53 protein-coding genes, 1 pseudogene and 1 riboswitch (1 of these 55 cut by a window edge) are annotated in these 56,515 nt (G+C 73.3%); of the genes and pseudogenes, 29 read left to right on the top strand and 25 right to left on the bottom strand.

Features of this window, described 5'->3' with window-relative positions:
• Positions 1-240, bottom strand: the beginning of a protein-coding gene (locus ABZ564_RS23445) for a cation acetate symporter (protein WP_360859758.1). Its footprint begins 1,392 nt before the window's first position; 240 of the gene's 1,632 nt are visible here — the first part of the coding sequence; it begins with the start codon at positions 238-240; the stop codon falls past the left edge of the window.
• On the bottom strand, positions 237-602 hold the full coding sequence (locus ABZ564_RS23440) for a DUF485 domain-containing protein (protein WP_360859755.1): 366 nt from the start codon (positions 600-602) through the stop codon (positions 237-239). The genes ABZ564_RS23445 and ABZ564_RS23440 overlap by 4 nt, the downstream gene beginning before the upstream one ends.
• A 288-nt stretch (positions 603-890) precedes the next feature.
• Here ABZ564_RS23440 and ABZ564_RS23435 point away from each other — a divergent pair, with 288 nt between their 5' ends.
• Entirely contained in the window at positions 891-2,429 is a 1,539-nt protein-coding gene (locus ABZ564_RS23435) for a S8 family serine peptidase (protein WP_360859752.1), read from the top strand.
• A 46-nt stretch (positions 2,430-2,475) separates the two neighbouring features.
• Here ABZ564_RS23435 and ABZ564_RS23430 read toward each other — a convergent pair whose 3' ends face one another.
• Positions 2,476-3,519: a zinc-dependent alcohol dehydrogenase family protein gene (locus ABZ564_RS23430; RefSeq protein WP_360859750.1), complete on the bottom strand. Its 1,044-nt coding sequence runs from the start codon at positions 3,517-3,519 to the stop codon at positions 2,476-2,478.
• A 310-nt stretch (positions 3,520-3,829) separates the two neighbouring features.
• Complete coding sequence (locus ABZ564_RS23425) at positions 3,830-4,546, bottom strand: VIT family protein (RefSeq protein ID WP_360859747.1); 717 nt, start codon at positions 4,544-4,546, stop codon at positions 3,830-3,832.
• An 82-nt stretch (positions 4,547-4,628) separates the two neighbouring features.
• On the opposite strand from ABZ564_RS23425, the gene ABZ564_RS23420 reads away from it, so the two are divergent.
• From ABZ564_RS23420 to ABZ564_RS23400, 5 genes are all read left to right on the top strand, one after another.
• Positions 4,629-5,633: a DEDDh family exonuclease gene (locus tag ABZ564_RS23420; RefSeq protein WP_360859744.1), complete on the top strand. Its 1,005-nt coding sequence runs from the start codon at positions 4,629-4,631 to the stop codon at positions 5,631-5,633.
• Between the two features lie 63 nt (positions 5,634-5,696).
• Positions 5,697-5,930 carry a hypothetical protein gene (locus tag ABZ564_RS23415; RefSeq protein ID WP_026171732.1) on the top strand — a complete coding sequence of 78 codons (234 nt, stop codon included), beginning with the start codon at positions 5,697-5,699 and terminating at the stop codon, positions 5,928-5,930.
• A gap of 72 nt (positions 5,931-6,002) precedes the next feature.
• Positions 6,003-6,812: an SURF1 family protein gene (locus tag ABZ564_RS23410; RefSeq protein WP_360859807.1), complete on the top strand. Its 810-nt coding sequence runs from the start codon at positions 6,003-6,005 to the stop codon at positions 6,810-6,812.
• A gap of 62 nt (positions 6,813-6,874) precedes the next feature.
• On the top strand, positions 6,875-8,701 hold the full coding sequence (locus tag ABZ564_RS23405; RefSeq protein ID WP_360859741.1) for a glycoside hydrolase family 15 protein: 1,827 nt from the start codon (positions 6,875-6,877) through the stop codon (positions 8,699-8,701).
• Positions 8,702-8,705: 4 nt separating this feature from the next.
• Positions 8,706-9,461: an SDR family oxidoreductase gene (locus tag ABZ564_RS23400; RefSeq protein WP_360859738.1), complete on the top strand. Its 756-nt coding sequence runs from the start codon at positions 8,706-8,708 to the stop codon at positions 9,459-9,461.
• 56 nt (positions 9,462-9,517) lie between these two features.
• On the opposite strand, the gene amaP is transcribed toward ABZ564_RS23400, so the two are convergent.
• Genes amaP through ABZ564_RS23375 form a run of 5 tightly spaced genes read right to left on the bottom strand, consistent with a single transcriptional unit; the run spans position 9,518 to position 11,847 of the window.
• Positions 9,518-10,105, bottom strand: a complete 588-nt coding sequence (gene amaP / locus ABZ564_RS23395; RefSeq protein WP_360859735.1) for an alkaline shock response membrane anchor protein AmaP — start codon at positions 10,103-10,105, stop codon at positions 9,518-9,520.
• Positions 10,102-10,788, bottom strand: coding sequence for a DUF6286 domain-containing protein (locus ABZ564_RS23390; RefSeq protein ID WP_360859732.1), 687 nt, complete (start codon positions 10,786-10,788; stop codon positions 10,102-10,104). Before ABZ564_RS23390 ends, amaP begins: the two co-directional genes overlap by 4 nt.
• Positions 10,785-11,138, bottom strand: coding sequence for a hypothetical protein (locus tag ABZ564_RS23385; RefSeq protein ID WP_360859804.1), 354 nt, complete (start codon positions 11,136-11,138; stop codon positions 10,785-10,787). The genes ABZ564_RS23390 and ABZ564_RS23385 overlap by 4 nt, the downstream gene beginning before the upstream one ends.
• A 5-nt stretch (positions 11,139-11,143) precedes the next feature.
• Positions 11,144-11,335, bottom strand: coding sequence for a hypothetical protein (locus ABZ564_RS23380; RefSeq protein WP_018518908.1), 192 nt, complete (start codon positions 11,333-11,335; stop codon positions 11,144-11,146).
• Positions 11,336-11,367: 32 nt separating this feature from the next.
• Positions 11,368-11,847 (bottom strand): Asp23/Gls24 family envelope stress response protein, encoded by a 480-nt coding sequence (locus ABZ564_RS23375; protein WP_360859729.1) that lies wholly within the window; start codon positions 11,845-11,847, stop codon positions 11,368-11,370.
• Between the two features lie 93 nt (positions 11,848-11,940).
• Between ABZ564_RS23375 and ABZ564_RS23370 the strand changes: the two genes are divergently transcribed.
• Positions 11,941-12,651: a hypothetical protein gene (locus ABZ564_RS23370; RefSeq protein ID WP_360859727.1), complete on the top strand. Its 711-nt coding sequence runs from the start codon at positions 11,941-11,943 to the stop codon at positions 12,649-12,651.
• A gap of 63 nt (positions 12,652-12,714) precedes the next feature.
• Here ABZ564_RS23370 and ABZ564_RS23365 read toward each other — a convergent pair whose 3' ends face one another.
• The 6 genes from ABZ564_RS23365 to ABZ564_RS23340 all read right to left on the bottom strand — a co-directional run bounded on the left by ABZ564_RS23365 (position 12,715) and on the right by ABZ564_RS23340 (position 19,430).
• Positions 12,715-13,506, bottom strand: coding sequence for an enoyl-CoA hydratase/isomerase family protein (locus ABZ564_RS23365; RefSeq protein ID WP_360859724.1), 792 nt, complete (start codon positions 13,504-13,506; stop codon positions 12,715-12,717).
• Positions 13,507-13,653: 147 nt separating this feature from the next.
• A complete protein-coding gene (locus tag ABZ564_RS23360) occupies positions 13,654-13,875 on the bottom strand; it encodes a helix-turn-helix domain-containing protein (RefSeq protein WP_018518904.1) in 222 nt (73 codons plus the stop codon).
• Between the two features lie 319 nt (positions 13,876-14,194).
• Positions 14,195-15,793, bottom strand: a complete 1,599-nt coding sequence (locus tag ABZ564_RS23355) for an ABC-F family ATP-binding cassette domain-containing protein (RefSeq protein WP_360859721.1) — start codon at positions 15,791-15,793, stop codon at positions 14,195-14,197.
• A 265-nt stretch (positions 15,794-16,058) separates the two neighbouring features.
• Positions 16,059-17,369 carry a hypothetical protein gene (locus ABZ564_RS23350; protein ID WP_360859801.1) on the bottom strand — a complete coding sequence of 437 codons (1,311 nt, stop codon included), beginning with the start codon at positions 17,367-17,369 and terminating at the stop codon, positions 16,059-16,061.
• Positions 17,370-17,554: 185 nt separating this feature from the next.
• On the bottom strand, positions 17,555-18,682 hold the full coding sequence (locus ABZ564_RS23345; RefSeq protein WP_360859718.1) for a hypothetical protein: 1,128 nt from the start codon (positions 18,680-18,682) through the stop codon (positions 17,555-17,557).
• A 91-nt stretch (positions 18,683-18,773) separates the two neighbouring features.
• Positions 18,774-19,430, bottom strand: a complete 657-nt coding sequence (locus ABZ564_RS23340; protein ID WP_360859716.1) for a class II aldolase/adducin family protein — start codon at positions 19,428-19,430, stop codon at positions 18,774-18,776.
• A gap of 143 nt (positions 19,431-19,573) precedes the next feature.
• Here ABZ564_RS23340 and ABZ564_RS23335 point away from each other — a divergent pair, with 143 nt between their 5' ends.
• The 7 genes from ABZ564_RS23335 (at position 19,574) to ABZ564_RS23305 (ending at position 28,198) form a co-directional block, all read left to right on the top strand.
• Complete coding sequence (locus ABZ564_RS23335) at positions 19,574-20,845, top strand: inorganic phosphate transporter (protein ID WP_360859713.1); 1,272 nt, start codon at positions 19,574-19,576, stop codon at positions 20,843-20,845.
• A gap of 34 nt (positions 20,846-20,879) precedes the next feature.
• A complete protein-coding gene (locus tag ABZ564_RS23330; RefSeq protein WP_360859710.1) occupies positions 20,880-21,113 on the top strand; it encodes a hypothetical protein in 234 nt (77 codons plus the stop codon).
• Positions 21,114-21,258: 145 nt separating this feature from the next.
• Positions 21,259-21,390: riboswitch (cobalamin riboswitch) on the top strand.
• 122 nt (positions 21,391-21,512) lie between these two features.
• The gene (locus ABZ564_RS23325) at positions 21,513-22,523 is read left to right on the top strand and encodes a cobalamin biosynthesis protein (protein ID WP_360859707.1); all 1,011 of its coding nucleotides are present in this window, start codon (positions 21,513-21,515) and stop codon (positions 22,521-22,523) included.
• Positions 22,520-24,073: a cobyric acid synthase gene (locus ABZ564_RS23320; protein ID WP_360859704.1), complete on the top strand. Its 1,554-nt coding sequence runs from the start codon at positions 22,520-22,522 to the stop codon at positions 24,071-24,073. The genes ABZ564_RS23325 and ABZ564_RS23320 overlap by 4 nt, the downstream gene beginning before the upstream one ends.
• Positions 24,070-26,121, top strand: a complete 2,052-nt coding sequence (locus tag ABZ564_RS23315; RefSeq protein ID WP_360859701.1) for a putative cobaltochelatase — start codon at positions 24,070-24,072, stop codon at positions 26,119-26,121. The genes ABZ564_RS23320 and ABZ564_RS23315 overlap by 4 nt, the downstream gene beginning before the upstream one ends.
• A complete protein-coding gene (gene cobO / locus ABZ564_RS23310; RefSeq protein WP_360859698.1) occupies positions 26,121-26,720 on the top strand; it encodes a cob(I)yrinic acid a,c-diamide adenosyltransferase in 600 nt (199 codons plus the stop codon). Before ABZ564_RS23315 ends, cobO begins: the two co-directional genes overlap by 1 nt.
• Complete coding sequence (locus ABZ564_RS23305; RefSeq protein ID WP_360859695.1) at positions 26,714-28,198, top strand: cobyrinate a,c-diamide synthase; 1,485 nt, start codon at positions 26,714-26,716, stop codon at positions 28,196-28,198. Before cobO ends, ABZ564_RS23305 begins: the two co-directional genes overlap by 7 nt.
• Positions 28,199-28,212: 14 nt before the next feature.
• Here the strand turns inward: ABZ564_RS23305 and ABZ564_RS23300 are convergent, their stop codons facing one another.
• Positions 28,213-28,935: a ZIP family metal transporter gene (locus ABZ564_RS23300; protein WP_360859693.1), complete on the bottom strand. Its 723-nt coding sequence runs from the start codon at positions 28,933-28,935 to the stop codon at positions 28,213-28,215.
• Positions 28,936-29,207: 272 nt separating this feature from the next.
• Here ABZ564_RS23300 and cobC point away from each other — a divergent pair.
• Positions 29,208-30,828, top strand: a pseudogene (gene cobC, locus ABZ564_RS23295) (Rv2231c family pyridoxal phosphate-dependent protein CobC).
• A gap of 165 nt (positions 30,829-30,993) precedes the next feature.
• On the opposite strand, the gene ABZ564_RS23290 reads toward cobC, so the two are convergent.
• Both ABZ564_RS23290 and ABZ564_RS23285 read right to left on the bottom strand, forming a co-directional pair.
• A complete protein-coding gene (locus ABZ564_RS23290; protein WP_360859690.1) occupies positions 30,994-32,106 on the bottom strand; it encodes an SCO1860 family LAETG-anchored protein in 1,113 nt (370 codons plus the stop codon).
• A 322-nt stretch (positions 32,107-32,428) separates the two neighbouring features.
• Positions 32,429-33,529 (bottom strand): amidohydrolase family protein, encoded by a 1,101-nt coding sequence (locus tag ABZ564_RS23285; protein ID WP_360859687.1) that lies wholly within the window; start codon positions 33,527-33,529, stop codon positions 32,429-32,431.
• A 133-nt stretch (positions 33,530-33,662) separates the two neighbouring features.
• Here ABZ564_RS23285 and ABZ564_RS23280 point away from each other — a divergent pair, with 133 nt between their 5' ends.
• The 6 genes from ABZ564_RS23280 to ABZ564_RS23255 all read left to right on the top strand — a co-directional run bounded on the left by ABZ564_RS23280 (position 33,663) and on the right by ABZ564_RS23255 (position 39,480).
• On the top strand, positions 33,663-34,769 hold the full coding sequence (locus ABZ564_RS23280) for an aminotransferase class V-fold PLP-dependent enzyme (protein ID WP_360859684.1): 1,107 nt from the start codon (positions 33,663-33,665) through the stop codon (positions 34,767-34,769).
• A 319-nt stretch (positions 34,770-35,088) separates the two neighbouring features.
• A complete protein-coding gene (gene ectA, locus ABZ564_RS23275; protein ID WP_360859681.1) occupies positions 35,089-35,619 on the top strand; it encodes a diaminobutyrate acetyltransferase in 531 nt (176 codons plus the stop codon).
• A 133-nt stretch (positions 35,620-35,752) separates the two neighbouring features.
• Entirely contained in the window at positions 35,753-37,009 is a 1,257-nt protein-coding gene (gene ectB, locus ABZ564_RS23270; protein WP_360859798.1) for a diaminobutyrate--2-oxoglutarate transaminase, read from the top strand.
• A 53-nt stretch (positions 37,010-37,062) separates the two neighbouring features.
• Positions 37,063-37,461: an ectoine synthase gene (locus ABZ564_RS23265; RefSeq protein ID WP_360859678.1), complete on the top strand. Its 399-nt coding sequence runs from the start codon at positions 37,063-37,065 to the stop codon at positions 37,459-37,461.
• Between the two features lie 4 nt (positions 37,462-37,465).
• Complete coding sequence (gene thpD, locus ABZ564_RS23260; RefSeq protein WP_360859675.1) at positions 37,466-38,359, top strand: ectoine hydroxylase; 894 nt, start codon at positions 37,466-37,468, stop codon at positions 38,357-38,359.
• Positions 38,360-38,454: 95 nt separating this feature from the next.
• On the top strand, positions 38,455-39,480 hold the full coding sequence (locus tag ABZ564_RS23255; protein WP_360859672.1) for a VOC family protein: 1,026 nt from the start codon (positions 38,455-38,457) through the stop codon (positions 39,478-39,480).
• A 10-nt stretch (positions 39,481-39,490) separates the two neighbouring features.
• On the opposite strand, the gene ABZ564_RS23250 is transcribed toward ABZ564_RS23255, so the two are convergent.
• Both ABZ564_RS23250 and ABZ564_RS23245 read right to left on the bottom strand, forming a co-directional pair.
• Entirely contained in the window at positions 39,491-41,050 is a 1,560-nt protein-coding gene (locus tag ABZ564_RS23250; RefSeq protein WP_360859669.1) for an arabinogalactan endo-1,4-beta-galactosidase, read from the bottom strand.
• Between the two features lie 57 nt (positions 41,051-41,107).
• Positions 41,108-43,153: a beta-galactosidase gene (locus ABZ564_RS23245; protein WP_360859666.1), complete on the bottom strand. Its 2,046-nt coding sequence runs from the start codon at positions 43,151-43,153 to the stop codon at positions 41,108-41,110.
• Between the two features lie 180 nt (positions 43,154-43,333).
• On the opposite strand from ABZ564_RS23245, the gene ABZ564_RS23240 reads away from it, so the two are divergent.
• The 4 genes from ABZ564_RS23240 to ABZ564_RS23225 are packed head-to-tail and all read left to right on the top strand — an operon-like array spanning position 43,334 to position 47,515.
• Positions 43,334-44,653: an extracellular solute-binding protein gene (locus ABZ564_RS23240; RefSeq protein ID WP_360859663.1), complete on the top strand. Its 1,320-nt coding sequence runs from the start codon at positions 43,334-43,336 to the stop codon at positions 44,651-44,653.
• The gene (locus tag ABZ564_RS23235) at positions 44,650-45,576 is read left to right on the top strand and encodes a sugar ABC transporter permease (protein WP_360859660.1); all 927 of its coding nucleotides are present in this window, start codon (positions 44,650-44,652) and stop codon (positions 45,574-45,576) included. Before ABZ564_RS23240 ends, ABZ564_RS23235 begins: the two co-directional genes overlap by 4 nt.
• Positions 45,573-46,439, top strand: coding sequence for a carbohydrate ABC transporter permease (locus ABZ564_RS23230; RefSeq protein WP_360859657.1), 867 nt, complete (start codon positions 45,573-45,575; stop codon positions 46,437-46,439). The genes ABZ564_RS23235 and ABZ564_RS23230 overlap by 4 nt, the downstream gene beginning before the upstream one ends.
• Before the next feature lie 41 nt (positions 46,440-46,480).
• Positions 46,481-47,515 (top strand): LacI family DNA-binding transcriptional regulator, encoded by a 1,035-nt coding sequence (locus ABZ564_RS23225; protein ID WP_360859654.1) that lies wholly within the window; start codon positions 46,481-46,483, stop codon positions 47,513-47,515.
• A gap of 28 nt (positions 47,516-47,543) precedes the next feature.
• Here the strand turns inward: ABZ564_RS23225 and ABZ564_RS23220 are convergent, their stop codons facing one another.
• The 5 genes from ABZ564_RS23220 to ABZ564_RS23200 form a co-directional block, all read right to left on the bottom strand.
• The gene (locus tag ABZ564_RS23220) at positions 47,544-48,605 is read right to left on the bottom strand and encodes an aminotransferase class V-fold PLP-dependent enzyme (RefSeq protein ID WP_360859651.1); all 1,062 of its coding nucleotides are present in this window, start codon (positions 48,603-48,605) and stop codon (positions 47,544-47,546) included.
• A gap of 112 nt (positions 48,606-48,717) precedes the next feature.
• Positions 48,718-49,434: a DsbA family oxidoreductase gene (locus tag ABZ564_RS23215; RefSeq protein ID WP_360859648.1), complete on the bottom strand. Its 717-nt coding sequence runs from the start codon at positions 49,432-49,434 to the stop codon at positions 48,718-48,720.
• A 108-nt stretch (positions 49,435-49,542) separates the two neighbouring features.
• On the bottom strand, positions 49,543-49,878 hold the full coding sequence (locus ABZ564_RS23210) for a GNAT family N-acetyltransferase (RefSeq protein ID WP_360859645.1): 336 nt from the start codon (positions 49,876-49,878) through the stop codon (positions 49,543-49,545).
• A gap of 266 nt (positions 49,879-50,144) precedes the next feature.
• The gene (locus ABZ564_RS23205) at positions 50,145-50,756 is read right to left on the bottom strand and encodes a DUF1349 domain-containing protein (protein WP_360859642.1); all 612 of its coding nucleotides are present in this window, start codon (positions 50,754-50,756) and stop codon (positions 50,145-50,147) included.
• The gene (locus tag ABZ564_RS23200) at positions 50,753-52,273 is read right to left on the bottom strand and encodes an aldehyde dehydrogenase (NADP(+)) (protein ID WP_360859639.1); all 1,521 of its coding nucleotides are present in this window, start codon (positions 52,271-52,273) and stop codon (positions 50,753-50,755) included. The genes ABZ564_RS23205 and ABZ564_RS23200 overlap by 4 nt, the downstream gene beginning before the upstream one ends.
• Before the next feature lie 170 nt (positions 52,274-52,443).
• Between ABZ564_RS23200 and ABZ564_RS23195 the strand changes: the two genes are divergently transcribed.
• The 4 genes from ABZ564_RS23195 (at position 52,444) to ABZ564_RS23180 (ending at position 56,361) form a co-directional block, all read left to right on the top strand.
• Positions 52,444-53,214, top strand: a complete 771-nt coding sequence (locus tag ABZ564_RS23195) for an IclR family transcriptional regulator (protein ID WP_360859636.1) — start codon at positions 52,444-52,446, stop codon at positions 53,212-53,214.
• A gap of 153 nt (positions 53,215-53,367) precedes the next feature.
• Positions 53,368-54,813, top strand: coding sequence for a penicillin-binding transpeptidase domain-containing protein (locus ABZ564_RS23190; RefSeq protein ID WP_360859633.1), 1,446 nt, complete (start codon positions 53,368-53,370; stop codon positions 54,811-54,813).
• 247 nt (positions 54,814-55,060) lie between these two features.
• On the top strand, positions 55,061-55,630 hold the full coding sequence (locus ABZ564_RS23185) for a SigE family RNA polymerase sigma factor (RefSeq protein WP_360859630.1): 570 nt from the start codon (positions 55,061-55,063) through the stop codon (positions 55,628-55,630).
• Positions 55,627-56,361, top strand: a complete 735-nt coding sequence (locus ABZ564_RS23180) for a hypothetical protein (RefSeq protein ID WP_360859628.1) — start codon at positions 55,627-55,629, stop codon at positions 56,359-56,361. Before ABZ564_RS23185 ends, ABZ564_RS23180 begins: the two co-directional genes overlap by 4 nt.
• The last annotated feature ends 154 nt before the right edge of the window (positions 56,362-56,515 follow it).

The following is a 56,515-nucleotide window of genomic DNA, read 5'->3' as shown; positions in this document are numbered from 1 at the left end:
GAGGAAGGACGCGGCGGACATGTAGTCGCCGGAGACCGCGAGGCCGTTCTGGAAGGCGGTGAACTGCCGTCCGCCGGCGTAGAAGTCGGCGGCGCTGCGGGTCTGGCGGCCGGCCCAGACGGTGATGCCGAGGGTGGCGGCGACGAAGACCGCGAACAGGGTGATGATCAGCGGCCGGTGCTCGCTGGTGGACGAGGCGGCGAGGGTCACGGCGGTGTGGGAGTGGTACGCGGCGCTCATGCGTCGGCCTCCATACGGGACTTGATGGCTTCGGCCTTCGGGTCGAGCTTCGCGTTGGCGTGCCGCGAGTAGAACCAGGCGATGAGGAAGGTGGTCAGGAACTGGGCGAGGCCGAAGACGAAGGCCACGTTGATGTTGCTGAAGACCTTGGTGCCCATGAAGCCGCCCGCGTAGTTGGAGAGCAGCACGTACAGCAGGTACCAGAGGACGAAGGCGACGGTCAGCGGGAAGGCGAACGAGCGGTAGGAGCGGCGGAGTTCGCCGAATTCCGCGCCGCTCTGCTCCGCGAGGAACGCCTCGGTCGTGGGCTGGGCAGGGCTGCTCTCCGTACTGGCCTCGGGCGGCGGTGCATCGGTAGCCACGGATTCTCCTCGCGACGCGGGTGCGGTGGTGGGGACTGTCGGTTGCATGGGGGGACCTCGTGATCGGGGGTGGTGGTGCGCTTCCCCTGACAACGGCACGCAACGCACGGCGAAGTGGTTCACTTCGGTTCGCCCCTTTTCCCCGTCACCCCTTCGGGGGGACCGGCGTGCACGTGTTCGCGCGAATCGATTGATGTGCCGGGATGATCGGCGCTAGCTTCACTGGTCATGTACCCGACCGGACACGCCTCGTGTCCGGCCGGCTGACACGGATGAAGTGGAGACCCCATGGCTCATCTGGGATCCGGACGGACGCGCGCACTGACGCTGCCCGTCGGATTGGCCCTCACCGCCTCGCTCGGCTTCCTGCCCGCGGGGGTCGCCTCCGCCGCTCCGGCGGGGCACGGCGCCCCCTCGGCGGCGGTGCCGGCGGACGGACCGGAACTGTCGTACGTGGTCAACACCCAGGGCGGTCCCGGCACCGTCGAGCAGGTACGCAAGGCGATAGAACGGGCCGGCGGCACGGTGGTGACCGCCTACGACCGGATCGGTGTCATCGTCGTCCACTCGAAGAACCCAAACTTCGCGAAGGCGGTCCGCCGGGCCGGCGGCGTCCAGTCGGCGGGCGCCACGCGTACCAACCCGATCGTGCCGCAGGCCACCAAGGACATCGGGGTCGAGCAGCCGCTGACGGCCTCCCAGGAGCGGGCGGCGGCGGCCGCGGCGACGGCGGACCAGGACCCGATGGAGCCGCTGCAGTGGGACCTGCCCGCCATCAAGGCGGACCAGGCCCACCGGACGTCGCTGGGCAGCTCCGGGGTGACGGTCGCGGTCATCGACACCGGCGTCGACGACACCCACCCGGACCTCGCGCCCAACTTCGACCGCGCGGCCTCCGCCGACTGCGTGTCGGGCGCCCCCGACACCACGGAGGGCGCCTGGCGTCCGAAGCCCGGCGAGAGCGACCACGGCACCCATGTCGCCGGCACCATCGCGGCGGCCAGGAACGGCGTCGGCGTGACGGGCGTGGCACCGGGCGTGAAGGTGTCCGGGATCAAGGTCGCCAACCCGGACGGCTTCTTCTACACGGAGGCCGTCGTCTGCGGCTTCGTCTGGGCGGCCGAGCACGGCGTGGACGTCACCAACAACAGCTATTACACCGACCCGTGGCTGTACAACTGCAAGAACGACCCGGACCAGGGCGCCCTCGTCGAGGCCGTGTACCGGGCGTCCCGGTACGCCGAGCGGAAGGGCGCGGTCAACGTCGCCGCCGCCGGCAACTCCGCGGAGGACCTGGCGGCGGACTCCATCGAGGACGCGACCAGCCCGAACGACACCACCCCGGGCGGCCGGACCGTCGACCCGCGCCAGTGCCTGGACATCCCGACGATGCTCCCGGGCGTCGTCACCGTCTCGGCGACGGGCGCGAAGGGCCTGAAGGCGTCGTACTCCAACTACGGCAACGGGGTCATCGACGTGGCCGCGCCCGGCGGGGACTCGACGGCCTACCAGACGCCCGAGCCGCCGGCGACGAGCGGGCTGATCCTCTCGACGCTGCCGGGCGGCAGGTACGGCTACAAGGCCGGTACGTCGATGGCGTCACCGCACGTCGCCGGCGTCGTGGCCCTCATCAAGTCGAAGCATCCGTACGCCCCGCCCGCCGCGGTCAAGGCGCTGCTGACACTGCAGGCGGACGCGAAGGCGTGCGGCGCGCCGTACGACATCGACGGCGACGGCACGGTCGACGCGGTCTGCGAGGGCGGCCCGGACCGCAACGGCTTCTACGGGGCCGGTGTGGTGGACGCGCTGGACGCCGTGCGCTGGTGAGGCCGGGGTCCGGGGGCCTGCGTGACGCGGCCCCCGGACCTCCGGTTCACGGCGTGATGAGGACCTTGAGCGCCGTGCGCTCGTCCATCGCCTTGTAGCCGGCCGGTACGTCGTCGAGGCCGACGGACAGGTCGAAGACGGGCGAGGGGTCGATGGTGCCGTCCAGCACGTCGGGCAGCAGCTCGGGGATGTACGTGCGCACGGGGGCGACCCCGCCGCGCAGGGCGATGTTCCGGTTGAACATGTCGCCGAGGTCGAGTCCGGTGCCGCTGCCGTGCGGGACGCCGACGTAACCGATCGCACCGCCGTCCCGGGTGATGCCGACGGCGGTGCGCATCGACTGCTCGGTGCCGACGGCCTCGATCACGCAGTGCGCGCCCTCACCGCCGAGCAGGTCCCGTACGGCCGCGACCGCCGCGTCGCCGCGCTCGGCGACCACGTCGGTGGCGCCGAAGTCACGGGCGATGTCCGTGCGCGCCGCGTGCCGGCCCAGCGCGATGATCCGCTCGGCGCCGAGCCGCTTGGCGGCCATCACCCCGCACAGCCCGACGGCCCCGTCCCCGACGACGGCGACGGTCGAGCCGGACCGTACGCCCGCGCCGACCGCCGCGTGGTGGCCGGTGCCGAGTACGTCGGACAGGGCGAGCAGCGCGGTGAGCAGCCGGTCGTCGGAGGCCGCGGCGGCGGGCAGGGCGACCAGCGTGCCGTCGGCGAACGGGACGCGGACGGCCTCGCCCTGACCGCCGTCGGAGCCCACGGAGCCCCAGAAGCCGCCCTGCGGGCAGGAGGTGGTGAGCCCCTCGGCGCAGTACGCGCAGGTGCCGTCGGACCAGACGAAGGGCGCGACGACCAGGTCACCGACGGAGAAGCCGCGCACCTCGGGCCCGGCCTCCTCGACGATCCCCAGGAACTCGTGGCCGATGCGCTGGCCCGGCTGCCGCGCGGACTCGCCCCGGTAGGCCCACAGGTCGCTGCCGCAGATGCAGGCCCGCAGGACCCGCAGCACCACGTCGGTGGGCTGCTGGATCGCCGGATCGGGCACCTCCTGCACACGGATGTCGTGGGGGGCGTGGATAACGGTGGCGCGCATGCGTGGGGGTCCTTGCCGGTCTCAGATGCTGATACTCCTTTCACGGTACGCCCCCGGGCCGGCTTCCTGCCGGGCCGGGGCGAGCGTGCCCGGGGCCGCGGGAGCAGCGGCCCGGCGACGAGGTGGAGCCCGTCGGGGCCGGTGAGTACGCGGGCGGGGCCGGCGGCGAGCAGGGACCGGGCGTGCCGCTCGCTCATGCGGCGCGCTCCGGGGCGGTCACGGCGACGGGGCGGTCACGGCGACGGGGCGGTCACGGTACAAAGCGCGGCTCCGGCCCGCTGGCGCCCGGACCGCGGAAGGTCCGCCCGGCTCACACCACCCCCGCGGCCCCCAGCAGATGCCCCGCCGCGTACGTCACCGCCATGGCCACCGCTCCCCCGCCCATGTTCCGCAGCACCGCCGGACGCGCCGCCGCCTCGCCCAGCCGGGCGCTCCACCAGCCGGTGACGGCCAGCACCGCGAGGACGGAGAGCACGGTCACCGGCACGCGGGCGGTGGACGGGGGCAGCACGATCGCGAGCAGCGGCAGCACGGCGCCGGCCGTGAACGCGAGGAAGCTGGCGCCCGCCGCGTGCCAGGGATGGGTGAGGTCGTCCGGGTCGATGCCCAGTTCGACCTCCGCGTGGGCGCGCAGCGCGTCGCGTTCGGTGAGCTGGGCGGCGGCCTCGCGGGCGACCTCGCGGCTCAGGCCCTTGCCCTCCAGCAGGCCGGTCAGCTCGGCGAGTTCGGCTTCCGGGGTCTCCTGGAGCTCGCGTTTCTCGGTGGCCAGCGCGGCCTTCTCCGAGTCGCGCTGGGTGGAGACCGAGACGTACTCGCCGGCCGCCATCGACAGCGACCCGGCGAGGAGCCCGGCCAGGCCCGCCGTCAGCAGGGCGCCCCGGTCGTCGGTGGCGCCGGCGACCCCCATGACGAGCCCGGCGGTGGAGACGACACCGTCGTTCGCCCCGAGCACGGCGGCCCGCAGCCAGTTCAGCCGGGCGCCCAGACCGGCGCCGTGCGGTTCGTCGTGCTCCGGCGATCGCGTCATCCGGGGATGGTCTCACCTCGCGGCGCCCCCGGGCACGCACGCCCACCGAATAGGGGACTGTCCGACACGGCCCGTATTCTCTGTGACCATGCTCGACGACCCGCAGACCGCAGCACCGTGGCCGGCCGCCTACCCGCAGGGGTACGCGGTCGTCGACGTGGAGACCACCGGGCTCGCCCGGGACGACCGGATAGTGTCCGCGGCCGTCTACCGCCTGGACGCGCGGGGCGACGTCGAGGACCACTGGTACACGCTGGTCAATCCGGAACGCGATCCCGGCCCGGTCTGGATCCACGGGCTGACGAGCGAGGTGCTGGAGGGCGCCCCGCTCTTCCCCGAGGTCGCCGCCGAGCTGTCCGAGCGGCTCGCGGGCCGGGTGCTCGTCGCGCACAACGCCGCGTTCGACTGGTCGATGCTCGCCCGGGAGTACGCCCGCGCCTCGGTCACCGCCCCGGTCCGGCAGCGGCTGTGCACCATCGCGCTCGCCAAGGAGCTGCGGCTGCCGCTGCCCAACCACAAGCTGGCCTCCCTCGCGGAGCACTTCGGCGTGGTCCAGCAGCACGCGCACCACGCGCTGGACGACGCCCGGGTGCTGGCCGAGGCGTTCCGCCCGAGCCTGCACGCGGCGGCGCGGGGCGGGGTGCGGCTGCCGCTGCTGGAGTGCCGGCCGCTGACCGAGTGGTCCCACTCGCCGGTGACGCCGCGGACCGGCTCCTCCTCGTACGGGGGACACGGCACCTGGCGCGCCTCGCGCAAGCGTCCGGCCTGCCCGTATCCGAACCCGGGACGTTACGAGAAGGACAAACCGCTCATGCAGGGCATGCGGGTGGCGTTCTCCGGGGACACCTCGGTCGACCGTGAACTGCTGGAGGACCGGGCGGTGGAGGCGGGGCTGCACGTGGCGACCAGCGTCTCCCGGCTGACCAGCCTGCTCGTCACCAACGACCCGGACTCGGCGACGTCGAAGACGGCGAAGGCGAAGGAGTACGGCACCCCGGTCCTGGACGAGAGCGCCTTCACGCATCTCCTGCGGGACGTCGCCCCGGCCGCCGCGACGGTGCCGGCGCCGGCGCCGTCATCGGAGTGAACCGGCCGCGACTCGCCGCCCACCGGCCGCCCACCGCCGCCCTCGCGTCCCACCCTGTGGCGCATGGCACGTTGTGAGGTCTGCGGAAACGACTACGGGATGTCCTTCGAAGTTCACGCACAGGGTGCGGTTCACGTCTTCGATTGCTTCGCCTGCGCCATCCACCGCATGGCGCCCATCTGCGAGCACTGCCGGGTCCAGGTCATCGGCCAGGGGGTCGAGGTCGACGGACACTGGTTCTGCGGCGGGCACTGCGCCCGCGCGGAGGGGAAGGTGGGCATCGTCGACAGAGTCTGAGAGCCGGGGGCGGTCACCCCTTCGACCACCCCCATGCGCGACGCACCCCGCGACCGGTTGTACCGTCGTGGGGTGTACCGCTTCCTGATGACCCGGCAGTGGCTGATCCTCGCCCTCCTCTCGCTCGTCCTCATCCCCACGATGATCGAGCTGGGTTTCTGGCAGCTGCACCGGCACGAGCACAAGGTCGCGCAGAACGCCCTGATCTCGCGCAATCTGAAGGCGGACCCGGTCGCCGTGTCCGCGCTCACCTCCCCCGGCCACACCGTCCCGCGCGCGGACTACTGGCGCACCGTGACGGCCACCGGGACGTTCGACGAGAAGCACGAGGTCGTCGTACGCCGCAGGACCGCCACCGACGGCTCCATCGGCGTCCATGTGCTGGTCCCGTTCGACCTCAAGGGCGGCGGCACGGTCCTGGTCAACCGGGGCTGGGTCGCCTCGGCCGCCGACCAGCACGCCTTCCCCGACGTACCGGCCGCCCCCGAGGGTGAGGTGACCGTCACCGGAAGGCTCAAGGCGGATGAGACGACCGGCGCGAGCGGCATCAAGGACATCTCGGACCTTCCGGACCGTCAGGTGATGCTGATCAACAGCGCCCAGCAGGCCCGGCTGCTCGACCGGCCGGTGCTCGGCGGCTACATCGAGCTGACCGCCCCGGCACCGAAGAACGGCTCGCCGGAGCCGATCGAGGCCCCGGACGACAGTTCCATCGGCCCGCACATGGCGTACGCCGTGCAGTGGTGGCTGTTCGCCGCCGGTGTCCCGGTGGGCTTCGTGGTCCTGGCCCGGCGCGAGAAGCGCGACCGGGTCGCGGCCGCACAGGCGGCTGCCGCCGCCGATGAGGACGCGACGCCCGAGCCCCAGCCCGCCCAGGCGTGACTCCCGCCTCTCCTGGCACACAGTCTGCTTAACGGGGGCCGGGTTCGGGAAGACGCCAGAACGTGACCCCACGCATCGAGGACTACGCCCTCATCGGCGATCTCCAGACCGCGGCTCTGGTCGGCAAAAACGGTTCTGTCGACTGGTTGTGCCTGCCCCGCTTCGACTCGGGCGCCTGCTTCGCCGCCCTGCTCGGCGACGAGGACAACGGCCACTGGCGGATCGCTCCCAAGGGCGCGGACACCTGTACCCGGCGCGGCTACGCGGGCGACTCCCTCGTCCTGGAGACGTACTGGGAGACGCGCACCGGCACGGTCAAGGTCATCGACTTCATGCCGCAACGCGACAAGGAGCCGGACGTGATGCGGATCGTCGAGGGGGTCAGCGGCACCGTCGAGATGTCGTCCGTGATCCGGCTGCGCTTCGACTTCGGGTCCATCGTGCCGTGGATGCGCCGCTCGGACGGCCACCGCGTCGCGGTCGCCGGGCCCGACTCCGCCTGGCTGCGCAGCGAACCGCCGGTCAAGACGTGGGGCCAGCAGTTCTCCACCTGCTCCTCCTTCAGCGTCTCCGCGGGCGAGAAGGTGGCCTTCGTGCTCACCTGGCACCCCTCGCACTCGCCCCGCCCCAAGCGCGTCGACCCCTACGAGGCGCTGGAGAACGCCCTGTCCGACTGGGGCGAGTGGTCCGCCCGCTGCAAGTACCGGGGGCCGTACCGGGACGCGGTGATCCGCTCGCTGATCACGCTCAAGGCGCTCACCTTCGGCCCGACCGGCGGCATCGTGGCGGCTCCCACCACCTCGCTGCCCGAGGAGATCGGCGGCGTACGGAACTGGGACTACCGCTTCTGCTGGCTCCGGGACTCCACCCTGACCCTCGGCGCGCTGATCTCGGCCGGCTACCTGGAGGAGGCCGCCGCCTGGCGGGACTGGCTGCTGCGCGCGGTCGCCGGCGACCCGGCCGACCTCCAGATCATGTACGGCCTGGCCGGCGAGCGCAGACTCCCCGAGTCCGAGCTGCCCTGGCTGCGCGGCTACGAGAACTCCGCTCCGGTCCGGATCGGCAACGCGGCGGTGCGCCAGCGCCAGCTCGACGTGTACGGGGAGGTCATCGACTCGCTCCGGCTGGCCCGTGACGCGGGCCTGGACGACAAGCCGCACGCCTGGAGCCTCCAGCTCAGCCTGCTCGGGTTCCTGGAGTCCACCTGGCGCGAGCCGGACGAGGGGCTCTGGGAGATCCGCGGGCAGCGGCGCCACTTCGTGCACTCCAAGGTGATGGCCTGGGTCGCGGCCGACCGGGCGGTGCGCAGCCTGGAGGACAACCCCTCGCTGGCCGGGGACGCCGACCGCTGGCGGGCCATGCGGGACGCCGTGCACCGGGAGGTCTGCGAGAAGGGCTACGACCCCGTGCGCAACACCTTCACCCAGTCGTACGGCTCCCGGGAGCTGGACGCCGCGACGCTCCTGATCGCCAGGACCGGCTTCCTGCCCCCGGACGACCCGCGGGTGATCGGCACGGTGGACGCGGTGCGCGAGGAGCTGGGCAGCGGCGGCCTGGTGCGCCGTTACAGCACCGACGGCCTCTCGATCGACGGGCTGCCGGGCGGCGAGGGCGCGTTCCTGGCCTGCTCGTTCTGGCTGGCGGACGCGTTGCGGATGACCGGGCGCGCCGAGGAGGCCACCGAACTCTTCGAGCGGCTGCTGGCCCTGCGCAACGACGTGGGCCTGCTGGCCGAGGAGTACGACACCGTGGCGCGGCGCCAGCTCGGCAACTTCCCGCAGGCCTTCAGCCACATCGGCCTGGTCGGCACGGCGGTCGCGCTGGCCGAGGCGCAGCCCGTCGAGGAGCAGGCCACCGAGGACACGGACCCGGGCGGCACGGCAGGATAGGGCCATGGATCTTGGACTGAAGGACCGGGTGTACATCGTCACCGGAGCGACGCGCGGCCTCGGCTACGCCACCGCGCGCGCCCTGGTGGCCGACGGCGCGAAGGTGATCATCACCGGCCGGGACGAGAAGCGCGCCCGGGAGGCCGCCGCCGAGCTGGGGCCGGACGCCGTCGGGCTCGCCGCCGACAACGCCGACCCGGCGGCGGCCGAGCGGCTGGTGGAGGCCGCCCGGGAGGGGCTCGGCCGGCTCGACGGCATCCTCATCAGCGTCGGCGGCCCGCCGCCCGGCGGCATCGCGGACAACACCGACGAGCAGTGGCAGGCGGGCTTCGACACCGTCTTCCTGGGAGCGGTACGGCTGGCCAGGGCGGCGGCCTCGGTGCTCGGCGAGGGCGGGGTCATCGGATTCGTGCTCTCCGGCTCCGTCCACGAGCCGATCCCCGGGCTGACCATCTCCAACGGGTTGCGCCCCGGGCTGGCCGGCGTCGCCAAGTCGATGGCCGACGAGCTCGGCCCGCGCGGCATCCGGGTGGTGGGCCTGCTGCCGGCCCGGATCGACACGGACCGGGTCCGGGCCCTGGACGCGCTCTCCGGCGACGCGGAGGCCGCGCGTACCGCCAACGAGGCGAACATCCCGCTGCGCCGCTACGGCACCCCGGAGGAGTTCGGCCGCACGGCCGCGTTCCTGCTCTCCCCGGCCGCCTCGTATCTGACGGGCATCATGGTGCCGGTCGACGGCGGCCACCGGCACGGCTTCTGAGCCGCACGCGGCGATACGGGTGCGGTGGCGCGGGGCCCGCGCCACCGCACCGCCCGTCAGCTCACCCGTGCGGCCCGGTGCTTGACGGCCTTCAGCCGGACCTCGGCGGGCAGCCGGGCCAGCCCCGCGGAGTCCCGGGCGTGCGCCAGCGCCTCGTCGCTCAGCAGGCCCAGCGCCTCGTCCGGCGCGGCGTGCGGCTCCATCAGCAGGCGGACCCGGGCGGCCGGGGTGCTGCGCTTGCCGGTCAGGGTGACCTGGGCGCGGGCCACCCCGTCCAGGGCGCCCGCCTCCCCGGCGAGCACCCCCTCCAGGGCCCGGCCGCGCAGCAGGGCGCCCTCGCCGTCGCCGCTGTCCACCAGCACCTCGGACAGACGGGAGCGGCGGAACTGCGCCAGCAGCCACCACAGGGCGAGGACCACGAGGACGGCGAGGACCGCGATCACGGTCGGCCACCACCAGCCCTCGGAGCGCCAGCGGTCCCGGTCCGCCTCGCTGAGCAGCACGTCGTTCTTGCCGTACCAGGGCCACCAGGACGGTACGGACAGGCCCGCCGCGGCGGCCAGTACACCGCCGCCCACGCAGAGCAGCACCAGTGCGGCCAGGCCCAGCAGTACCCGGTTGACGGTCCTGAGCACGCCGTTCACCCCTTCTTCGCCGGCCGGCTGACATGGACCGACAGGCTCGGCTGCCTGGCGAGTCCCAGTTCTCGGATGCCCGTGGAGAGCACGGTGTCCAGGTCGGCGCGCACGTCGTCGAGTTCCCGGAAGTGCGACACGGCGCGCACCCCGACCTTGCTCCGGCCCATCCGGACCCGGACCGACTGCACCCCGGACACCTCGGCGGCCCGGTCCCGCAGGACCATGGCGGCGGCCGTCCGGTCGAGCGCGGCGCGCACGTCGGTGTGTTCGCGGCGCATCGGGAGCAGGTCGCGGAGCCCTGGGGTGAGCGCGAGGAGCAGCAGCCAGAGGCCGAGGGCGGCGGCGACGGACGCGCCGGTCAGGACCCAGACGTCGTCGAGCCGCCGCGTCGCGAGCTCGTCGGCCAGGGAGCGGCGCCACTGCATCGCCGGGTGTCCGGCGCGGACCGCGGCCACGTCGTAGAGGAGCAGGCCGCTCGCACCGAGGACCACCGCGGCGACGATGCCCGCGGGGACGCGGCGGGCGGACCAGAAGCGCCCCGCACCGTCCTGGGTCCGCTCCTTGTCCGGGGTGGGGTCGTACGCCGCGGAGGAGGCCGACTGGTCGAGCGCGAGGACGCCGCCGTGTTCCACCGCCCCGGCGTCGGGCGGTCGCCGCGTGCCGTCGTCCGGGTCGTGGGGCTCGGTCATCGAATCCTCCCCTGTGCCGCCAGGCTCGCTCCTGAGGGGTGGAGGCGTTCGACCTGTACGGCCACTTCGGGCACCTCCATCCCCGCCAACGCCTTTACCCGCTCGGCGACCCGCCGACGCACGGCACCGCACTGGCGGCCGATGTCGCCGGGGTATCCCAGCTCCAGGCTCACCCGTACGCGGGCGGTGTCGCGGTGCACCGTGACCGTGGCACACGGCGACGCCGCCTCCTTCGGGGTCGCGTCGACCGCCTCCTTCGCCGCCTGCGCGGCGATCTTCGCGACCACCCGGTCGGCGATCCGCGTCTCTCCCCGCTCCCCGGCCGCGACCGGGCCGCTCGCCCCCGACAACGCCGTCACCGCCGTCGGTCGCCGCGCTCGCGACTCCGGAAGAAGTCGCCGGGTTCCAGGTCGCCGTCGAGGAAGCGGCCGGCGACGAAGCCGACCGCCCCGAGGGCGGCCACCAGCACAAAGGCCCCGAACCCGCCGAAGTAGCCGGCGAAACCGAGCGCCATGCCGGCCAACAGGCCGACCACAGCCATGCTCATCGTGTGCTCCTCAACCGCTGTGGACGCCGGGACTACTGGACACGCGACTCGGAATCGTCCTCATCCTCCTCGTCGGGGAGCTTCACATCGCTGACGGCGATGTTCACCTCGACGACCTCCAGGCCCGTCATGCGCTCGACGGCCGCCACGACGTTCTCCCGTACGTCGCGGGCGACGTCGGCGATCGACACGCCGTAGTCGACGACGATCTCCAGGTCCAGCGCGGTCTGGGTCTCGCCGACCTCGGCCTTGACCCCCCGGGTGACGGACTTGGATCCGCCGGGAACCCGGTCGCGGACCGCCCCGAACGTCCGGGAGAGGCCACTGCCCATCGCGTGCACCCCGACGACGTCGCGTGCCGCCATTCCGGCGATCTTCTCGACGACTCCGTCCGCGATCGTCGTACGGCCGCGGGTGGCGGGGGCGCCTCCGCCGCGCTTGGTCAGGCTGCTGCCGCCCGAGGCGTTGTCGTCGGGGTTCTCGGGCCGGTTCCGCTGTGGGGTCTCGGTCATCGCCGCACTTCCCTTCGGGGCAGATTTGACTTCTTTGCCCACATTAAGGGCGCTTGCCCGGACTCGCGCCGTGGATACGGCAGTCTGGTGGCCATGACGACGGCTGACGGCCCGCACAGGGCTCACGCGTGGACGGCTGCGGTACGGCAACGGGTCGCGCTGGGCCGGCTGCTCCCTCTGGGTGGCCCGGCGGACGGCGCCTGGATCGCCGAGCGGGCCGCGGTCGCGGTGCTGCGCCGGGCGGTGGCCGGCCCGGCCCCCGGGCCGGTGCTCGGTGAGCTGCGCATCGCCGTGGCCGACCCGGAGTCGGCTCCCGCCGCCCAGGTACCCCCGCCCGCGAGCGCGCTGCCGCCGGGCCCTCTACGAATCGAGGCAACGATGAGCGCGACGGCCGACCGACCCCTGCCCGCAGCCGCCGAGGCGTTGCGCGCGGCCCTTCTTTCGGCCGCCGCGCGGCGGCTCGGCCTGGTGGTCACCGAGGTGGACCTGCAAGTGACGGGGCTGCTGGACGGCTCGCCCGGACAGGTGGAACCGGAGCCGGCGGAGGTGCGCCCGGTGTCCGCGGAGAACGCGGCGGGGCGTGCGGCGGCCGGAGTGACCGGGGTGGCGGCGCTGACGGGGGTGCTGGGCCCGGCCGTGCGCACGGGCGCGGACCACGTACAGGTCGAGTTGGCGACGGAGAGCGGTCACCGCGCGCTCGACGTGGCGCGCGCCGTGCGGGAGGCGGTGACGGAGGCGTCCGAGGGCCGGCCGTCGGTCGGGGTGCTGGTCACGGCCGTGGCCGGGGACGCGTCGGCGGGCTGAGCCCGCGTCACCGGTGCGGGCCGGCCGGCCGGGGGGTTACGGCTCCGGCCGGCCCGTCCGTATTCAGTCGAGGGTGCCCGCCAGGTCGCGGAGCCGACGGCCTTGCGCGGCCCGCTCGGCGGCACGCTGCTCCTCGTACGTACGCGAGACGGCGCCGCGCAGCAGGGCCTTGGTCTCGATGACGGCGTCGCGCGGGGCGGCCAGCAGGGCGCCGGCCAGGTCGCGGGCGGCGCCTTCGAGCTCCGCGGCGGGCACGACGAGGTTGGCCAGGCCGGTGCGCTCGGCCTCCTCCGCGTGGACGTAGCGGCCGGTGGCGCAGATCTCCAGCGCGCGGGCGTACCCCACGAGGTGAACCAGGGGGTGCGTGCCGGTGAGGTCGGGCACCAGACCGAGGCTGGTCTCGCGCATGGCGAACTGGACGTCCTCGGCGACGATGCGCAGGTCACAGGCGAGGGCAAGCTGGAAGCCCGCACCGATGGCGTGCCCCTGGACGGCCGCGATCGACACGAGGTCGTTGCGGCGCCACCAGGTGAACGCCTCCTGGTACTCGGCGATCAGCGCGTCGAGCTCGCCCTCCGGGCCGCGCCCCATGTCGAGGAAGGACGGCTCGCCGTCGAATCCCTCGGGGGTGAAAGCCCGGCGGTCGAGTCCGGCGGAGAACGACACACCCTCGGCGCGCAGCACGACGACCCGCACACTGCCGGGCAGAGCCCGCCCGGCCTCGGTCAACGCCCGCCACAGAGCGGGAGACTGGGCGTTGCGCCTGGCCGGGTTGGTGAGGGTCACCATGGCGACCGCGTCGTCGACGGTGAGTCGTACGCCGTCCTTGTCGAGCACGGAGTCGAGCGAGGTCATACGGAGCCTCCGGATCGGGTGCAGTCAGCACATGAAGCCAAGTGACTGAACAGTAACCACCGGATCGATCATGGGATCGACCGGGTGGCCGCACCCGGAACCGGGGAGCCCCCGGGGCCCTGACGAACCCCGGACCGCTGCCGGCCGTCAGGCCGTCGCGGCCTTCTTCCCTCGCGTCGCGCCGCCGCGTCCGCGCAGCGTCACTCCGGACTCGCTGAGCATCCGGTGGACGAATCCGTAGGAGCGGCCCGTTTCCTCGGCCAACGCCCGGATGCTCGCACCGGAGTCGTACTTCTTCTTCAGGTCTGCCGCGAGCTTGTCGCGCGCGGCGCCGGTCACCCGGCTGCCCTTCTTCAGAGTCTCGGCCACCCGTGCCTCCTCATGGGAAGTGCGCTCTGGACTCTCATGATCACCCCTCGGGCGCTTCCTGGCCACCCATTCGGCAAGGTCCGTGCGACCGGATTCACACCCCCGGCGTGCGCCGGAGCGACCGGAATGCATCGTTCCGGCAGGTCGCACGGGCCGGCCGGCGGGCACTCCGGGAGGAACGTCCAGGTCAGGGCCCGCACAGGAAGGGCGGCCGAAATGGGTGCGCCCGGCAGCTATCTGCCGGGCGCCGCGCCGAGGTACGAGACGTACTCACGCAGATGACGGATCTCGGGTAGGCCGAATGATCCAGTACGAAGGATCAGGCCAGTGCGACCAGGTCCCGGTAGTCCGCGCCCCACAGGTCCTCGATCCCGTCCGGGAGCAGGATGATGCGCTCGGGCTGCAGGGCCTCGACCGCACCCTCGTCGTGCGTGACGAGGACGACCGCGCCCTTGTACGTACGCAGCGCGCCGAGGATCTCCTCGCGGCTGGCCGGGTCGAGGTTGTTGGTGGGCTCGTCGAGCAGGAGCACGTTGGCGGAGGAGACGACCAGCGTGGCCAGGGCGAGACGGGTCTTCTCGCCGCCGGAGAGCACCCCGGCGGGCTTGTCCACGTCGTCCCCGGAGAACAGGAACGAGCCGAGCGTCTTGCGGACCGCGACGAGGTCGAGGTCGGGCGCGGCGGAGCGCATGTTCTCCAGGACCGTGCGGTCCGGGTCCAGGGTCTCGTGCTCCTGGGCGTAGTAGCCGAGCTTGAGGCCGTGGCCCTCGACCACCCGGCCGGTGTCGGGCTGCTCGGCGCCGCCGAGCAGCCGCAGCAGCGTCGTCTTGCCGGCGCCGTTGAGGCCGAGGATGACGACGCGGGAGCCCTTGTCGATCGCGAGGTCGACGTCGGTGAAGATCTCCAGCGAGCCGTAGGACTTGGACAGCCCCTCCGCCATCAGGGGCGTCTTGCCGCACGGCGAGGGGTCGGGGAAGCGCAGCTTGGCGACCTTGTCGGCGACCCGGAGCTCGTCGAGGCCGGCCAGCAGCCGGTCGGCGCGCTTGGCCATGTTCTGCGCGGCCACGGTCTTGGTGGCCTTGGCGCGCATCTTGTCGGCCTGCGCGTTGAGGACCGCGGCCTTCTTCTCGGCGTTCTGGCGCTCGCGCTTGCGGCGCTTCTCGTCGGCCTCGCGCTGCTGCTGGTAGAGCTTCCAGCCCATGTTGTAGACGTCGATCTGCGAACGGTTGGCGTCGAGGTAGAAGACCTTGTTGACGACCGTCTCGACCAGCTCGACGTCGTGGGAGATCACGACGAAGCCGCCCCGGTAGGTCTTCAGGTAGTCGCGCAGCCAGACGATGGAGTCCGCGTCGAGGTGGTTGGTGGGCTCGTCGAGAAGCAGCGTGTCGGCGTCCGAGAAGAGGATGCGGGCCAGCTCGACGCGGCGGCGCTGACCGCCGGAGAGGGTGTGCAGCGGCTGGCCGAGCACCCGGTCGGGCAGGCTGAGCGCGGCGGCGATGGTGGCGGCCTCGGCCTCGGCGGCGTACCCGCCCTTGGTGAGGAACTCCGTCTCCAGGCGCTCGTACTTCTTCATCGCCTTCTCGCGGGTGGCGCCCTTGCCGTTCGCCATCCGGTCCTCGTTCTCCCGCATCTTGCGCAGGATCTCGTCGAGGCCGCGGGCGGACAGGACCCGGTCCCTGGCCAGGACGTCGAGGTCGCCGGTGCGCGGGTCCTGCGGGAGGTAGCCCACCTCGCCGGAGCGGGTGATGGTGCCGGCGGCCGGGGTGCCCTCGCCCGCGAGGCACTTGGTGAGGGTGGTCTTGCCGGCGCCGTTGCGGCCGACGAGGCCGATGCGGTCGCCCTTGGCGATGCGGAAGCTGGCGGATTCGATGAGCAGACGGGCGCCGGCGCGCAGCTCGATGCCTGAGGCGGTGATCACGGGGAGGAACTCCAGGGCGGAATGGACGGCGGAGGAACGGCAGGCGGGGACGACTCGACGCCGTTACTCACGCACACGCACAAGGAGAACTGCCATGGGAACCAGTCTACTGGCGGTGTCCAACGACTTTTCCGCGTGCTCCGCCCGGCTCCCCCACGGCACGGTCCGGGCGGCCCCGGCACGGACGGCGACGCGGCGGGGCCGGCCGGGGCACGGGGGATCGGGGCACGGCGGCTCGGGGCTCGGCCCCCGCGGGGCCACGCGTTCAGGAGCCGCCGGTGTGCACCTGGAACGCCGCCTTGCGGACCGCCTTGGCCAGCGCCGGGTCCGGATGCGCGGCGGCCAGCGCGACCAGGACCTGGACCGTGCGCGGGTGGCCGACGGCCCGTATCTCGTCGAGCAGGGCCGGGACCGTGCCCTGCACGGCCGAGTCGAGGTGCCGCACCAGGAGCCCGGTCTCGCCGTGGTCGGCGACGGCCGCCGCGGTGTCGACCCAGAGCCAGGTGGCCTCTTCGCGGCTGAGTACTTCCTGGGCGTCCTCGGGGTCCGTCCCGTCGTACTCGGCGAGCCACAGCAGGGCGTACGGGCGCAGCGACGGGTCGGCGAGTACGGCCCGCACCTCGGGTTCGGCGGGGGCGCCGACGACGCGCAGCGCCTCGAAGGCGAGCCCGCGCAGCAGGGCGTCCTCGCCCCGGGCCACGTCGAGCAGTTCGGCGACGGCGCTGCCGACGGGGCGGGCGGCCAGCCAGGCACGGTATTCGGCACGGGCGGGGCCGGGGGTGAGGCGGGCGCAGCCGAGGAGCATGTCGGCCGCGGCCTGCTCGATGTTGCCGGCCGGGCTCTGGGCGGCGACGCAGATCTGTTCCAGCTTGACCCAGACCGCCCAGTTGCCGAGGGGCGTCAGGGTGGCCTGGCCGGCGCCGAGGGTGAGCGCCCCGACGGCGGCCAGGCCCTCCAGGGCCCAGTCCAGCAGGAGGGCCACGAGCTGCGGGGAGTGGGCGGTGGGCGCCGGTTCGGCGGGGGCGGGCAGCGGTTCGGGGCCGTACGGCACCTCGCACCGCTCCTCGTGGAGTTCCGCGACGCGCTGGCCGAGGAGGTCGAGCAGGGCGGGCACGGTGACCGGTCCCGCCGAGAGCTGGAGCAGCGAGAGGACCTGGGGGACGGCCTCGACGGTCTCGGCGACGGCGGTGGACTCGACGTCCCGGGGCGCGGGGTGGACGAGCGACCAGGCGTCGAAGAGGGCCACCCAGCCACGGAGCACCGCGGAGTCGTCCCGGTCCCAGGCGCGCAGCCGCCAGCCGGGCCGCGCGGTGTCGCCGTGCAGTTCGACCAGGCCGGCGAGGCGGGCCCGGTCCCAGCCGGAGCGCACCTGCGCCGGGGACAGTCCCAGCGCGGCGGCGGCGTGTTCGAGGGTCTGGTCGGCCAGCGGCGGGGTGCCGGGGCCGTCCCCGTCGGCCGCCCAGCGGGCGATCCGTACGGCGTCGGCGAGCACCTTCCTGGCCTGGCGGGCCAGTTCCGCCCGGGGCGGGGTGCCCTCCGGGGGGTGCGGCGCGGACCTGGTGCGCCGGGCGGTCACGGCCTTGCGAGCGGTGGTGAGGGGTCGCGGGCGGACAAGTCGCAGCCTGGAGTCGCGCGGGGTACGGGACGTCACGGGGAGCAGTCTTGCCCCTGACGGCCCGAAAGCCCAAACGGAACCCGGGTCACCGGTGTTCACGGGCCCGTGCGCCGGCCGGGACCAATCGGCCGAACCGGCGCATCACCTCACATCAGGGGCGTGAGGAAGCGGCGCAGGGTCTCCTCGTAACGTGCCGGGCCGGCGTTCCACATCGCCGCATGCGGAGCGCGGTCGACGGTGTGCAGGGCGACGAGGTCGGGTCGGCCCGCGGCGAGCCGGCGGGAGTGCGACCAGGGCGCCAGGGTGTCGTCGGGGCCGTGGAAGATCAGCGTCGGGACGTGCAGACTCACCGGCAGTGAGGTGTCGAGGAGGCCCGTGCCGTGCAGCCCGGTCTGCCCCTGGGCGGCGCGCACGGCCAGCGGCAGCAGCGCGGAGGGGACGCCGCGCGCGGCGGCCAGGCCGCGCAGGGTGTCGGCCCAGTCCAGCACCGGGGAGTCGAGGACGAGACCGGAGATCCGGTCGCGGAGCGCGGAGCCGACGCAGGCGTGCAGGGCCATGGACGCGCCGGTGGACCAGCCGTACAGGATGACCTGCTCGGCGCCCTCGCGGACGGCGAAGCGGACGGCGGCGTCGAGGTCGCGCCACTCGGACTCGCCGAGGTGGCCGAGCCCGCCCGGGGGGCGGGGGGCGCCCGGATCGCCCCGGTAGGCGAGGTCGAGCACGGGCAGCTGTTCACCGTGCAGGAAGCCCAGGAGGTTCAGGGGGTGCTCCCGGGTGGCGCCGATGCCGTGCACGGTGATGACCCAGGTGCGGCGGGGGGCCGGTACGAGCCAGGCGGGCAGGGCGCCGAGTTCGCCGGGGATCCGCACCTCGCGGAAGGCGAGGCCGAGCGCGCTGCCGGGGTCGCCGCTGAACACCTGGGGCGTGATGCGGACCTTGTCGCCGGGGGTCAGGACGCCGCGGTCGACGCGCTCCAGCCTGCGCACGACGGTGTCGGCGGCCTGGTGGGCCCGGTCGAGCACGGGGCCGACGACGGCGTGGACGCCCTTGCCCGCCAGCCCGTAGGTGCCGGGGCGCAGCGAGGTGAGGGACCGGGTCAGGGTGACCTGTCCGGCGGCCGTGGCGTGGACGGTGAGTTCGCGGTCGGCGGGGAGCGGGCGTCCGGCCGGCGTCCTCAGCGCGACGTCGCCGGCGAACCGGCCGGCCGCGACCGCTGCCGCACCGGCGCCGATGAGTGTGGTGACGGCCGCTGCCGTCGCTGTAACCGGGCGCACACCATCAGTGTCGGGGCCGGGGCGGCGCGATGCCAGTGGGCAGGGCCGTCCGGTGGCCGCTCCCGGTCCCGTCGGCGCCGCACGGACCGCTTCAGCGCTGCCCGTACCCCTTCAGCGCTTCCCGCGCCTCGCCCAGCTGGTCCGCCGTGAGCAGGGCCGGGGAGCGGCCGGGGACGGAGCTCGCGGTGAGCCAGACCCGGCAGAGCCATTCGAGCTGGGCGGTGCGGTCGTAGGCCTCGTCGAGGGTGGTGCCGTAGGTGACGGTGCCGTGGTTGGCGAGCAGACAGCCGGTGCGGTCGCGGAGGGCGGCGAGCACGTTCCCGGCGAGTTCGGGGGTGCCGTATCCGGCGTAGGGGGCGACCCGGACGGTGCCGCCGAGCATCGCGGCGGCGTAGTGGACCGGGGGAACCTCGGTGACGAGTGTGGAGACGGCGGTGGCGTGCACCGCGTGGGTGTGGACGACGGCGGCCGCACCGGTGTTCCGGTAGATGGCGAGGTGGAGGGGAAGTTCGCTGGTGGGAGCCAGTTTCCCGAGGATCTGTCTGCCCTCCGGATCGACGCCGGTCAGGTCCTCGGGGCGGAGTCGTTCGTACGGCACTCCGCTGGGTGTGACCAGCACCGTGTCACCGACTCGCAGCGAGACGTTTCCGGAGGTTCCGACGACCAGTCCCTCGGCCGCCGTCCGGCGGGCCGTGGCGACGACCGCCTGCCATCCCCGGGCGATCGCGGCGTGCTCTCGGTCACTCATACGAAGATCCTTTCCGGTCCCGCCCCGGGCGCCGCCCGGCCGCCGCGGTGGGAGTCACCGCAACGCCCGGCCCAGTTCATCTTCCGTTCACCCAAGTTGCCTACGTTCCACGTGCCAATGACGTCGAACGATTGCCTGGGTAAATGGAACACATCACGCTGCTGCTCGCGATAGTGATCGTGACAGCTCTAGTGTTCGATTTCACGAACGGTTTCCATGACACCGCCAACGCGATGGCCACGACCATCTCGACCGGCGCGCTCAAACCCAAGACGGCGGTCGCGATGTCCGCCGTTCTCAATCTGGTCGGCGCGTTCCTGTCCGTGGAGGTCGCCAAGACGATCTCCGGCGGGATCGTCAATGAGGACGGCCTCAGAACCGAGGTCATCTTCGCGGCGCTCGTCGGCGCCATCCTGTGGAATCTTCTGACCTGGCTGGTCGGGCTCCCCTCCAGCTCCTCCCACGCGCTGTTCGGCGGCCTCATCGGCGCCGCGGTGATGTCCGCCGGCTGGTCGTCGGTCAACGGCGGCACCGTCGTCACCAAGGTGCTGCTGCCCGCCGTCGCCGCCCCGATCGTGGCCGGCCTGGCCGCGCTCCTGGCCACCCGGCTCACGTACCGGATCGGCGGCAGGATCCGGAACGACGCCCAGGAGAAGGCGACCGCCAAGGGCTACCGGGCCGGCCAGATCGCCTCGGCCGGTCTCGTCTCGCTCGCCCACGGCACCAACGACGCGCAGAAGACGATGGGCATCATCACGCTGGCGCTGGTCACCGGCGGCGTCCTCTCCCCCGGCTCCAACCCGCCGGTCTGGGTCATCGTCAGCGCCGGCCTGGCCATCGCGCTCGGCACGTACCTCGGCGGCTGGCGCATCATCCGCACCATGGGCAGCGGCCTGACCGAGCTGAAGCCCCCGCAGGGCTTCGCCGCCCAGACCAGCGCGGCCACCGTCATCCTGGCCTCCTCGCACCTCGGCTTCTCCCTCTCCACCACGCAGTCCTGCTCCGGGGCCGTGATGGGCGCCGGTCTCGGCCGCAAGGGAGGCGTGGTCCGCTGGTCCACCGCCACCCGGATGTTCGTCGCCTGGGGCCTGACCCTGCCGGCCGCCGGCCTGGTCGGCGCGGGCGCGGAGCTGCTGACGAAGCAGGGCACCTGGGGTGTCGTGGTCGTCGCGGCGCTGCTGGTGGCCGGCTCGGGGGCGATCTGGGTGCTCTCGCGCCGCAAGCCCGTCGGCCACGGCGATGTCGCGCCCGGCTCCGAGGACGCGGCCCCGGCCGAACCCGCGGGGGTCGTCACCCAGGCCATCGCGGCCGTGAGCCCGCCGCCCACCACGGCCCAGGCGCACGACCTCTCCGCCACCATCCCGGCGCCCGCCGGGCCCGTCGCCGCCGATCCGGCCCGACCCGCCACGGTCTGACAGACCCCGGTACTCCGGTAAGGACACCCCCCGTATGAACATCGACTGGGCAGCTCTGGGCACCGTCTTCGGCGTCTCCCTCGTCACCACCGTCGCCCTGGTGGGTCTCTTCACGCTCGGCATCGTCGGCCTCTCCAAGCAGCCGGAACCGGCCGCGCAAAGCGGGTCGGCGGGCTCCTCGCTGCTGCTGGCACGCGCCGGGGCGTACGTCTGCTTCGGACTGTGCGCGGCGGCCGTCGCGTACGGGATCCATCTCATCGTCGCCTGACGCGGCACCTTCCCGGCGGGCCGGACGCACCTCGTGCGCGTCCGGCCCGCCGCGCGTCCGCCCGCCCCGCGCCGCCGCAGGTCAACGGCGAGTTGACGGGCGTTCGCGGGGCGTGGTGGACTGCCGGAGCCATTACGGCGACAGCAGAGGAAGCCGGTGCGAATCCGGCGCGGTCCCGCCACTGTCACCGGGGAGCGGTCCCCCACCGCCGCACGTCACGGCCCTCGCCAGGGGCTGGAAGACCGGGGGAACCGCCGATCCGGAAGCCAGGAGACTCTCGTCGCCGTCACGTCGAACCAGGGCGCGGACCCTGAGTGAGGACATATCGCCATGCCCGGCCGCCGTGCGACCGTTTCCCCGCCGCCCCCGTCGGCAACCACCGGTACGGCCGGCTGAACCGTGCGTGCCGATCGCATCCACGCGTACGGCGCCACGGCCGGGCTGATCGGCGACCTGCTGCTCGGTGACCCCCGCAGGGGGCACCCGGTCGCCGCCTTCGGGCGGGCCGCGGCGGCCGTCGAGGACCGGCTCTGGCGCGACCACCGCGGCTGGGGCGCCCTGCACACCCTGCTCTGCGCCGGGGGCGCCGCCGGGAGCGCCGCGCTGGCCGCCCGCGCCCTGCGCCGCCACCCGGCCGCTTCCGTCGCCCTGACCGCCGCCGCCACCTGGTCCGTCGTCGGCGGTACGTCGCTGGGGCGCGAGGCCCGGGCCGTCGGCGGGGCGCTGACCGCCGGGGACATCGAACTGGCCCGGGAGCGGCTGCCGCACCTGTGCGGGCGCGACCCGCAGGCGCTGGACGGCCCCGGCATCGCGCGCGCCGTCGTCGAGTCCGTCGCCGAGAACACCTCGGACGCCGTGGTCGGCGCCCTGGTGTGGGGCGCCCTCGCCGGTGTCCCCGGGCTCGTCGGCTTCCGCGCCGCCAACACGCTCGACGCGATGGTCGGCCACAAGTCGCCCCGCTACCGGCGGTACGGCTGGGCCTCGGCCCGGCTCGACGACCTCGCGGGCTGGCCCGGCGCCCGGCTCACCGCCCTGCTCGCCGTGGCCGCCGGCGGACGGCCGCGGGAGGCGGCACGGGCCTGGCGGGCGGACGCCGCGAAGCACCCGAGCCCCAACGCGGGCCCGGTGGAGGCCGCGTTCGCCGGCGCGCTCGGCGTACGGCTCGGCGGGACCCTCGCCTACGGAGGCCGTGTCGAGCACCGGCCCGTACTGAACGGGGAGGCCGGCCGCGCGGTGGAGACGGGGGACATCGAGCGTGCCGTGCGCCTCTCGCGCCGGGTGGGCGTGCTCGCCCTCGGCGTCAGCGTGGCGGCCCGGCTGGGCGCGGGGACCGTCGCACGCCGGATCGCGGCAGCCGGCCGCTCCCCGAGCGCACCAGGACCTCGTACCTCTGGACGGAGAACGATATGAGCGGCGGACTGCTGGTCGCCGGGACCACCTCGGACGCGGGCAAGAGCGTCGTCACCGCGGGCATCTGCCGCTGGCTGGTGCGCCGGGGGGTGAAGGTCGCCCCGTTCAAGGCGCAGAACATGTCGCTGAACTCCTTCGTCACCCGCGAGGGCGCCGAGATCGGCCGGGCCCAGGCGATGCAGGCGCAGGCCGCCCGGGTCGAGCCGACCGCCCTGATGAACCCGGTGCTGCTCAAGCCCGGCGGCGACCGCTCCAGCCAGGTCGTCCTGATGGGGCGGCCGGTCGGCGAGATGAGCGCCCGCGGCTACCACGGCGGACGGCAGGAACAGCTGCTGTCCACCGTCACGGACTGCCTGGAGCAGCTGCGGGGCACCTACGACGCGGTGATCTGCGAGGGCGCGGGCTCTCCGGCCGAGATCAACCTGCGCCGCACGGACATCGTGAACATGGGCATCGCCCGGGCCGCGCGCTTCCCGGTGGTGGTCGTCGGGGACATCGACCGGGGCGGGGTGTTCGCCTCGTTCTTCGGTACGACCGCGCTGCTCTCGCCCGAGGACCAGGAGCTGATCGCCGGCTACCTGGTCAACAAGTTCCGCGGCGACGTCTCGCTGCTGGAGCCGGGGCTGGACATGCTGTCCGGCCTGACGGGCCGGCCGACGTACGGGGTGCTGCCCTTCGCGCACGGTCTCGGCATCGACGAGGAGGACGGCCTGCGGGTGTCGCTGCGCGGGACCGTGCGCGAGTCGGCGGTCGCCGCGCCGCACGGCGAGGACGTCCTGCGCGTCGCCGTGTGCGCGGTGCCGCTGATGTCCAACTTCACCGACGTGGACGCGCTGGCCGCCGAACCGGGTGTCGTCGTGCGGTTCGTGGACCGGGCCGAGGAGCTCGCCGACGCCGACCTCGTCATCGTGCCGGGCACCCGGGGCACCGTGAAGGCCCTCGCCTGGCTGCGCGAGCGCGGGATCGCCGACGCGCTGCGGCGGCGCGCCGCCGAGGGCCGGCCGGTGCTCGGCATCTGCGGCGGCTACCAGATCCTCGGCGAGCACATCGAGGACGAGGTCGAGTCGCGCGCCGGACAGGTCGACGCCCTCGGTCTGCTGCCGGTGCGCATCCGCTTCGACCGTGAGAAGACCCTCGCCCGGCCGTCCGGCGAGGCGCTCGGCGCACCCGTCGAGGGGTACGAGATCCATCACGGTGTGGCCGATGTGCGCGGCGGCGAACCGTTCCTGACGGACGGCCGGGGAACCCCGCTGGACGGCTGCCGCTCGGGGGCCGTCTGGGGCACCCACTGGCACGGTTCGCTGGAGAGCGACGCGTTCCGCCGCCGGTTCCTGACCGAGGTCGCCCGGACCACGGGCCGCCGCTTCGTGCCCGCGCCCGGCACCTGCTTCGCCGCGCTGCGCGAGGAACAGCTCGACCGCCTCGGAGACCTGATCGAGGAGCACGCGGACACGGACGCGCTGTGGCGGCTCATCGAGTCGGGCGCGCCCTCGGGGCTGCCGTTCATCCCGCCGGGAGCGCCCGCAACCCCCGTCAAGGAGGTCATGTGAGTACGCCCTACCCCTTCACCGCCATCGTCGGCCAGGACGACCTGCGGCTCGGGCTGCTGCTCAACGCGGTGAGCCCCGCCGTGGGCGGAGTCCTCGTGCGCGGCGAGAAGGGCACCGCCAAGAGCACCGCCGTACGCGCGCTGGCCGCGCTGATGCCAAAGGTGCGCGTCGTCCCGGGCTGCCGCTTCTCGTGCGACCCGGCGGCGCCCGACCCGGCGTGTCCCGACGGGCCCCACGAGGACGCGTCGGGCGTGTCGCGGGCGGCGCGGACCGTGGAGCTGCCCGTCGGCGCGTCCGAGGACCGGCTCGTCGGGGCACTCGACATCGAACGGGCGCTCGCGGAGGGCGTGAAGGCCTTCGAACCCGGGCTGCTCGCGGACGCGCACCGCGGAATCCTGTACGTGGACGAGGTCAACCTGCTCCACGACCACCTGGTGGACCTCTTGTTGGACGCGGCGGCCATGGGTGCCTCGTACGTGGAGCGGGAGGGCGTCTCCGTACGGCATGCGGCGCGGTTCCTGCTCGTCGGGACGATGAATCCCGAGGAAGGCGAACTGCGCCCCCAGCTGCTCGACCGGTTCGGGCTGACCGTCGAGGTCGCGGCGTCCCGGGAGACGGACCAGCGGGTGGAGGTGGTGCGGCGGCGGCTCGCGTACGAGGACGACCCGGCGGCCTTCGCGGCGCGCTGGGCCGACGAGGAAGCGGAGTTGCGGGACCGCATCACGGCGGCGCGGGCGCTGCTGCCCGGAGTGCGCCTCGGTGACAAGGCGTTGCGGCAGATCGCGGCGACCTGCGCGGCCTTCGAGGTCGACGGGATGCGCGCCGACATCGTGATGGCCAGGACCGCCACCGCGCTGGCCGCGTGGGCGGGGCGCACCGGCGTACTCGCCGATGACGTCCGGCAGGCGGCGCTGCTGGCCCTCCCCCACCGGCGCCGGCGGAACCCCTTCGACGCGCCGGGGCTCGACGAGGACAAGCTCGACGACACGCTGGAGCGGAACGGCGGCGGGGACGACGATCCGGAGCCGGACGGGCCGGGTGGCGGCGGTGGCGGCGGCCTCCCGCCCCGGGGGGACGGCCCCGACACGCCGCCCCCGCCCGCCGACGGGGCCGACGACACGCCCGGCCGGGGTGGCGAGCAGCCGGAGGCGGGGGCGCCCGTGCCGGGGCAGGGCGGTGAGCAGCGGCCCGTACGGGCCGGTGAGCCGTTCCGTACGAGGATGCTGAGCGTGCCCGGTCTCGGGGAGGGCGCGGCGGGGCGGCGGTCCCGGGCGCGCACCGAGCACGGGCGGACGACCGGCGCGCGGCGGCCCGAGGGGGCGCTGACCAAGCTGCATCTGGCCGCGACCGTGCTGGCCGCCGCCCCGCACCAGCGGGCGCGGGGCCGGTCCGGGCGGGGGCTGGTCGTGCGGCGGGACGATCTGCGGCAGGCGACGCGGGAGGGGCGGGAGGGCAATCTCGTGCTGTTCGTCGTGGACGCCTCCGGGTCGATGGCCGCCCGGCAGCGCATGGGCGCGGTGAAGGGCGCGGTGCTGTCCCTGCTGATGGACGCCTACCAGCGGCGCGACAAGGTCGGGCTGATCACCTTCCGGGGCCGGGACGCCGAGCTGGCGCTGCCGCCGACCTCGTCGGTGGACGCGGCGGCGGCCCGGCTGGATTCGTTGCCGACCGGCGGGCGCACCCCGGTGGCCGCCGGGCTGCTGAAGGCGCACGACGTGCTGCGGGTGGAGCGGCTGCGCGACCCGTCCCGGCGGCCGTTGCTGGTCGTGGTGACGGACGGGCGGGCGACCGGCGGGCCGCGGCCCGTGGAGCTGGCGGCGCGGGCCGCCCGGCTGCACGCGGCCGAGGGCAGGGCGTCGGTCGTCGTGGACTGCGAGTCGGGGCCGGTACGGCTGGGGCTCGCGGCGGACCTCGCGGGCGAACTGGGCGGCACCGCCGTCACGCTCGACGAGTTGCGCGCGGAATCGATCGCCGGACTGGTCAAGGACGTCCGGGGCACGGGCCTTCGGGGCGAGGGCTTCCGGGGCACGGACAGGAGGGCCGCGTAATGCCGCAGGGACGGCCAAAGAGCGTGCCGGACGACGGACTCACCACCCGGCAGCGGCGCAACCGCCCGCTGCTGATGGTGCACACCGGCATCGGCAAGGGGAAGTCGACGGCGGCCTTCGGGCTCGCGCTGCGCGCCTGGAATCAGGGGTGGCCCATCGGGGTCTTCCAGTTCGTCAAGTCGGCGAAGTGGAAGGTCGGCGAGGAGAACGCCCTGAAGGTGCTCGGCGCGAGCGGGGAGGGCGGAACCGTCGCCTGGCACAAGATGGGCGAGGGCTGGTCCTGGGTCCAGCGCGACGACCAGACGGACAACGAGGCGAAGGCCCGCGAGGGCTGGGAGCAGGTCAAGCGCGATCTGGCCGCCGAGACGTACCGGTTGTACGTGCTCGACGAGTTCGCCTACCCGCTGCACTGGGGGTGGATCGACACCGAGGAGGTCGTCGAGGTGCTGCGCGGACGCCCCGGTACGCAGCACGTGGTGATCACCGGCCGCAACGCGCCCGCCGCGCTGCTGGACGCGGCGGACCTGGTGACGGACATGTCGAAGGTCAAGCACCCGATGGACGCCGGGCAGAAGGGCCAGAGGGGCATCGAGTGGTGAACGTCCCCCGCCTCGTCGTGGCCGCGCCCTCCTCGGGCAGCGGCAAGACCACCGTCGCGACGGGGCTGATGGCCGCGTTCGCCGCGCGCGGGCTCGACGTGTCCGGGCACAAGGTGGGCCCCGACTACATCGACCCCGGCTTCCACGCGCTGGCGACCGGGCGCCCCGGGCGCAACCTCGACGCGTACATGTGCGGGCCCGAGCTGATCGCACCGCTGTTCGCGCACGGGGCGCGGGGGTGCGGGCTCGCGGTCGTCGAGGGCGTGATGGGGCTCTACGACGGTGCCTCGGGCCTCGGCGAGCTGGCCTCCACCGCGCAGGTGGCGAAGCTGCTGCGGGCGCCGGTGGTGCTGGTCGTGGACGCGTCCTCGCAGTCCCGGTCGGTGGCGGCGCTGGTGCACGGGTTCGCCTCCTGGGACACCGGGGTGCGGATCGGCGGGGTGATCCTGAACAAGGTGGGCTCCGACCGGCACGAGGCGCTGCTTCGGGAGGCCCTGGAGGAGTCCGGGGTGCCGGTGCTGGGGGCGTTGCGGCGGGCCGAGGGGGTGGCGGTGCCGTCACGGCACCTGGGTCTGGTGCCGGTGGCGGAGCGGCGGACCGATGCGGTGGCCGCGGTCTCGGCGATGGCGGGGCAGGTGGCCGCGGGGTGCGATCTGGAGGGACTGCTGGCGTTGGCGCGGTCTGCGCCCGCGTTGCCGGAGGCGGCTTGGGGGGCGGGCGACGCGGTCGGGGGCGCCTTCGGCGGGAGTGTTCCCCTGCCCGTCCCCAGGCTCTCGGCCTCGTTCGAGCAGGGGAGAGCCCACTCTTCCCGTAACCGGGTCTCCGCCCCGGCCTCCGCTCCTCGAACGCCGGAGGGGCCGGCTTCGGCCGCGGGGGCGAAGCCTGTTGTCGCTGTGGCTGGTGGGGCCGCTTTTACGTTTTCGTACGCGGAGAACACCGAGTTGCTCGCCGCTGCGGGGGCCGAGGTCGTGACCTTCGATCCGTTGCGGGACGAAGCCCTGCCGGAGGGGACGCGGGGGGTGGTGATCGGGGGCGGCTTTCCCGAGGTGTACGCCCCCGAGTTGTCGGCCAACGAGCCGTTGCGGAAGGCCGTGGCGGAGTTGGCGCGGGCCGGGGCGCCGGTCGCCGCCGAGTGTGCGGGGTTGCTGTATCTGGCGCGGTCGCTGGACGGGCTGCCGATGTGCGGGGTGCTCGACGCCGACGCACGGATGTCGAAGCGGCTGACGCTCGGCTACCGGGACGCCGTCGCGCTCACGGACAACGTGCTGGCGCCGGCCGGGGCGCGGATGCGGGGGCACGAGTTCCACCGCTCCGTCGTCGAGCCGGGCGCGGGTGCCGAGCCCGCCTGGGGCATGCACCGGCCCGAGCGGCGCGTGGAGGGGTTCGTCCGGCAGGGCGTACACGCGAGTTATCTGCACACCCACTGGGCCGCCTCACCCGGTACGGCCCTGCGGTTCGTCGAGCGGTGCCGGGGATGACCGCGGTGCCGGGGTCACTGCGCGAGGCCCACCACCAGCCAGATGAACCCCACTCCGGCCACCGTGCACAGGAGGGTGGAGAGGGCCGGGTGGTGGTGGTGCGCCTCGGGCAGGATCTCCGCGGCGGCCAGGTAGAGGAGCGCGCCCCCGAAGAAACCGAGATAGCAGCCGAGGAGTTCCTCCGGCAGGGTGAACAGCAGCGTCGTGGCCGCCCCGACGACGGGTGCCACCGCGTCCGCGAACAGCATCGTCAGGGCCCTGCGGCGGGCGTTCCCGTACAGGCTGGTGATCGTGTACGTGTTGAAGCCGTCCGCGAAGTCGTGCGTGATCACGGCGAGCGCGACGGTCGCCCCCATCCCTCCGCTGACCTGGAAGGCGGCGCCGAGCGCCACCCCGTCCATCAGGCTGTGGCCGACCATCGCGGCCGCCGCCGTCAGCCCGACCTGCGGGACGCGCTGCTCGGCCGCCCCGTGTGCCGCCTGGCGCACCGCGAGCAGCCGCTCCACCAGGTGGGCCACGAGGAAGCCGCCGACGAACAGCAGCAGGGCCGCCGGGACTCCGAAGACGAGGCCGCCCGCCGCCTCCACCGCCTCGGGCAGCAGGTCCAGGCCGACCACGCCGAGCATCAGCCCGCCGGCCAGGCCGAGGACCAGGTGGCGGCGGTCGCTGACGTGCTGGGCGACCCAGCCGCCTGCCAGGGTCATCAGGAACGCGCCGAGCGCGACGAACACCGCCATGGCCTCTTGCTAGCCGATGCACCCCGGTCCGCGCATCTCGGCCACCGACCGGGGCGCGCGAGGCCGGCGAGAGCGGCGGGACCGGCCGGAGCGACGGGACCGGCGTTCCGGCTGCCGAGGCCGGCGAGGCCGGCGAGGGGATCGAGGCCGCCGCGCCCGGCGCTCCGATCGCCGGAGGCGCTGTGTCCGGCGTCGGCGTGCTGATCACCGAGACCGGCGAGACCGGCCGGAGCGACGGGACCGGCAAGGTCGGCGAGGTCGGCGAGACCGGCATTCCGGCCGCCGCGGTCGCCGCGGCCCCCGCGCCCGGCATTCTCGTCGTCGGGGTCGGCGCCTCCCGGGGCGTCTCCGCGGACGAGGTGGCCGGGCTGGTCGGGGAGGTCCTGCGGGAGGCGGGACTCCCGCCGCGCGGGGTCGCGGAGTTGGTGACCGTCGAGGCGAAGGCCGGCGAGCCGGGGATCGTGGCCGCCGCCGCCCGGCTCGGGGTGCCGCTGCGGGCCTACCCGGCCGAGGTGCTGGCCCGGGTCGCGGTGCCGCACCCCTCCGACGCGGCGCTCGCCGCCGTCGGCACGCCCTCCGTGGCGGAGGCGGCGGCGCTCGCCGGCGGCGGTCGGCTCCTCGTGCCCAAACGCGCATCGCGGCCCGGCGGGGGACGGCCCGCCATGGCCACCTGCGCGGTCGTGCGCCGACCGGTCGGGACCGTTGCGTGAAACCGGGTGCGGGGCGCATAGTCATCCTGCCGGAGTACACCCCCGACGACGGCGCACACCCCCACACCACACCCCCACCACGGCGGTCATGCACACTCCCCTTGAGAGTCCCGACGCGACAGGCGCGGGCACGCACGATCTGCGTCACCACGGAGACGCGGAAGTACGCGGACGGGACCGGGATCTGACCGATCTCGCCGTCAACGTACGGGCCGGGACCCCCCCGGCCTGGCTGAAGGAACGGATAGCCGGCTCGCTCGGCACGCTCGCCGCGTATCCGGACGGGCGCGCGGCCCGTGCGGCGGTCGCCGCGCGGCACGGACTGCCCCCGGAGCGGGTCCTGTTGACGGCGGGCGCGGCCGAGGCGTTCGTCCTGATCGCCCGCGCGCTGCCGGCCGAACGGCCGTATGTGGTGCACCCTCAGTTCACCGAGCCGGAGGCGGCCCTGCTCGCGGCCGGGCACGAGGTGGGCCGGGTGCTGCTGCGGGCCGGGGACGGCTTCCGGCTCGACCCGGCCGACGTGCCCGCCGACGCGGACCTGGTGGTGGTCGGCAACCCGACCAACCCGACGTCCGTGCTCCACCCCGCCGCCGTGCTGGAGCGGCTGGCGCGTCCCGGGCGGACCCTGGTGGTCGACGAGGCGTTCATGGACGCGGTGCCGGGCGAACGTGAGGCCCTGTGCGGGCGTACGGACGTCCCCGGGCTCGTCGTCCTGCGCAGCCTCACCAAGACCTGGGGGCTCGCCGGGCTGCGGATCGGTTACGTGGCGGCCGCCCCGGAGACCATCCGCACCCTGGAGGAGGCACAGCCGCTGTGGCCGGTGTCTTCCCCGGCGCTGGCGGCGGCGGAGGCGTGTGTGGAGCCCCGGGCGCTGGCGGAGGCCGCCGACGCGGCGGACCGGATCGTGGTGGACCGGGCCCATCTGGTGGCCGGGCTGCGGGAGTTCACGGAGGTCCGGGTGGTGGAACCGGCCGAGGGGCCGTTCGTGCTGATCCGCCTCGACGGGGCCGCCGAGATACGGGAACGGCTGCGGATGCTGGGCTTCGTCGCCCGGCGCGGCGATACGTTCCCCGGGCTCGGGGAGGGGTGGCTGCGTCTGGCGGTCCGCGACCGGACGACGACCAACCGCTTCCTCCAGGCCCTCGATCTGGCGCTCCAGGCACTGACGGTGGCGGGGCGGTAGGGCGCGGGTTCGGTCGGCGGTGGAGCGCCGGGCCGGTCGGCGGCCGGGCGCCGGCTCGTACGGTGAGCACTGCTCCACCCCCGGAGCACCGGTTCAAACGGTGAGCGGTGTGCCACCCCCGGAACACCGCTCACCCCTCTTCCCCCGGTTCCTCCCCCTCGGGCCTCAGCCCCGCGCGCGGCGCCTGGTCAGGACCATGGCGCCCGCGCCGGCCGCCAGCAGCAGGGCCGCGCCACCCGCGATGTACGGGGTACTGGAGCTGCTGCCCGTCTCGGCCAGGTCCGCGTCGGTCGCGGCGGGCGCCTGGTCCGTGCCCGTCTGGGTCTTCACGTCGCCGCCGTCACCCCCGGTGCCACCGGTCTTGTCATCGCCGCCCGTGGAGCCGCCGTCACCGGAACCCCCCTCGGTCGCGCCGCCGTTCCCGGAACCGCCGTCGGTCGAACCGCCACCGTTCCCGGAACCGCCGTTGCCGGAGCCCCCGTTCTCGTTGCCGCCGTTCTCGCCGCCGCCGTTGCCGGAGCCGCCGTTCCCGCCGCCCCCGTTGTCGCCGCCGCCGTTGTGGCCGCCGTGGCCCTCGGGGGTCTCGCAGGTGGCCTCCGCGAGCGTGACCTCGCCCTTGACGTCCGCGACGTTCAGGTGGAGCGGGTTGACCGACACACTCAACCGGAGCGCCACCGCAGCGGCCGTGCGCGAGGTGGTCTCCGTCTTCGAAAGGTCGAGGGTCACCTCGCCGACCTCCGGCACCGCGACCCGCGTGGTGCCGCCGGTGGTGAGCGTGACGCGCTTGCCGAGCACCGTCACATGCCCCAGCACGTTGGACTCGGCGACCGGCCGGCGGCCCGCCTCGCAGACCGCCTTCGAGGTGACCTTCTCCACCTCGATCAGCGGGAACATCATGAGCCCGGGAAGGCTCACCCGCGCCTTCGCGAGGTTGCTGTAGCCCTCGGCGCGGTGCTTCCCGACGGTCGCCTTCGCGGTGGCCACGTCGGCCTTCAGAACGCTGAACGGCTTTCCGTCGTTCACACCGTCGAGCCGCACGCTGAGCGCGGTCTCCTCGGCGCTGCGCGGCGCCCGTACCTCGTTGAGCGTGACCTTCAACGGCACGTCGACCGTCTTGTTCAGGAGCGAGACGTCGAGTGCGGTACGGAGCACGACCGCGCTCGCCTTCCCGTCGCCGCCGGTCGTCGCGGGGGCGGCGTGGGCCGGGACGGTGGCCAGCAGGGCGACGGGAGCGGCAGCGACCGCCAGGGCGGCGAGGCGGAAGGTGTTGCTGTTCAAGATGGCGGAACCCCCACAAGAGACATGGAGCCACCGGCGCCGTCCAATGGGGGACATCGCGGGCACCGGTGGCCTCGACTCCGTGAATCTTTACGCACAGAGAGTGAACTGGCGGACACCTGAGGCGAGTTCACTCCAAAGGGGGGTTTCCGCGCCTGTTTTCGATTATTCCGGCACGTGCGTTCCTCGCGTTCACCCGTTTCACTGAGCTCCACGGCGTTTCGGACCGCGCGAGGGAGGCTCGTACGGTGACCGTGCCGCGTACACGGAAAAGGTTCAACGAGCGGGCCGCCCCCTGGTCACTGCCGGTCAACGCGGTGCGTCAGCCGATCACGCGCCCGTTCAGGACGATCCGGCGCGGGCCGGCCAGCACGCGGACGTCCGCCCGGGGGTCCTCGTCGTACACCACGAGGTCGGCCGGCGCCCCCTCCTCGAGGCCGGGCCTGCCGAGCCAGGCCCTCGCCCCCCAGGTCGTCGCGGACAGCGCCTCCAGGGGCGGGATGCCCGCCCTGACGAGCTCCGCGACCTCGTCGGCCACCAGACCGTGCGCCAGGACCCCGCCCGCGTCGGTGCCGACGAAGACCGGCACCCCGGCGTCGTAGGCGGCGCGCACGGTGTCGTAGCGGCGTTCGTGCAGCCGGCGCATATGGGCGGACCAGCGCGGGAACTTGGCCTCGCCGCTCTGCGCGAGCGAGGGGAAGGTGGCGATGTTGACCAGCGTGGGGACGATCGCCACGCCGCGCTCCGCGAAGAGCGGGATGGTCTCATCGGTCAGCCCCGTGGCGTGCTCGACGCAGTCGATCCCGGCCTCGACGAGGTCGCGCAGCGAGTCCTCCGCGAAGCAGTGCGCGGTGACCCGGGCGCCCAGCCGGTGCGCCTCCGCGATGGCCGCCTCCACCGCCTCGCGCGGCCACAGCGCGGTCAGGTCGCCCACCTCGCGGTCGATCCAGTCACCGACGAGCTTCACCCAGCCGTCGCCCCGGCGCGCCTCCTGGGCGACGTAGGCGACCAGTTCCTCCGGCTCGATCTCGTGGGCGTAGTTCCGGGTGTAGCGGCGGGGCCTGGCGATGTGGCGGCCGGCCCTGATGATCTTCGGCAGATCCTCGCGGTCGTCGATCCACCGGGTGTCGGCGGGCGAGCCCGCGTCCCGCAGGAGCAGCGCCCCGGCCTCCCGGTCGTCGAGGGCCTGCTTCTCGCTGGTCGCCGCGTCGACGGCGCCGTGGTGGTCGAGTCCGACGTGACAGTGGGCGTCGACCAGTCCGGGCAGGGCCCAGCCGGTGACGGTGACCGCGTCGTCCGCGCCGGGCGGCCGCTCGTAGGAGACCCGGCCGTCCACCGCCCAGAGCTCGTCCCTGACCTCCTCGGGGCCGATGAGCACCCGCCCCTTCACATGCAGCACCCGCGATGCGTCGTGATCACTCATGCACAGCACTGTACGAGGGGCGGTCCCGGGTGCGACGCCCTGTACCGGAGCGTCCGACGGGCGCTGGGTACTCTCGAAGACGCCCGGTCAGCAGACCGGCGCCCGCCGATCCGAACCCGAAGAGAGCACCGCCGTGACGCACCCCTTCCTCGACCTCGCCCCGCTGACCGCCGCGCACTTCGCGGCGATCGAGCGGCGGGTGGCCGGGCTGCTGGCCACCGAGCAGGACGTCGTCATCATGCAGGGCGAGGCGCTGCTGCCCCTGGAGGGCTGCATCAGGGGCGGCGCCCGGCCCGGTTCGACGGCGCTGAACGTGGTGACCGGCCCCTACGGGCAGACCTTCGGCAACTGGCTGCGCGACTGCGGGGCCGAGGTCGTCGACCTGGAGGTGCCCTTCCACACGGCCGTCACCGCCGCCCAGGTCGCCGAGGCGCTGGCCGCGCACCCGGAGATCGACTTCGTCTCGCTGGTCCACGCCGAGGCGGCGACCGGGAACACCAACCCGGTCGCGGAGATCGGCGAGGTGGTGCGGGCGCACGGGGCGCTGTTCATGCTGGACGCGGTCGCCTCGGTGGGCGCGGAGCCGCTGCTGCCGGACGCCTGGGGCGTGGACCTGTGTGTGATCGGGGCGCAGAAGGCGATGGGCGGGCCGGCCGGCGTCTCGGCGGTGTCGGTGAGCGAGCGCGCCTGGGCGCGGATCGCCGCCAACCCGCAGGCCCCGCGCCGCTCCTACCTGTCGCTGCTGGACTGGAAGGAGCGCTGGATCGACGGCGGCCGCAAGGCGCTGCTGCACGCCCCGGCCCAGCTGGAGATGCTGGCCCTGGAGGCGTGCGTGGAGCGGATCGAGGCGGAGGGACTGGACGCGGTGATGGCCCGTCACGCGGCGGCCGCGGCGGCCACCCGCGCCGGTGCGGTGGCACTGGGCGGCGGTCTGACCCCGTACGTGCACGAGGCGCGGGACGCGGCGCCGGTGGCGACCACGCTGCGCGTGCCCGAGGGGGTGGACGCGTCCGGGCTGGTCGCTCGGGCGCTCGCGGGCGAGCCCTCGCTGCCGCTCATCGCGGGCGGGGGCGCGCTGGCCAAGGAGATGATCCGGGTCAATCACTACGGGGTGGATGCGACGCGGGGCGCGGTGCTCTCCTCGCTCGCGGCTCTGGGGGCGGCGCTGGCCGAGGCCGGCCGACAGGTCGATCTGGAGGCTGCCCGGAAGGCCGTTTCGGAAACCTGGCCCAGCGAATAAATAGCGACGCCACCGAACAATGCGGGGAACTGCCTGAATCAGAGCAGCTCCCCGCATTCTTATGCCCGCTTCCCTCCGGACTAAACACCCCAGTTACCAATCCGTTCCCAGGGCTCATTTCGCTTGCGTGTGGGGAGAGTTATGACCTTGTGACCGACTCCACACAGGCGGCGATTTGCCCGATAAATACCGGACAGAATGGTGGAAACCAAAGGCGATTCGCGCCGGTGCGCGCACCCGCCTGATAACACAGACGCCCGCCTCGCCCAACCCCTCGCGTCGATGCGATTTCGAAATTTGCTAGGTAAATTCCAATGCCATGACCGCCGCACCAGCAGATTTTGCCCGTGCCCGAAGCGAATTCCTCACCATCGACACACCACGAGTGGAGGACGGAGCCGCGATCTGGCGTATCGCCCGCGACTCCGAGGTCCTGGACCTCAACTCCTCGTACAGCTACCTGCTGTGGTGTCGTGACTTCGCGGCGACCTCCGTGGTCGCCCGTGACGAGACCGGCACCCCGGTCGCCTTCGTGACGGGGTATATCAGGCCCGACCGCCCCGAGACACTCGTCGTCTGGCAGGTGGCCGTCGACCACCGCCACCGCGGGACCGGCCTGGCGGCGAAGCTGCTGGACTCCCTGACCGCGCGCGTCGCCGCCGAACAGGGCCTCGCCGCGGTCGAGACGACCGTCACCCCCGACAACACCGCATCGGACCGCCTGTTCACCTCCTACGCGCAGCGCCACGACGTGGCCCTGGAGCGCGAGGTGCTCTTCGACGGCGGCCTGTTCCCGGAAGGCACCCATCTGCCGGAAGTGCTCTACCGCATCGGCCCGTTCCACGCCTGAGCGCGCGCTTCCACCCACCGCAGCTTCCTTCGACGCCGCCCGTCGCACCACCTCACGCAGGAGACCCGCTGTGACCATCACCCCGCCCGCCCGCCCGTCTCCCACCACCGCCCCCGACGGCCAGGCCTACGGCCTGACGCCCGCGGACCTCAGTGTCTTCGAGACCGTCGAGTCCGAGGTACGGAGCTACTGCCGCGGCTGGCCCGCCGTGTTCGACCGCGCCCAGGGCGCCCGGCTGACCGACGAGGACGGCCACTCGTACCTGGACTTCTTCGCCGGCGCGGGCTCGCTCAACTACGGCCACAACAACCCGGTGCTCAAGCGCGCGCTGATCGACTACATCGAACGCGACGGCATCACGCACGGCCTCGACATGGCGACCACCGCCAAACGCGCCTTCCTGGAGACCTTCCAGAACGTCGTGCTGCGCCCCCGCGGCCTTCCGTACAAGGTGATGTTTCCCGGCCCGACCGGCACCAACGCCGTCGAGTCGGCCCTGAAGCTGGCCCGTAAGATCAAGGGCCGCGAGTCCGTCGTCTCGTTCACCAACGCCTTCCACGGGATGTCGCTCGGCTCGCTGGCCGTGACCGGCAACGCCTTCAAGCGGGCCGGCGCGGGCATCCCTCTGGTGCACGGCACGCCGATGCCGTTCGACAACTACTTCGACGGCCAGGTGCCCGACTTCCTCTGGTTCGAGCGGCTGCTGGAGGACCAGGGCTCCGGGCTCAACCACCCGGCCGCCGTGATCGTGGAGACCGTCCAGGGCGAGGGCGGCATCAACGTGGCCCGCGCCGAGTGGCTGCGCGCGCTCCAGGACCTGTGCCACCGCCAGGACATGCTCCTGATCGTCGACGACATCCAGATGGGCTGCGGCCGGACCGGCGGCTTCTTCTCCTTCGAGGAGGCCGGCATCACCCCGGACGTCGTGACGCTGTCGAAGTCCATCAGCGGCTACGGACTGCCCATGTCGCTCTGCCTGTTCAAGCCGGAGCTGGACGTCTGGGAGCCGGGCGAGCACAACGGCACCTTCCGCGGCAACAACCCCGCGTTCGTCACCGCCGCCGCCGCGCTCGACGCCTACTGGGCGGACGGCCAGATGGAGAAGCAGACACTGGCCCGGGGCGAGCAGGTCGAGCAGACGATGCTGGCCATCTGCGGTGAGCACGACAGCGCCCGCTTCCGGGGCCGGGGCCTGGTGTGGGGCCTGGAGTTCGACGACCCGGCCCGCGCGTCCGCCGTCTGTGCCCGCGCCTTCCGGCTGGGGCTGCTGCTGGAGACCTCCGGCCCGCAGAGCGAGGTCGTGAAGCTGCTGCCGCCGCTCACCATCACGCCCGAGGAGCTGGACGAGGGCCTGCGCACGCTGGCCCGTGCCGTGCGCGAGACCGCCTGAACCGTACGACCCGCAACGAACCACCGCCGTAGAGGGAAAGGGACCGAACCACCGTGATCGTCCGATCGTTCACCGACGTCGAGAACACCGACCGGCATGTGAAGGCCGCTTCCGGCACCTGGGAGAGCAAGCGCATCGTGCTCGCCCAGGAGAAGGTCGGCTTCTCGCTCCACGAGACCATCATGTACGCCGGCACCGAGACGTCGATGTGGTACGCGAACCACATCGAGGCGGTCCTGTGCGTCGAGGGCGAGGCCGAGCTGACCAACGACGAGACCGGTGAGAAGCACTGGATCACGCCGGGCACGATGTACCTGCTCGACGGCCACGAGCGCCACACGATGCGGCCCAAGTCCGACTTCCGCTGCGTCTGCGTCTTCAACCCGCCGGTCACCGGACGAGAGGAGCACGACGAGAACGGTGTCTATCCCCTGCTGACCGAGGAGGGCTGACCCCATGACCACCGACGTACGCACCGACCTGTACCCCTCGCGCGGCGCCGCCGAGATGACCACCCCCCGCCAGGACCCGGTCATCTGGTCCGCGCCGGGCGCCCCGGGCCCGATCACCGCCAAGGAGCTCCAGGGCTACGAGCACGACGGCTTCCTCACCATCGACCAGCTGATCACCCCGGACGAGGTGGCCGGCTACTACGCCGAGCTGGAACGGCTGATCGCCGACCCGGCGGTCCGCGCCGACGAGCGCTCCGTCATCGAACCGAAGTCGCAGTCCGTACGGTCGGTCTTCGAGGTCCACCGGATCAGCGAGGTCTTCGCCCGGCTGGTCGCCGACGAGCGGGTGGTGGGCCGGGCCCGCCAGATCCTCGGTTCGGACGTCTACGTCCACCAGTCGCGGATCAATGTCAAGCCCGGCTTCGGCGCCTCGGGGTTCTACTGGCACTCGGACTTCGAGACCTGGCACGCCGAGGACGGACTGCCGCACATGCGGACGGTGTCCGTGTCGATCGCGCTGACCGAGAACCACGACACCAACGGCGGGCTGATGATCATGCCCGGTTCGCACAAGTCGTTCCTGGGCTGCGCGGGTGAGACGCCGAAGGACAACTACAAGAAGTCCCTGCAGATGCAGGACGCCGGCACCCCGTCCGACGAGGCGCTGACGAAGATGGCCGACCGGCACGGCATCAGGCTCTTCACGGGCAAGCCCGGTTCGGCGACCTGGTTCGACTGCAACGCGATGCACGGCTCGGGCGACAACATCACGCCGTACCCGCGCAGCAACGTGTTCATCGTGTTCAACAGCGTGGAGAACACCGCGCAGGAGCCGTTCGCGGCGCCGGTCCGCCGCCCGGAGTTCATCGGGGCGCGCGACTTCACCCCGGTGAGGTAGGTCCCGGCAGGGCGTGGGGGTGGTACGGGAAACCGTGCCGCCCCCTCCGGCGTATCTCGGTGGACCGCGGCGGGGCCGGCGGCGACAGTGTGCGCATGACATCCCACGTACAGCACCTCACCATCGACTGCGCCGACGCCCACACCCTGGGCACCTTCTGGTCGGCCGTGCTCGGCGCCCCGCTCTCCGACGAGGACCGCCCCGGTGACCCCGAGGCCCTGGTCGAAGCGCCGGGCGCCGCCCTCCTGTTCGTCACCGTGCCGGACAGGAAGACCGTCAAGAACCGCGTCCATCTGGACATCAAGCCCGAGGACCGCACCCGGGACGAGGAGGTCGAGCGGCTGCTGGCCCTCGGCGCGACCCTGGTGGCCGACCACCGCAAGCCGAACGGGCGGGGCTGGGTGACGCTGGCCGATCCGGAGGGCAACGAGTTCTGTGTGGAGTGCGGTGCGGCCGAGCGCGCCCGGCTGAGCGGGACGCGCCTGCCCGTCACGGCGGACGACGTGACGGCCGCGGTGCGCCTCGCGGTGGACACGCTCGGGAAGTCACCGGCCTCGGACTGGCACGTTCCGGCGGGGACCCTCGCCTGGGACTGCTGGGAGACCGCGGAGCACCTGAGCGACGATCTGTTCGCGTACGCCGTGCAGCTCGGCCCGCGCACGCCGTCGGTGGAGGGCCGGGTGCCGTACCACTGGGCGCCCCGGCGCGAGGGCGGCCCGTGGAACGCGATCTCGGCCGATCCAAAGGCCGGGACCGCCGGGCTGCTCCAGACCCTGGAGGCGAGCGGCGCGCTGCTGGCCGCGATGGTGCGCACGGCCTCGCCGGCCACCCGCTCGTTCCACAGCTACGGGGTCTCCGACCCGGAGGGCTTCGCGGCCATGGGGGTCGTGGAGACCCTGGTGCACGCCCATGACATCGCCTCGGCCCTGGGCGTCTCCTGGGAGCCGCCCGCCGCGCTGTGCGACCGGGCGCTGGCCCGGCTCTTCCCCGACGCCCCGGACGACGCGGACCGGTGGGCCGTACTGCTCTGGTCCACCGGCCGCGGCGACCTGCCGGGCCGCGAGCGCGTCACCTCGTGGAAGTGGCACAGCGCCCCGCTGGAGGCGGCCCCGCAGGCGTGATCTCCGCCGGCTACCGGTGGGAGAACCAGTTCGCCGCCGGCAGCAGCTTCTGGTCGTACCCGAACAGGGCCTGGTTCTCCCAGGCGTTGCCGGAGGCCGGGTCGGCCGGGTCCCAGCCGCTGCCGTCGACGGCGGTCCAGGCCGGCTCCCAGTACACCGCGCCCAGTCCCCGGCCGCCGGGGACGGCCTCGACGACGTTCAGCACGTCGCGGAGGTTGGCCGCCTGGCCGGCCGGGGTGGCGGGGTAGCCGCTGACGAGCTGGTCCGCGGTGGCGATGTTGTTCTCCAGTCCGTCGGCGTCGGCGAGGGTGTGGGCGTAGGCGGTCTCGGCGACCAGCACCGGCTTTCCGTAGCGGGAGGCGGCGTCGTCCAGGTTGGTCTGGAGGTCGGAGAGCGGCCCGTGCCAGTAGCCGTAGTACGAGAGCGCGATGACGTCGAAGGGCACGCCGTACGCCACCGCGTTGTCGAACCACCAGCGGGTGCCCGCGTTGTCGCCGCCCTTGGCGAGGTGCAGGGCCACCTTCGTACCGGAGGAGACGGCCTTCGCCGCGTTCGCGCCGGAGGTGAGCAGTCCGGCGAGCTGGGACCAGTGGTCGGTGGAGCCCTCGGGCCAGAGCATGCCGGCGTTGATCTCATTGCCGATCTGGACCATGTCGGCGGTGGTGCCCTGCGCCTTGAGGGCGTTGAGGACGTCGTACGTGTGGTTGTACACGTCCGTCTTGAGCTGCGCGTAGCCGTGGCCGGCCCAGGCGGCGGGCTTGTTCTGCTTGCCGGGGTCGGCCCAGCTGTCGGAGTAGTGGAAGTCGACGAGCACCTTCATGCCGAGGGCCTTGGCGCGTTTGGCCATGGCCAGGACGTGGGCCTTGTCGTTGAAGCCGTCGGCCGGGTTCACCCACACCTTGAGGCGGACGTAGTTCATCCCGGCGGACTTCAGGAGGCTCATCGCGTTCCCGGTGGTGCCGTTCGCGCTGCGGTAGACGGCTCCGTGCGCCTCGTTCTTCGGGAGGGTGGAGAGGTCGCCGCCCCTGACGGTGAGGCCGGTGGCGCCCGGGGTGAAGGAGATGTCGTCGAAGTTGGCCCACTCCCCCGCGTGCGCGTCGGAGTTCAGGCTGATGGTGCAGGCGCCGCCGACCACCTTCACGGAGGTGACGAGGCGGATCCAGGCACCGTTCGCGGTGGGCGGCAGGTCGGTGCGCTGTTCGGCGCTGCCGCAGTTGCGCAGGGCGATGTAGGCGGATTTCTGGCCGCCGCCCGACCGCACCCAGGCGCTCAGCGTGTACGTGCCGTCGGTGAGGCCGGTGAGGTACTGGTACGTCTCCACCTTGTAGGCGGATGCGGACCAGTGGCTGAGCCGGGTACTGCCGCCGTGGCCGCCGGCCTCGGTGAAGGAGGCGGTGTTCTGCCCGGCCGCCGAGTAGGTCGACCAGCCGGTGGACCCCGATTCGAACCCGGGGTTGGCGAGGGTGGTGGCGGCGTGGGCGGGCTGGGCCGGGAGTGCGGCCAGCAGGAGGCCGGAGAGCGAGGCCGCCAGCACCCCCGCCCTCTTCCTGCCGTGTGTCGTTGCGTGCATCGTCGATGTCCCTTCGACCGTGCGCGGGAGTTGCCTGGTGTCGTGCGTCGTGCGTCCTCAGCCGTCGAGACGGACGACCCGGACGGCACCCGCCGGGACGGCGAGGTGGCCGGTGGCCGGCTCTCCGGTGAGGAGTTCTGTACCGGGCGCGTCGAGCGGCACCTTCGCCGCGTCCTCGGTGTGGTTGATGACGAAGAGGTACGTGCCGGCCTCGCCCGTGCGGGTGACCACCTCGACGTCGTACGGGAGCCCGGTGCGGGGGGCGACGCGGGCGTCGTCGCAGGCCCGGTCGAGGACGGCGTCCAGTGCGGCGCCGGTCAGCCGGGTGGAGACGTACCAGGCGGTGCCCTCGCCGAGGCGGTGGCGGGTGACGGCGGGCCGCCCGGCCGGGATGCCGTCGGCGTAGGACCACATGGTCTCGGCGCCGCGCGGGATCACCACGTCCGACCACAGGTCACCGGTGAGCGCGGGGCCCTCGGGTGCGCCCTCGGGGGTGATCAGCCGGACCGTGTCCCCCTCGCCGAGCGGGGCGAACTCCTCGACCGTCAGCCCCAGTACGTCCCGCAGCACGCCCGGGTACGGGCCGGGGTGCACGGCGTCGTTCGTGTCGACGATGCCGGAGAAGTACGAGACGACGAGGGTGCCGCCGCCCTCCACGTACCGGCGCAGGTTGCGGCCGGTCTCCTCGGTGGCGAGGTAGAGGGCCGGGACGACGACCAGCGGGTAGCCGGACAGGTCGGCGTCGGGGTGGGCGAAGTCGACGGTGAGGTGCCGGTCGAAGAGCGAGGCGTAGAAGGCGTCGGCGCGCTCGCGGGCGTCGTGGTCCTGGCTGGGGCGCCACTCCAGGGACTGCGCCCACCAGGACTGCCAGTCCCAGACCATGGCCGCGTCGGCGACGGTCCGGGTGGTGCGGATGCCGTTCAGCAGGCCGATGTCGGCGCCGAGGCGGGAGACCTCGCGCCAGATCCGGGAGTCGGTGCCGGCGTGCGGGAGCATCGCCGAGTGGAACTTCTCCGCGCCGCGCCGGGACTGCCGCCACTGGAAGAACATCGCGCCCTCGGAGCCGCGGGCGACGTGGGAGAGGCTGTTGCGGGCCATCTCACCGGGGCGCTTGGCGGGGTTGCGGGGCTGCCAGTTGACGCCACCGGTGGAGTGTTCGAGGAGCAGCCAGGGGGCGCCGCCCGCCACCGAGCGGGTGAGGTCGGCGGCCATGGCGAGGTTGACGTGGGTGCGGCGGCCGTCGGTGATCAGGTAGTGGTCGTTGGTGACGAGGTCGACCTCGCGCCCCCAGGCCCAGTAGTCCACGGATTCGCACTGGCTGAGCGCGGTCATGAAGTTGGTGGTGACGGGGATGCCGGGGGCGAGCCGGTGCAGGATGTCGCGTTCCGCGCGGAAGTTCTCGCGCATGGTGGCGTCGGCGAAGCGTGCGTAGTCGAGCAGCTGGGCCGGGTTGCCGACGGTCGGGGTGGTGCGGGGCGGGTCGATCTCGTCGAAGTCGCGGTAGCGCTGACCCCAGAAGGCGGTGCCCCAGGCCTCGTTGACGGCGTCGATGTCGCCGTGGCGGGTGGTGAGCCAGCGGCGGAAGTGGGTGGCGCAGTGGTCGCAGTAGCAGGCGCTGACCGGGACCCCGTACTCGTTGTGGACGTGCCACAGGGCGAGGGCCGGGTGGTTCGCGTAGCGGCGGGCGAGCTGTTCGGTGATGCTCGCCGCGGCGGCCCGGTAGTCGGGGTTGCTGTGGCAGATCGCGCCGCGTGAGCCGAAGGCGTACCGGACCCCGTCCCTGCTGACGGGCAGGGCCTCGGGGTGGGCGCGGTAGAACCAGGCGGGCGGGGCGACGGTGGGGGTGCCGAGGTCGGCGCGGATGCCGTTGACGTGCAGCAGGTCCAGGAGCCGGTCGAGCCAGCCGAAGTCGTAGCGGCCCGGCTCTGGTTCCAGCAGGGCCCAGGAGAAGATCCCGACGCTGACCATGGTCACGCCGGCCTCCCGCATGAGGCGCATGTCCTCGGGCCAGACCTCCTCGGGCCACTGCTCGGGGTTGTAGTCGCCGCCGAAGGCCAGCTGGTGCAGACCCTTCGGGGCACTCGCGCGAGGGGTGTGCGGCATGGGCGTCTCCTGGGCTCTTGGAACAAATACTGGGAACGTGCACACGCCCTCCCGGCGGCGCTGAGCCAACATAACCGCACAGCAACAACCATTGACAAGTGTCGGTTTCGTTTCTCTACTGTGAACGATCACAGCGCACATCAGGCGTTGCGCCCTCGCTTCTCGTCAGGGGAGACCTCCATGAAGTACCGCATTGTCGCGGCGTCCGCGGCCGCCTCGCTCGCCGCCACCGCACTGCTCACGGGCTGCGGCTCGTCCGACGACGACGGCAGTGGCGGGCAGGCCGCCTCCGGTCCCGTCTCGCTCACCTACTGGTCCTGGGCCCCCGGCCTGGACAAGGTCGCGGACATCTGGAACAAGGGCGAGGGCAAGAAGGCCGGCATCACGGTCACGGTGAAGAAGCAGGCGTCGGGCGACGACCTGGTCACCAAGATCATCACCGCGGCGAAGGCGCACAAGGCCCCCGACCTGGTGCAGGCCGAGTACCAGGCCCTGCCCACCCTGGTCTCCAACGACGTGCTCGCCGACATATCCGAGGTGGCGGGCGACGCGGAGGACGAGTTCGCCGAGGGCCTCTGGCAGCAGGCCACGCTGGGCTCGGACGCCCTGTACGCGCTGCCGCAGGACTCCGGCCCGCTGATGTTCTACTACCGCCAGGACCTGTTCGAGAAGTACGGGCTGTCCGTGCCCACCACCTGGGAGGAGTTCGCCGAGACCGCCCGCGCGCTGAAGAAGAAGGCGCCGGACAAGGACCTCACCACCTTCTCCTCCAACGACTCCGGCCTCTTCGCGGGCCTGGCCCAGCAGGCGGGCGCCCGGTGGTGGACCACCTCCGGCGACAAGTGGAAGGTCGCCATCGACGACCCGGCCACGCGGAAGGTCACCGACTTCTGGGGCGGACTGGTCGAGGAGGGCGCCATCGACAACCAGCCGATGTACACCCCGGCCTGGAACAAGGCGCTCAACACCGGCAAGCAGCTCGCCTGGGTCAGCGCGGTCTGGGCACCGGGCACCCTGACCACCGCCGCCCCCGACACCGCGGGCAAGTGGGCCATGGCCCCGCTCCCCCAGTGGAAGGCCGGCGAGAGCGTCACCGGCAGCTGGGGCGGCTCCTCCACCGCCGTCACCAACGACTCCAAGCACCAGGAGGCCGCGGCCACCTTCGCGAAGTGGCTGAACACCGACCCCGCCGCGCTCGCCGCCCTGGTGAAGGAGAGCGGCGTCTACCCCGCGGCCACCGCCGCCCAGACCGGTGGCGCGCTCACGAAGCCGCCGGCCTACTTCTCCAACCAGCCGGACTTCTACACCACCGCCGCCGAGATCGCCAAGGGCACCGCACCGGCCGCCTGGGGCCCCAACGTGAACGTGGCCTACTCCTCGTTCAAGGACAACTTCGCCGCGGCCGCCAAGAACAAGTCCCCCTTCGCGCCGGCCCTGACCGCGATGCAGGAGGCCACCGTCGCCGACCTGAAGAAGCAGGGTTTCGGAGTCTCCGAGTGACACGCGCACGCCGCCGGAAGGCGTACGGGGTCAAGAGCGCCCCGTACGCCTTCCTGATCCCCGCCACCGTGCTGTTCCTGCTCTTCTTCGCCCTGCCCATCGGCTACGCGCTGTACCTCAGCCTCCGCAGGACCGAGGTCAGCGGCCTGGGCCTGGGCAAGGGCGCACGCGAGGAGGTCTGGGCCGGGTTCGCCAACTACCGCGAGGCCCTGTCCGACTCCGAACTGCTGCACGGCGCGCTGCGCATCCTCGGCTACGGCGCGATCGTCGTCCCGGTGATGCTCGGGCTGGCCCTGCTCTTCGCCCTGCTCCTGGACACCGAGCGGCTGCGGCTGCGCGGCTTCACCCGGCTGGCGATCTTCCTCCCGTACGCGATCCCCGGCGTGGTCGCCGCCCTGATGTGGGGCTTCCTCTACCTGCCGGACGTCAGCCCCTTCTACTTCGTCCTGGACAAGGCGGGGCTGCCGCAGCCGGACCTGCTCGACGGCGGACCGCTCTACCTCGCGCTGGCCAACATCGCGGTCTGGGGCGGCACCGGCTTCAACATGATCGTGATCTACACCTCGCTGCGGGCCATCCCCGCCGAGATCTTCGAGGCGGCCCGCCTCGACGGCTGCTCGCAGCTGCAGATCGCGCTCCGGATCAAGATCCCGATGGTGGCGCCGTCGCTGGTGCTGACGTTCTTCTTCTCGATCATCGCGACCCTCCAGGTGTTCAGCGAGCCGACGACGCTGAAGCCGCTCACCAACTCCCTCTCCACCACCTGGAGCCCGCTGATGAAGGTCTACCAGGACGCGTTCGTCAACAACGACATCTACGCGGCGGCCGCCCAGGCGGTCATCATCGCCGTCGTGACCCTGGCCCTGTCCTTCGGCTTCCTCCGGGCGGCCAACTCCCGTACGAAGCAGGAGGGGTCCCAGTGACCACGACGCACCCGGGGCCGCCGCCCGCGACCCGCCGCCGGTTCGCCCTCGTGCCCACGGCGGCCCTGCTGCTGGGCGCCCTGTACTGCCTGCTGCCCGTCGCCTGGGTGGTCATCGCGTCGACCAAGTCCGGCAGCGAGCTGTTCTCCACCTTCACCTTCCTGCCCGGCTCCGGCTTCGCGGACAACATCGCCGACCTCTCGGCGTACCGGGACGGGGTGTACTGGAAGTGGATGGCCAACTCCGCCCTGTACGCCGGCGTGGGCGCGCTGCTGTCCACGGCCGTCTCCGCGGTGTCGGGGTACGCCCTGGCCGTGTACCGCTTCCGGGGCCGCGAGAGCATCTTCAACATCCTGCTCGCCGGGGTGCTGATGCCGCCGGTGATCCTCGCCGTGCCGCAGTACCTGCTGATGGCGAAGGCCGACCTGACCGACTCCTACCTGTCGGTGATGCTGCCCGTGATCCTCTCCCCGTACGGGGTGTACCTCGCCCGGATCTACGCGGCGGCCGCCGTGCCGGGCGATGTGATCGAGGCGGGGCGGATGGACGGCGGCGGCGAGTGGCGGATCTTCCGCACGATCGCCCTGCCGATGATGCTGCCGGGCCTGGTGACCGTCTTCCTCTTCCAGTTCGTCGCGATCTGGAACAACTTCCTGCTGCCGTACATCATGCTCGGTGACGACGAGAAGTTCCCGGTCACGCTGGGTCTGTTCACTCTGCTCCAGCAGGGTTCCAACACCCCCTCCCTCTATACGCTGGTGATCACGGGGGCGCTGCTGGCGATCGTCCCGCTGATCGCCCTGTTCCTGGTCGTCCAACGTTTCTGGAGCCTCGACCTGCTCTCCGGGGCCGTAAAGTCCTGACGGGCCCCGCCAGGACGCCACTTGATGAAAGATCACGCACCATGAGCCGCACAGAACAGACCGGTACGGGACGCCGCCGGCCGCCGACGATCCATGACGTGGCGCGGGAGGCCGGGGTCTCCCGGGGCACGGTCTCCCGGGTGCTGAACGGCGGCCACAACGTCAGCCCGGCCGCGCTGGACGCGGTCAACGCGGCCATCCGCAAGACCGGTTACACCGTGAACCGGCACGCCCGCTCGCTGATCACGGGCCGCTCGGACTCGGTGGCGTTCCTGCTCACCGAGCCGCAGGAGCGGTTCTTCGAGGACCCGAACTTCAACGTGCTGCTGCGCGGCTGCACCAGCGCGCTCGCCGCGCACGACATCCCGCTGCTGCTGATGATCGCGGGCACGGAGGCCGAACGGCGCCGGAACATGCGCTACATCGCCGGCCATGTGGACGGGGTCCTGCTGGTCTCCAGCCACTCCGGCGACCCGGTGGCAGCCCGGCTGCACGAGGCGGGCGTCCCCCTGGTCGCCTGCGGGAAACCCCTCGGACAGGGCTCGAAGGTCAGCTACGTGGCCGCCGCCGACCGGGACGGCGCCCGCGACATGGTGCGCTTCCTGTACGAGTCGGGGCGCCGCCGGATCGGCACGGTCAGCGGCCCCCTGGACACCCCGGGCGGGGTGGAGCGGCTCGCGGGCTACCGCGAGACGCTGGCCGAGTGCGGGCTGCCCGCCGACGACGCGCTGATCGTGCCGGGCGACTACAGCCGGGCCGGCGGCGAGGCGGCGGCGGCGCTGCTGCTGGAGCGGGCACCGGACCTGGACGCGGTGTTCGTCGCCTCGGACCTGATGGCGCAGGGCGTGCTCGCGGCCCTGGAGAAGGCCGGGCGCAGCGTGCCGGGCGATGTCGCGGTGGGCGGCTTCGACGACTCCCCGGCCGCGCTCGCGTCGCGGCCGTCGCTGACGACGATCCGCCAGCCGTGGGACCGGATCAGCGCCGAGATGGTCCGGGTGCTGCTGGCGCAGATCGGCGGGGAGGACCCGGCCGCGGTGATCCTCCCGACCGAACTGGTCCGCCGCGACTCGGCGTGACGCGGCGGACCGCCCGGTCCCCGGGGCGTCAGCCGGCGAGCACGTCCAGCGCGCGGTCCACGTCCGCCTCGGTGTTGTAGAGGTGGAAGGACGCGCGCAGGTTCCCGGCCCGGCCGGCGACCAGCACCCCGGCCCGCTGGAGCTCCGGTGCCCGGTCGCCGAGCCCGGGCACCGCGACGACGACGGTGTTCCCGGGCACGGCGGTGTGCCCGAGGCCCGCGAGCCCGGAGCGGAAGCGGTCCGCGAGCCCGACGGCGTGGTCGTGCAGCGTCTCGATGCCGACCTCGTGGATCAGGTCCAGGGAGTGCTCGGCGCCGTGGTACGCGAGGTAGGCGGGCGGCTCGTCGTAGCGGCGGGCGTCGGAGGCGAGCTCGGTGACCGGCCCGTAGGTGCTGCCCCAGGGGTCCTTTGCCGCGGCCATTCCCGCGTAGACCGGCGTCAGGCCGTCCTGCACCTCCTCGGTCACGGTGAGGAACGACGTCCCGCGCGGGCAGAGCAGGTACTTGAAGCCGCCGGTGACCGTGTAGTCGTAGGCCCCGGCGTCCAGCGGCAGCCAGCCTGCGGACTGGGTGGCGTCCAGCAGGGTCCGGGCACCGTGGGCGGCCGCGGCGGCCCGGACCGCGTCCAGGTCCGCGAGCCGGCCGTCGGCCGACTGCACCGAGGAGAGGGCGACGAGCGCGGTGCCGGGGCGCACGGCGGCGGCCAGGCCGGCCAGCGGCACGTACCGCATGGTGAGGTCGCCGCGGACCGCGAACGGACTGACGACCGAGCTGAACTCGCCCTCGGGCGCCAGCACTTCGGAGCCGGGTGGCAGCGAGGCCGCGATCAGCCCGACGTGGGCGGCGACCGAGCCGCCGACGGCGACCCGGCCCGCCGCGACGCCGGCGACCCGCGCGAACCCCTCCCTGGCCCGGTCCACCGCCTCGAAGTCCCCCGAACCGGCCCGGCGGCCGGCGGCGTTCTCCTCGGCGAGGGCCTTCACCGCCTCGACGGTGCGGCGGGGCAGCAGCCCGCAGGTGGAGGTGTTGAGGTAGGTGGTCTCCGGGGCGAACTCGGCGGCCACGGCACGGCTGAGCGAAGAGATCGTCATGGGCCCAGCGTGGGCCCTCCCCGCTCCGGGGTCAATTGACAGAATCTCCTGGAAACCCCAAGCGATGCTTATGCGTCCGCGCGGGCCGCCGGCGACGGCCCGCGCTGCGGGGTCAGGCGTTCTCGCCGACCCGGGGGACCTCGCAGGCCCCGTCGGCGTCACAGGCCGCCGCGTCGCCGGCCGCGGTCACCGGGCGGTCCTTCCACGCCTGCTCCAGGGCCTGGGTGAAGACCTCGGCGGGCTGGCCGCCGGAGATGCCGTAGCGCCGGTCGAACACGAAGAACGGCACCGCGTTGGCGCCCAGCTCGGCCGCCTCCCGCTCGTCGGCGCGCACCTCGTCGGCGTACGCCCGCGGGTCGGCGAGCACCGCGCGCGCCTCGTCGGCGTCGATGCCCGCCTCGACGGCCAGCTCCAGCAGCACGGCGTCGTCGAAGACGGACCGGTCCTCGGCGAAGTTGGCCCGGTAGGCGAGCGTCAGCAGCTCGTCCTGGCGGCCCCGGGCCTTGGCCAGGTGCAGCAGCCGGTGGATGTCGAACGTGTTGCCGTGGTCGCGGCCCTCGGTGCGGTAGCCGAGCCCTTCGGCCTGTGCGTTGGCCGCGACGTTGGCCTCCATCGAGCGGGCCTCCTCGCGGGTGCGCCCGTACTTCTGCGCCAGCATGTCGACGACCTGCTCGGTGTCGCCCTTGGCGCGTCCGGGATCGAGCTCGAAGGAGCGGTGCACCACCTCGACGTCGTCGCGGTGGGCGAAGCCCGCCAGGCCCTTCTCGAAGCGCGCCTTGCCGATGTAGCACCACGGGCAGGCGATGTCGCTCCAGATCTCGACGCGCATGACTCTTCTTCTCTCCGGACTCTGTGGGGCGGCTGCTCGCGCAGCGCGGAGGCGCCCTCCGCTCCCCGGCCCAACGCGCGGCGGGCCCGTGCCATTCCCGGACTCCGCTCAGCTCTGCCGCGCCCGCGGGACGGCGAGGCGCAGCACCAGATGGTCGCCGTGCCGGGGGAGGTCCGGGTCGGGGGTCCAGCCGCACGCGGAGTAGAAGGCCCGGGCGCCCTGGTTGGGCTCGAAGACCTCCAGGCGGGCCACGGTCACGCCGCGCCGCTGCCAGTCGCTGACGCACGCGAGGTGCAGGGCACTGCCGATCCCCTCGCGCCAGTGGGCGGGGGACACGTGGAACTGGGTGAGGTTCATGACGCCGTCGCGCACCGAGTGGGCGGCGACGCCGACGAGGACGCCCTCCGCCTCGGCGACGAGCACGGTGGCGTCCTCCCGGTCCACGGCGCGGGCCCAGCCGTCCCGGCTGCGGGCGCACCTCGGCCTCGCCCGCGTACTCCTCCTCGGGCAGGTGGCCGCGGTAGTAGGTGGCCCTGGCCTCGGTGTGCAGGGTGACTATCGCGTCGAGATCGTCCTGCGTCGCTGTACGGATCATGGCAGGGAGGACGCGGGGGCCGGTCCCGCGGTTGCGGGTGGGGCCCGGAGGGCGAACGCCGGCGGCGGGCCGGTACGCGGCCTCGGCCGCGTACCGGCCCGCCGGTCCCGGGGTGTCAGCTGCCGTCGCGGAGGTCGGACAGGCCCTCGGGCCGGAAGGCGATCCGGTCGAAGGCCACCTCGCACCCCTCGCCCGTGGGCGACTGGGCGAGGAAGCCGATGGAGGCGGTGGCCGCCTGCCGCGGGGTGCCGAGGGTGAAGACGCGGACGAAGGTCCACTTCTCGCCGTCGGCCGAGGCGTGGAACGCGAAGGCGTGGCCCGTGCGGCTCAGCCGCAGCCAGTGGCTGTCGCCGTCCACGACGCAGGAGTTGACGTCGTCGGAGTGGCCCCGGGTGACGACCGTGCAGATGGTCGGGTGGTCCGGGGAGAGCTCCAGGCAGAGCTTGGCCCATTCCCGGTCACCGACGTGGAGGTAGAGCACCCCCGCGTCGTAGGCGGCGGCGAAGCCCACCTTCACCCGGGCGATCAGCTGGAAGTCGCCTGCCGGGGCGGCGCCCAGCAGCCGGGGTGCGTCGCTCGCCGGCTCCAGGCTCTCGCCGCCCGGTGGGACGAAGCGGTCCTGCCGGGCGCCGGCGCGGCCGGTGAGCACGCCGTTCTCGTACGCCCACCCGCCGTCGGGGCCGTACGGCGCCAGGGTGAAGGGGAGTTCGGGGAGTGCGGTGGTCATGCGGGGCGTCCGTCCACGCGGCGGGGCAGGCCCAGCGGGTTGTCCTCGCGCAGCTCCGGCGGGAGGAGCGCGTCGGGGGTGGTCTGGTAGCTGACCGGGCGCAGCCAGCGTTCGATCGCGGTGGCGCCGACCGAGGTGGAGGTGGAGGTGGTGGCCGGGTAGGGGCCGCCGTGGTGCTGGGCGGGGGCGACGGCGACGCCGGTCGGCCAGCCGTTGACGAGGACCCGGCCGGCGAGCGGGGTGAGCGCGGCGAGAAGGTCGGCGGCGCTGCCCCCGGCCTCCTCGTCGGCGATGTGGAGGGTGGCGGTGAGGTTGCCGGGGAGCCGGGACAGCACGGCGGCGATCTCGTCCTCGGAGGTGTAGCGGGCGACGACGGTGACGGGGCCGAAGCACTCCTCCAGGAGCGCGTCGTGCGGCCCCTCGGCGGTGAGGACCCGGGCCGGGACGGTCAGGAAGCCGGCCGCGACGGTGTGCTCGCCGCCCGCGCCGGGAGTGACGGGGGCGTCCACGTCGGGGAGGGCGGTCCGCTCGGTCACCCCGGCGAGGAAGGCGTCGCGCATGCGGTGGTCGAGCAGGACCCCGGCCTCGGAGTCGCTGACGGCCTCGGTGAGGGCCTTCAGGAAGCGGTCGCCGCCCGCGCCCTCGGGGGCCAGGACGAATCCGGGCTTGGTGCAGAACTGGCCCGCGCCCATGGTCATCGAGCCGGCCAGGCCGGCGCCGATCTGCTCGCCGCGCTCGGCGGCGGCCGCCTCGGTGACGACGACGGGGTTGAGGGAGCCCAGCTCGCCGTGGAAGGGGATGGGGGCCGGCCGGGCGGCCGCCGCGTCGAACAGGGCGCGCCCGCCGCGCACCGAGCCGGTGAAGCCGGCGGCGGCGACGAGGGGGTGCCGGACCAGGGCGACGCCCGCCTCGAAGCCGTGCACGAGGGTGACCACGTCCTCGGGCAGTCCCGTCTGCGCGGCGGCCCGGCGCAGGACGGAGGCGCACAGCTCGGAGGTCGCGGGGTGGTCGGGGTGCGCCTTGACGACGACGGGGCAGCCGGCCGCGAGGGCGCTGGCGGTGTCGCCGCCGGGCACGGAGAAGGCGAGCGGGAAGTTGCTGGCCGCGTAGACGGCGACGACGCCGAGCGGGATCTTGTAGCGGCGCAGGTCGGGCCAGGGCGGGGTGCGGGTGGCGTCCGCGTGGTCGATGTGGATGTCGAGGTAGGCACCCTCGTCGACGACCTCGGCGAAGGCCCGCAACTGGGCCGCGGTGCGGGCGAGTTCGCCGTTCAGCCGGGCCGGGCCCAGGGCGGTCTCGGCGTCGGCGGCCTCGACGACGTGCTCACCGGCCTCGGTGAGCAGGTCGGCGGCCGTACGCAGGAAGGCGGCGCGCACGGTGCGGTCGGCGAGGGAGTCGCGTACCGCGTGGGCGGCGCGGACCGCCCGGTCGACCTCCTCGGCCGTGGCCTCCACCGCAACCTGCTCGCGCGGGTTCCCGGTACGGGGGTCGACGCTCCAGACTGGTGCTGCTGCCACCGTTTTTCCTTCCGCTCCACTGCCGCACATCAGAAGTTGTCCGGGATAAGCTGTTCGGTATTCTGAACAGCGTTCCTGAACATGAATGTGAAGCGACTCTATTTCCGGGCGTCCGGTGTTGGCAAGAAGTCGCAGGGTTTCGTCGGCGGGCTGAAAAGGGGTGTGGGGCGATGTCGGTTCCCGAGTCGGGTGGAGCACAGGTCAAGTCCGCGGTACGGACGGTGGAGCTGCTGGAGTACTTCGCCGGGCGGCCCGGAATGCACTCGCTGGCCGCGGTCCAGGAGGCCGTCGGCTACCCCAAGTCCAGCCTCTACATGCTGCTGCGCACCCTGGTCGAGCTGGGCTGGGTGGAGACGGACGCGACGGGCACGCGCTACGGCATCGGCGTACGGGCCCTGCTGGTCGGCACCTCGTACATCGACGGCGACGAGGTGGTCGCGGCGGCCCGCCCCACTCTGGACCGGCTGTCCGACGACACCACGGAGACCATCCACCTCGCCCGGCTCGACGGGACGAACGTGGTCTACCTCGCCACCCGCCAGTCCCAGCACTACCTGCGCCCCTTCACCCGGGTCGGCCGCCGGCTCCCCGCCCACTCCACCTCGCTCGGCAAGGCGCTGCTGGCCACCTACAGCGACGAGCAGGTCCGCAAGATGCTGCCCGAGACGCTGCCCGCGCTCACCGAGCACACCCTGACCGACCGCGAGAAGCTCATCGAGGAGCTGCGCCAGATCCGCGAACAGGGGTACGCGGTGGACCGCGAGGAGAACACGCTGGGGCTGCGCTGCTTCGGCGTCGCCGTCCCGTACCGCACCCCGGCCCGGGACGCCATCAGCTGCTCGGTGCCGGTCGCCCGGCTCACGCCCGCGCACGAGCAGATGGTCAAGGACGCGCTGTTCGACGCGCGCGACCGGCTGACGCTGGCCACCCGCAGGCTCTGACCGCGAGGACGGACGGACGGTGGCCGGGCTCCGCCGCGCGGCGGAGCCCGGCCGCGCGGACCGCGCCCGGTCGCCGGCGCCGCGTATGAGGAATCGGTGAGAAGCGGCACAACCGGGAACGGCGCGCCGGGCCCCGTTCGTCCCCCGAGCGGGATGAACAAGACGATCAGGCGCGCCTCGGTCTTCTGCCTGCTGCTGGTCCTCGCCCTCCTGGGGCGGGCGACCTGGGTGCAGGCGTACCAGGCCCGGGCGCTCGCAGACGACGACCACAACCGGCGGAAGACCATCGCGCAGTACGCGCAGCCGCTGGGAGACATCATCGTGGCCGGTTCGCCGGTCACGGGCTCGAAGCGGACGGAGGGCAGCGATCTCGCGTACAAGCGCACCTACCGGCAGGGTGACCTCTACGCCGCGGTGACCGGCTACAGCTCGCAGGCGTACGGCTCGACGCAGCTCGAAGGGATCCACAGCCAGGTGCTGGACGGCACCGACGACCGGCTGAAGAGCCCGGTGGGAGCGTTGACGGGGAAGCGGGCCGCGCCCGGTGACGTGGTGACGACGATCGATCCGGACGTCCAGAAGGCGGCGAGCGACGCGCTCGGCGACGACAAGGGCGCGGCCGTGGCGATCGACCCCCGGAGCGGACAGATCCTCGGGATGGTCTCCTCGCCGTCCTACGACCCGTCCGGCATCAGCGGGACGAACGACGGCGACACCTGGCAGAAGCTGCTCGCCGACCCGGACAAACCGCTGGTCAACCGGGCGCTGCGGCAGCCGCTCGCGCCCGGTTCGACGTTCAAGCTGGTGGTGGCGTCGGCCGCGCTGGAGAACGGCCTCTACGACTCGGTGGACGAGCCGACGAGGAGTCCCAGCCCGTACACCCTGCCGGGGACCAGCACCGTCCTGCGGAACGAGAGCGCCTCCGCGCCCTGCGAGAACGCCTCGCTGCGCGTCGCCCTGCAGTACTCGTGCAACAACGTCTTCGGCAAGGTCGCCGCCGACCTGGGCCAGGACAAGGTGCGGGCGATGGCGGAGAGGTTCGGCTTCAACACCGAGAAGCTGGACGTGCCGGTGCGGGCCTCGAAGAGCGTGTACCCGACGGACATGGACAAGCCGCAGACGGCGCTCTCGGGCATCGGCCAGTTCGAGGTGACCGCCACCCCGCTGCAGATGGCGATGGTCTCCGCGGCCCTCGCCAACGGCGGTGAGCTGGCCGCCCCGCACATGGTGTCGAAGGTGACCGACGGCGACGGCGGCACGCTGGAGGACTTCGCGGACGGCGACACGAGGCGGATCGTCTCCGCGGACACCGCGAAGCAGCTGCGCAGCGCCATGGTGACCGTCGTGGAACAGGGCACCGGCACCAACGCCCGGATCGACGGGGCCGAGGTGGGCGGCAAGACGGGCACCGCCGAGAACGGCGTGGGCAACAGCAACACTCCGTACGCCTGGTTCACCTCGTACGCGAAGGCCGGCGGCCAGGAGGTCGCGGTCGCCGTGGTCGTGGAGGACTCCGGCGCGTCCGCCTCCGAGGTCAGCGGCAACGGACTCGCGGCGCCGATCGCCCGGAAGACGATGGAGGCGGCGCTGCGGCGTTAGACCGTGTCCGGGAGGTCCCGCCCGGCACGCGCTCTCGCCGCACCGGACGCCGCGGGCCGCCCCTTTCGGGCGTACGACGGGACTTTCCGGACACGGCCCGGCGCCGTTCTCCTCCGCTGTGCGCCCCCCATGTCGAAGCGCTTGCGGGACGCGGTACGCTCACGCCCCCGCCCCGCCCGCAACGGGCTCGGGGGACGGGGACGCACCCGGACCGTCCGGGCGTACGAACGCGAGGGACGAGGTAGCTGTGGGCACAGCAGTCGACGACGACGCCGCCGAGTTCCACGCGTTCTTCGAGGCCCACTACGCCGAGCTGGCCCGCCTCGCCCATCTGCTGACCGGCGAGGCCGACACGGCCGACGATCTGGCGGCCGACGCCCTGCTCGCGCTCTGGCACCGCTGGGACCGGGTCCGCGAGGCCGGGCATCCGGTCGCGTACGCGCGCGGGGTGGTCGCCAACCTCGCCAGGACCCGCATCCGCAGCGCGGTGCGGGAGCGCCGCCGGATCGCCCTGTTCTGGGCGCCGCGCGGCGGCGGGGACGGCGGTGCGGCCGAAGGGCCCGATGTGCCGGCGGTGGTGGACGTGCAGGAGGCACTGCGCCGGCTGCCGTTCCGCAAGCGCGCCTGTGTGGTGCTGCGGCACGCCTTCGACCTCTCGGAGCGGGACACGTCGCTGGTGCTGGGGATCTCGGTGGGTACGGTGAAGAGCCAGACCTCGCGCGCCGTCGCGGAACTGCAGCGGCTGCTGGGGCCCGAGACGCCCGCCGCGCGGGTCCGGGTGGCCGTCGCGGCGCAGCGCAGCGGAGGAGACCGGTGAAGGACGAGGAGCTGGCCGGGCGGCTGCGGGAGGCCGCCGAGGCCCACCGCCCCGACCGGGCACGGATGCTGGCCCGTATCGAGCGCGGGATGGCCGGTGGCCCCACGGCCGGGACCGTACGCCCGCCGCGCGCCGCGCGCCCGTGGCTGCGGGTCGCCGGCGCGACGGCCGCGGTCTGCGGGGTGCTGGCGGCCGGGGCGTTCGCCGTCACCTCGGCGGGCGACGAGGGCGGTGAGCGCGGCGGGCAGGTGGCCTCGGCGCCTTCGCCCCGGCCACCGTCCCCCTCCCCCTCCCCCGCCGCGAAGGCACCGGCTGCTCCCGGCGGGCTGCGGCCCGAGGACGGGCCGCTGTGGACGGGCGGCGTGGTCGACCCGCACAGCAACCCGTACTGGGCGCAGAGCAATGTGACGCTGCGGACGACCGAGCCGCTGTCCTCGCTCACCGTGGAGCTGCGGGTCGCCGAGACCGGCGGGGTGAACAGCACCGGCTCCTGGCGCTCGCTGCCCGAGCCGGACTTCACCGTGTCGGTGAACGAGAGCGGCGGCTATCTGGTCTACCGGTGGACGCTGCGGCCCGGGCGGAGCGTCCCGGCCGGCACGCACACGTTCGCCGGGCAGTACAACCACGCCGAGGGCGACCGGGACGCCACCGGCGACTACGTGACCGCCCACGCCGTCCGCGCCTCGGGCGGCAAGGCGGCGGTGGGCGACCGCTTCGGCCGGGCCCGCTGACCGGGTCCGCCGACCGGGGCTGGTGCCGCGGCAGCCGGGGTCTGCCCGGAAGGAGCGGCGTCAGGCGCATCCCCAAGTTCTCGGCTCCGCTCGAACAGGGGAGGCCCCGCCTCCCGGTGGGCCGGCCGGAAGCCCGGGTACGTCCCGTACGAGG

Source organism: Streptomyces sp. NPDC019224, assembly GCF_040632605.1.
Classification (GTDB): Bacteria; Actinomycetota; Actinomycetes; order Streptomycetales; family Streptomycetaceae; genus Streptomyces.
The sequence above is the reverse complement of the archived record's forward strand: the minus strand, read 5'-3'. Positions and strand labels throughout refer to the sequence as shown.

Bases quoted from the DNA above. Each gene is read 5' to 3' on its own strand.
- ABZ564_RS23335 (WP_360859713.1), top strand. From the start codon at position 19,574: ATGGAACACATCACGCTGCTGCTCGCGATAGTGATCGTGACAGCTCTA.
- ABZ564_RS23320 (WP_360859704.1), top strand. From the start codon at position 22,520: ATGAGCGGCGGACTGCTGGTCGCCGGGACCACCTCGGACGCGGGCAAG.
- ABZ564_RS23400 (WP_360859738.1), top strand. From the start codon at position 8,706: ATGGATCTTGGACTGAAGGACCGGGTGTACATCGTCACCGGAGCGACG.
- ABZ564_RS23330 (WP_360859710.1), top strand. From the start codon at position 20,880: ATGAACATCGACTGGGCAGCTCTGGGCACCGTCTTCGGCGTCTCCCTC.
- ABZ564_RS23365 (WP_360859724.1), bottom strand. From the start codon at position 13,506: ATGACCTCGCTCGACTCCGTGCTCGACAAGGACGGCGTACGACTCACC.
- ABZ564_RS23250 (WP_360859669.1), bottom strand. From the start codon at position 41,050: ATGCACGCAACGACACACGGCAGGAAGAGGGCGGGGGTGCTGGCGGCC.
- ABZ564_RS23220 (WP_360859651.1), bottom strand. From the start codon at position 48,605: ATGACGATCTCTTCGCTCAGCCGTGCCGTGGCCGCCGAGTTCGCCCCG.
- ABZ564_RS23205 (WP_360859642.1), bottom strand. From the start codon at position 50,756: ATGACCACCGCACTCCCCGAACTCCCCTTCACCCTGGCGCCGTACGGC.
- ABZ564_RS23430 (WP_360859750.1), bottom strand. From the start codon at position 3,519: ATGCGCGCCACCGTTATCCACGCCCCCCACGACATCCGTGTGCAGGAG.
- ABZ564_RS23285 (WP_360859687.1), bottom strand. From the start codon at position 33,529: ATGAGTGATCACGACGCATCGCGGGTGCTGCATGTGAAGGGGCGGGTG.
- ABZ564_RS23215 (WP_360859648.1), bottom strand. From the start codon at position 49,434: ATGCGCGTCGAGATCTGGAGCGACATCGCCTGCCCGTGGTGCTACATC.
- ABZ564_RS23255 (WP_360859672.1), top strand. From the start codon at position 38,455: ATGACATCCCACGTACAGCACCTCACCATCGACTGCGCCGACGCCCAC.
- ABZ564_RS23425 (WP_360859747.1), bottom strand. From the start codon at position 4,546: ATGACGCGATCGCCGGAGCACGACGAACCGCACGGCGCCGGTCTGGGC.
- ABZ564_RS23195 (WP_360859636.1), top strand. From the start codon at position 52,444: ATGTCGGTTCCCGAGTCGGGTGGAGCACAGGTCAAGTCCGCGGTACGG.
- ABZ564_RS23340 (WP_360859716.1), bottom strand. From the start codon at position 19,430: ATGAGTGACCGAGAGCACGCCGCGATCGCCCGGGGATGGCAGGCGGTC.
- ABZ564_RS23370 (WP_360859727.1), top strand. From the start codon at position 11,941: ATGACGACGGCTGACGGCCCGCACAGGGCTCACGCGTGGACGGCTGCG.
- ABZ564_RS23375 (WP_360859729.1), bottom strand. From the start codon at position 11,847: ATGACCGAGACCCCACAGCGGAACCGGCCCGAGAACCCCGACGACAAC.
- ABZ564_RS23245 (WP_360859666.1), bottom strand. From the start codon at position 43,153: ATGCCGCACACCCCTCGCGCGAGTGCCCCGAAGGGTCTGCACCAGCTG.
- ABZ564_RS23240 (WP_360859663.1), top strand. From the start codon at position 43,334: ATGAAGTACCGCATTGTCGCGGCGTCCGCGGCCGCCTCGCTCGCCGCC.
- ABZ564_RS23415 (WP_026171732.1), top strand. From the start codon at position 5,697: ATGGCACGTTGTGAGGTCTGCGGAAACGACTACGGGATGTCCTTCGAA.
- ABZ564_RS23300 (WP_360859693.1), bottom strand. From the start codon at position 28,935: ATGGCGGTGTTCGTCGCGCTCGGCGCGTTCCTGATGACCCTGGCAGGC.
- cobO (WP_360859698.1), top strand. From the start codon at position 26,121: ATGCCGCAGGGACGGCCAAAGAGCGTGCCGGACGACGGACTCACCACC.
- ectA (WP_360859681.1), top strand. From the start codon at position 35,089: ATGACCGCCGCACCAGCAGATTTTGCCCGTGCCCGAAGCGAATTCCTC.
- ABZ564_RS23190 (WP_360859633.1), top strand. From the start codon at position 53,368: ATGAACAAGACGATCAGGCGCGCCTCGGTCTTCTGCCTGCTGCTGGTC.
- ABZ564_RS23435 (WP_360859752.1), top strand. From the start codon at position 891: ATGGCTCATCTGGGATCCGGACGGACGCGCGCACTGACGCTGCCCGTC.
- ABZ564_RS23390 (WP_360859732.1), bottom strand. From the start codon at position 10,788: ATGACCGAGCCCCACGACCCGGACGACGGCACGCGGCGACCGCCCGAC.
- ABZ564_RS23225 (WP_360859654.1), top strand. From the start codon at position 46,481: ATGAGCCGCACAGAACAGACCGGTACGGGACGCCGCCGGCCGCCGACG.
- thpD (WP_360859675.1), top strand. From the start codon at position 37,466: ATGACCACCGACGTACGCACCGACCTGTACCCCTCGCGCGGCGCCGCC.
- ABZ564_RS23380 (WP_018518908.1), bottom strand. From the start codon at position 11,335: ATGAGCATGGCTGTGGTCGGCCTGTTGGCCGGCATGGCGCTCGGTTTC.